Source organism: Labrys sp. HAY1-8F, from assembly GCF_056754975.1.
In genome coordinates this window covers 4,105,870-4,161,826 of the sequence record NZ_JBPGWZ010000002.1, presented here as the reverse complement: position 1 = coordinate 4,161,826, position 55,957 = coordinate 4,105,870, and the positions used below count along the sequence as shown (strand labels likewise).

Annotated in this window: 54 protein-coding genes and 1 pseudogene (2 of these 55 running past the window's edge); 23 read left to right on the top strand and 32 right to left on the bottom strand. The window is 62.2% G+C overall.

What is annotated here, in order from left to right:
* The 15 genes from ACR9ZN_RS28250 to ACR9ZN_RS28180 form a co-directional block, all read right to left on the bottom strand.
* On the bottom strand, positions 1-1,579 hold the 5' portion of the coding sequence (locus tag ACR9ZN_RS28250; protein ID WP_481274401.1) for a glycosyltransferase. The gene continues 1,397 nt to the left of window position 1, outside the view; 1,579 of the gene's 2,976 nt are visible here — the first part of the coding sequence; it begins with the start codon at positions 1,577-1,579; its stop codon lies off the left edge, out of view.
* Positions 1,580-1,698: 119 nt separating this feature from the next.
* Positions 1,699-5,580, bottom strand: coding sequence for a glycosyltransferase (locus ACR9ZN_RS28245; RefSeq protein ID WP_481273748.1), 3,882 nt, complete (start codon positions 5,578-5,580; stop codon positions 1,699-1,701).
* Between the two features lie 564 nt (positions 5,581-6,144).
* Positions 6,145-6,621: a hypothetical protein gene (locus tag ACR9ZN_RS28240; protein ID WP_454812612.1), complete on the bottom strand. Its 477-nt coding sequence runs from the start codon at positions 6,619-6,621 to the stop codon at positions 6,145-6,147.
* A 425-nt stretch (positions 6,622-7,046) separates the two neighbouring features.
* Entirely contained in the window at positions 7,047-7,637 is a 591-nt protein-coding gene (locus tag ACR9ZN_RS28235) for a helix-turn-helix domain-containing protein (protein WP_454812611.1), read from the bottom strand.
* Between the two features lie 47 nt (positions 7,638-7,684).
* The gene (locus tag ACR9ZN_RS28230; protein ID WP_481273747.1) at positions 7,685-9,265 is read right to left on the bottom strand and encodes a Hint domain-containing protein; all 1,581 of its coding nucleotides are present in this window, start codon (positions 9,263-9,265) and stop codon (positions 7,685-7,687) included.
* A gap of 431 nt (positions 9,266-9,696) precedes the next feature.
* Positions 9,697-10,731 carry a hypothetical protein gene (locus tag ACR9ZN_RS28225; RefSeq protein ID WP_481273746.1) on the bottom strand — a complete coding sequence of 345 codons (1,035 nt, stop codon included), beginning with the start codon at positions 10,729-10,731 and terminating at the stop codon, positions 9,697-9,699.
* 168 nt (positions 10,732-10,899) lie between these two features.
* On the bottom strand, positions 10,900-11,781 hold the full coding sequence (rfbA, locus tag ACR9ZN_RS28220) for a glucose-1-phosphate thymidylyltransferase RfbA (protein ID WP_454812607.1): 882 nt from the start codon (positions 11,779-11,781) through the stop codon (positions 10,900-10,902).
* A 62-nt stretch (positions 11,782-11,843) separates the two neighbouring features.
* On the bottom strand, positions 11,844-12,782 hold the full coding sequence (gene rfbD / locus ACR9ZN_RS28215; protein WP_481273745.1) for a dTDP-4-dehydrorhamnose reductase: 939 nt from the start codon (positions 12,780-12,782) through the stop codon (positions 11,844-11,846).
* 149 nt (positions 12,783-12,931) lie between these two features.
* The gene (gene rfbB, locus ACR9ZN_RS28210; RefSeq protein ID WP_434959582.1) at positions 12,932-13,984 is read right to left on the bottom strand and encodes a dTDP-glucose 4,6-dehydratase; all 1,053 of its coding nucleotides are present in this window, start codon (positions 13,982-13,984) and stop codon (positions 12,932-12,934) included.
* Positions 13,984-14,565 carry a dTDP-4-dehydrorhamnose 3,5-epimerase gene (gene rfbC / locus ACR9ZN_RS28205; RefSeq protein WP_481273744.1) on the bottom strand — a complete coding sequence of 194 codons (582 nt, stop codon included), beginning with the start codon at positions 14,563-14,565 and terminating at the stop codon, positions 13,984-13,986. Before rfbC ends, rfbB begins: the two co-directional genes overlap by 1 nt.
* Before the next feature lie 789 nt (positions 14,566-15,354).
* Positions 15,355-16,293, bottom strand: coding sequence for a site-specific tyrosine recombinase XerD (locus ACR9ZN_RS28200; protein WP_434954991.1), 939 nt, complete (start codon positions 16,291-16,293; stop codon positions 15,355-15,357).
* Between the two features lie 59 nt (positions 16,294-16,352).
* A complete protein-coding gene (locus tag ACR9ZN_RS28195; protein ID WP_481273743.1) occupies positions 16,353-17,048 on the bottom strand; it encodes an acid phosphatase in 696 nt (231 codons plus the stop codon).
* Between the two features lie 76 nt (positions 17,049-17,124).
* Positions 17,125-19,182: an FUSC family protein gene (locus ACR9ZN_RS28190; protein WP_481273742.1), complete on the bottom strand. Its 2,058-nt coding sequence runs from the start codon at positions 19,180-19,182 to the stop codon at positions 17,125-17,127.
* Between the two features lie 136 nt (positions 19,183-19,318).
* Complete coding sequence (locus ACR9ZN_RS28185; protein WP_481273741.1) at positions 19,319-19,990, bottom strand: methyltransferase family protein; 672 nt, start codon at positions 19,988-19,990, stop codon at positions 19,319-19,321.
* A gap of 164 nt (positions 19,991-20,154) precedes the next feature.
* Positions 20,155-20,319, bottom strand: coding sequence for a hypothetical protein (locus ACR9ZN_RS28180; RefSeq protein WP_434954986.1), 165 nt, complete (start codon positions 20,317-20,319; stop codon positions 20,155-20,157).
* Between the two features lie 132 nt (positions 20,320-20,451).
* Between ACR9ZN_RS28180 and ACR9ZN_RS28175 the strand changes: the two genes are divergently transcribed.
* The 9 genes from ACR9ZN_RS28175 (at position 20,452) to ACR9ZN_RS28135 (ending at position 28,047) form a co-directional block, all read left to right on the top strand.
* Positions 20,452-21,069, top strand: coding sequence for a shikimate kinase (locus ACR9ZN_RS28175; protein ID WP_434954985.1), 618 nt, complete (start codon positions 20,452-20,454; stop codon positions 21,067-21,069).
* The gene (gene aroB / locus ACR9ZN_RS28170; RefSeq protein ID WP_454812599.1) at positions 21,066-22,184 is read left to right on the top strand and encodes a 3-dehydroquinate synthase; all 1,119 of its coding nucleotides are present in this window, start codon (positions 21,066-21,068) and stop codon (positions 22,182-22,184) included. The genes ACR9ZN_RS28175 and aroB overlap by 4 nt, the downstream gene beginning before the upstream one ends.
* Positions 22,185-22,295: 111 nt before the next feature.
* Positions 22,296-23,579 carry an HlyC/CorC family transporter gene (locus ACR9ZN_RS28165; RefSeq protein WP_481273740.1) on the top strand — a complete coding sequence of 428 codons (1,284 nt, stop codon included), beginning with the start codon at positions 22,296-22,298 and terminating at the stop codon, positions 23,577-23,579.
* A gap of 262 nt (positions 23,580-23,841) precedes the next feature.
* Positions 23,842-24,849 (top strand): LacI family DNA-binding transcriptional regulator, encoded by a 1,008-nt coding sequence (locus tag ACR9ZN_RS28160; protein WP_481274400.1) that lies wholly within the window; start codon positions 23,842-23,844, stop codon positions 24,847-24,849.
* 94 nt (positions 24,850-24,943) lie between these two features.
* A complete protein-coding gene (locus ACR9ZN_RS28155; RefSeq protein WP_434954982.1) occupies positions 24,944-25,735 on the top strand; it encodes a 3-methyl-2-oxobutanoate hydroxymethyltransferase in 792 nt (263 codons plus the stop codon).
* A gap of 12 nt (positions 25,736-25,747) precedes the next feature.
* Positions 25,748-26,761, top strand: coding sequence for a sterol desaturase family protein (locus tag ACR9ZN_RS28150; protein WP_481273739.1), 1,014 nt, complete (start codon positions 25,748-25,750; stop codon positions 26,759-26,761).
* Positions 26,762-26,787: 26 nt separating this feature from the next.
* Positions 26,788-27,102 carry a MocE family 2Fe-2S type ferredoxin gene (locus ACR9ZN_RS28145; protein WP_481273738.1) on the top strand — a complete coding sequence of 105 codons (315 nt, stop codon included), beginning with the start codon at positions 26,788-26,790 and terminating at the stop codon, positions 27,100-27,102.
* A gap of 165 nt (positions 27,103-27,267) precedes the next feature.
* Positions 27,268-27,888 (top strand): agmatine deiminase family protein, encoded by a 621-nt coding sequence (locus tag ACR9ZN_RS28140; RefSeq protein WP_481273737.1) that lies wholly within the window; start codon positions 27,268-27,270, stop codon positions 27,886-27,888.
* A gap of 33 nt (positions 27,889-27,921) precedes the next feature.
* Entirely contained in the window at positions 27,922-28,047 is a 126-nt protein-coding gene (locus tag ACR9ZN_RS28135; RefSeq protein WP_481273736.1) for a hypothetical protein, read from the top strand.
* 181 nt (positions 28,048-28,228) lie between these two features.
* On the opposite strand, the gene ACR9ZN_RS28130 is transcribed toward ACR9ZN_RS28135, so the two are convergent.
* On the bottom strand, positions 28,229-28,456 hold the full coding sequence (locus ACR9ZN_RS28130) for a hypothetical protein (protein ID WP_481273735.1): 228 nt from the start codon (positions 28,454-28,456) through the stop codon (positions 28,229-28,231).
* Between the two features lie 141 nt (positions 28,457-28,597).
* Positions 28,598-30,220 carry a chaperonin GroEL gene (gene groL / locus ACR9ZN_RS28125; RefSeq protein ID WP_441771376.1) on the bottom strand — a complete coding sequence of 541 codons (1,623 nt, stop codon included), beginning with the start codon at positions 30,218-30,220 and terminating at the stop codon, positions 28,598-28,600.
* A gap of 754 nt (positions 30,221-30,974) precedes the next feature.
* Here groL and ACR9ZN_RS28120 point away from each other — a divergent pair.
* Genes ACR9ZN_RS28120 through ACR9ZN_RS28110 form a run of 3 tightly spaced genes read left to right on the top strand, consistent with a single transcriptional unit; the run spans position 30,975 to position 31,914 of the window.
* Complete coding sequence (locus ACR9ZN_RS28120) at positions 30,975-31,214, top strand: hypothetical protein (protein ID WP_434954976.1); 240 nt, start codon at positions 30,975-30,977, stop codon at positions 31,212-31,214.
* Complete coding sequence (locus tag ACR9ZN_RS28115) at positions 31,211-31,651, top strand: hypothetical protein (RefSeq protein WP_481273734.1); 441 nt, start codon at positions 31,211-31,213, stop codon at positions 31,649-31,651. Before ACR9ZN_RS28120 ends, ACR9ZN_RS28115 begins: the two co-directional genes overlap by 4 nt.
* Positions 31,651-31,914, top strand: a complete 264-nt coding sequence (locus tag ACR9ZN_RS28110) for a hypothetical protein (RefSeq protein ID WP_434954974.1) — start codon at positions 31,651-31,653, stop codon at positions 31,912-31,914. The genes ACR9ZN_RS28115 and ACR9ZN_RS28110 overlap by 1 nt, the downstream gene beginning before the upstream one ends.
* A gap of 109 nt (positions 31,915-32,023) precedes the next feature.
* Here ACR9ZN_RS28110 and ACR9ZN_RS28105 read toward each other — a convergent pair whose 3' ends face one another.
* The 3 genes from ACR9ZN_RS28105 to ACR9ZN_RS28095 are packed head-to-tail and all read right to left on the bottom strand — an operon-like array spanning position 32,024 to position 33,479.
* Entirely contained in the window at positions 32,024-32,830 is an 807-nt protein-coding gene (locus ACR9ZN_RS28105; RefSeq protein ID WP_441771380.1) for a transglutaminase-like domain-containing protein, read from the bottom strand.
* Entirely contained in the window at positions 32,830-33,114 is a 285-nt protein-coding gene (locus ACR9ZN_RS28100) for a DUF1488 family protein (protein ID WP_454812587.1), read from the bottom strand. Before ACR9ZN_RS28100 ends, ACR9ZN_RS28105 begins: the two co-directional genes overlap by 1 nt.
* On the bottom strand, positions 33,111-33,479 hold the full coding sequence (locus tag ACR9ZN_RS28095; protein WP_481273733.1) for a hypothetical protein: 369 nt from the start codon (positions 33,477-33,479) through the stop codon (positions 33,111-33,113). Before ACR9ZN_RS28095 ends, ACR9ZN_RS28100 begins: the two co-directional genes overlap by 4 nt.
* 849 nt (positions 33,480-34,328) lie before the next feature.
* Here ACR9ZN_RS28095 and ACR9ZN_RS28090 point away from each other — a divergent pair.
* The 5 genes from ACR9ZN_RS28090 (at position 34,329) to ACR9ZN_RS28070 (ending at position 41,053) form a co-directional block, all read left to right on the top strand.
* Complete coding sequence (locus ACR9ZN_RS28090; RefSeq protein ID WP_434954970.1) at positions 34,329-35,408, top strand: coiled-coil domain-containing protein; 1,080 nt, start codon at positions 34,329-34,331, stop codon at positions 35,406-35,408.
* Between the two features lie 187 nt (positions 35,409-35,595).
* Complete coding sequence (locus ACR9ZN_RS28085; protein ID WP_441771383.1) at positions 35,596-36,738, top strand: hypothetical protein; 1,143 nt, start codon at positions 35,596-35,598, stop codon at positions 36,736-36,738.
* Positions 36,739-36,802: 64 nt separating this feature from the next.
* Positions 36,803-38,752: an ATP-binding protein gene (locus tag ACR9ZN_RS28080; RefSeq protein ID WP_481273732.1), complete on the top strand. Its 1,950-nt coding sequence runs from the start codon at positions 36,803-36,805 to the stop codon at positions 38,750-38,752.
* Positions 38,753-38,912: 160 nt separating this feature from the next.
* Positions 38,913-40,247 carry a DUF6638 family protein gene (locus ACR9ZN_RS28075; RefSeq protein ID WP_454812581.1) on the top strand — a complete coding sequence of 445 codons (1,335 nt, stop codon included), beginning with the start codon at positions 38,913-38,915 and terminating at the stop codon, positions 40,245-40,247.
* Between the two features lie 119 nt (positions 40,248-40,366).
* Positions 40,367-41,053, top strand: coding sequence for a DUF1523 family protein (locus ACR9ZN_RS28070; RefSeq protein WP_434954966.1), 687 nt, complete (start codon positions 40,367-40,369; stop codon positions 41,051-41,053).
* Between the two features lie 30 nt (positions 41,054-41,083).
* On the opposite strand, the gene ACR9ZN_RS28065 is transcribed toward ACR9ZN_RS28070, so the two are convergent.
* The 6 genes from ACR9ZN_RS28065 to ACR9ZN_RS28040 all read right to left on the bottom strand — a co-directional run bounded on the left by ACR9ZN_RS28065 (position 41,084) and on the right by ACR9ZN_RS28040 (position 45,757).
* Positions 41,084-41,671 carry a GNAT family N-acetyltransferase gene (locus ACR9ZN_RS28065; RefSeq protein ID WP_434954965.1) on the bottom strand — a complete coding sequence of 196 codons (588 nt, stop codon included), beginning with the start codon at positions 41,669-41,671 and terminating at the stop codon, positions 41,084-41,086.
* Positions 41,672-41,881: 210 nt separating this feature from the next.
* Entirely contained in the window at positions 41,882-42,286 is a 405-nt protein-coding gene (locus ACR9ZN_RS28060) for an ester cyclase (RefSeq protein ID WP_481273731.1), read from the bottom strand.
* A 115-nt stretch (positions 42,287-42,401) separates the two neighbouring features.
* Positions 42,402-43,178 carry an anti-sigma factor family protein gene (locus ACR9ZN_RS28055; protein ID WP_441771386.1) on the bottom strand — a complete coding sequence of 259 codons (777 nt, stop codon included), beginning with the start codon at positions 43,176-43,178 and terminating at the stop codon, positions 42,402-42,404.
* Complete coding sequence (locus tag ACR9ZN_RS28050; protein WP_434954962.1) at positions 43,175-43,702, bottom strand: RNA polymerase sigma factor; 528 nt, start codon at positions 43,700-43,702, stop codon at positions 43,175-43,177. The genes ACR9ZN_RS28055 and ACR9ZN_RS28050 overlap by 4 nt, the downstream gene beginning before the upstream one ends.
* Positions 43,703-43,802: 100 nt before the next feature.
* A complete protein-coding gene (locus ACR9ZN_RS28045; protein WP_481273730.1) occupies positions 43,803-45,257 on the bottom strand; it encodes a YncE family protein in 1,455 nt (484 codons plus the stop codon).
* A gap of 11 nt (positions 45,258-45,268) precedes the next feature.
* Positions 45,269-45,757 (bottom strand): DUF305 domain-containing protein, encoded by a 489-nt coding sequence (locus ACR9ZN_RS28040; protein WP_481273729.1) that lies wholly within the window; start codon positions 45,755-45,757, stop codon positions 45,269-45,271.
* A gap of 187 nt (positions 45,758-45,944) precedes the next feature.
* Here ACR9ZN_RS28040 and ACR9ZN_RS28035 point away from each other — a divergent pair, with 187 nt between their 5' ends.
* The 4 genes from ACR9ZN_RS28035 (at position 45,945) to ACR9ZN_RS28020 (ending at position 50,665) form a co-directional block, all read left to right on the top strand.
* Entirely contained in the window at positions 45,945-46,568 is a 624-nt protein-coding gene (locus ACR9ZN_RS28035) for a DUF2239 family protein (RefSeq protein WP_454812573.1), read from the top strand.
* A 672-nt stretch (positions 46,569-47,240) separates the two neighbouring features.
* Positions 47,241-48,371, top strand: a complete 1,131-nt coding sequence (locus tag ACR9ZN_RS28030) for a type III PLP-dependent enzyme (RefSeq protein ID WP_434954958.1) — start codon at positions 47,241-47,243, stop codon at positions 48,369-48,371.
* A 159-nt stretch (positions 48,372-48,530) separates the two neighbouring features.
* Positions 48,531-49,097 (top strand): GNAT family N-acetyltransferase, encoded by a 567-nt coding sequence (locus tag ACR9ZN_RS28025; protein ID WP_454812571.1) that lies wholly within the window; start codon positions 48,531-48,533, stop codon positions 49,095-49,097.
* Between the two features lie 131 nt (positions 49,098-49,228).
* A complete protein-coding gene (locus ACR9ZN_RS28020) occupies positions 49,229-50,665 on the top strand; it encodes a homospermidine synthase (protein ID WP_481273728.1) in 1,437 nt (478 codons plus the stop codon).
* Between the two features lie 320 nt (positions 50,666-50,985).
* Here the strand turns inward: ACR9ZN_RS28020 and ACR9ZN_RS28015 are convergent, their stop codons facing one another.
* From ACR9ZN_RS28015 to ACR9ZN_RS27990, 6 genes and pseudogenes are all read right to left on the bottom strand, one after another.
* On the bottom strand, positions 50,986-51,609 hold the full coding sequence (locus tag ACR9ZN_RS28015) for a DUF1287 domain-containing protein (protein WP_481273727.1): 624 nt from the start codon (positions 51,607-51,609) through the stop codon (positions 50,986-50,988).
* Between the two features lie 2 nt (positions 51,610-51,611).
* Positions 51,612-51,872: pseudogene (locus tag ACR9ZN_RS28010) on the bottom strand (nitrile hydratase accessory protein); the annotation flags it as partial.
* Positions 51,841-52,500 (bottom strand): nitrile hydratase subunit beta, encoded by a 660-nt coding sequence (gene nthB / locus ACR9ZN_RS28005; protein ID WP_441771394.1) that lies wholly within the window; start codon positions 52,498-52,500, stop codon positions 51,841-51,843. The gene nthB and the pseudogene ACR9ZN_RS28010, both read right to left, overlap by 32 nt.
* 76 nt (positions 52,501-52,576) lie before the next feature.
* Positions 52,577-53,137, bottom strand: coding sequence for a cytochrome b (locus tag ACR9ZN_RS28000; protein WP_434954953.1), 561 nt, complete (start codon positions 53,135-53,137; stop codon positions 52,577-52,579).
* A gap of 14 nt (positions 53,138-53,151) precedes the next feature.
* Positions 53,152-53,742: a YceI family protein gene (locus tag ACR9ZN_RS27995; protein ID WP_434954952.1), complete on the bottom strand. Its 591-nt coding sequence runs from the start codon at positions 53,740-53,742 to the stop codon at positions 53,152-53,154.
* Positions 53,743-53,867: 125 nt separating this feature from the next.
* Entirely contained in the window at positions 53,868-54,779 is a 912-nt protein-coding gene (locus ACR9ZN_RS27990) for a LysR substrate-binding domain-containing protein (protein WP_454812561.1), read from the bottom strand.
* Between the two features lie 133 nt (positions 54,780-54,912).
* On the opposite strand from ACR9ZN_RS27990, the gene ACR9ZN_RS27985 reads away from it, so the two are divergent.
* Both ACR9ZN_RS27985 and ACR9ZN_RS27980 read left to right on the top strand, forming a co-directional pair.
* On the top strand, positions 54,913-55,752 hold the full coding sequence (locus ACR9ZN_RS27985) for an ABC transporter substrate-binding protein (protein WP_454812559.1): 840 nt from the start codon (positions 54,913-54,915) through the stop codon (positions 55,750-55,752).
* A 9-nt stretch (positions 55,753-55,761) separates the two neighbouring features.
* A protein-coding gene (locus tag ACR9ZN_RS27980) for an amino acid ABC transporter permease (protein ID WP_441771398.1) crosses the window boundary here: on the top strand, positions 55,762-55,957 show its 5' portion. Its footprint extends 482 nt past the window's final position; only the first 196 of its 678 coding nucleotides appear in the window; it begins with the start codon at positions 55,762-55,764; its stop codon lies beyond the right edge, outside the window.

Here is a 55,957-nt window from a genome sequence, read left to right as displayed (position 1 = left end):
TCTCTGCAATTAGATCGGCGCGCGTCATCAGGAAGACCCCGGAGACGAAATCCACGTCGCGCACGAAATTCGCTTCCGGGCTGAGCGGAGCCCAGTCCCGCATATAGCCGTTCGTCTTGCCGTCCCGCCAGATGATGCAGCCGGCTTCCTGCAACTTTTCATTGGTGCGGATCACCTTCGCACCGACCACGCCGACATGCGGATCAGCCTCCAGCCGCGCCATGGCTGCGGCGATCGCCCCGGTCGACAGCTTCACATCATTGTTCAGGAACAGGATGAAGGGGGCATTCGCGTGCAGCAGCGCGCTGTTGCACGCGTGAATGAAGCCGACATTGGTCTCGAAACGCATATGCACCATGCCCGTGACATAGCGCTGGATCTGTTTGACCTCGTCGGTCGAGCCTGAATCCACCAGAATGAGCTGCAGGGCGCCGGCATAATTGTCGCGCAGCGAAGCCAGCGTCATCAATGTCATGGCCAGATGGTTGTGCACTACCACGATGACACAGACATCGGCGCGGCCGTCGACGGTGAAGTCGATTGGCCGGCGCGCATGCTGGGGGGCCATGTTCTCGGCATGGCTGAGGAACAGAGCACGGGCCTGCTTCTCAGGCACGTCGATGGGGGCTCCGGTCGGCGCGAAGGGCAGCCCTTTCAGGAGGCCGACGGTAAGGAGATGGGCGAAGGGATCGACGACCTTGGCAAGCTCGGCATTCACAACCACGCTGGAGCGGCGGGCCCAGTAATATTGCAGATTGATATAGTTGGTGGGATTGCGCAGCTCATGCTGGCCATAGCGCAGGAAATGCAGATAGGCGTTACGGAACCACTTGCCCCTGCCGATGACCTTCTCGATATCCCCGTAGCGTTCGATGTAAAACCGTTCGCGGAAATGTTCGAGCGGATCGAAGGCGGAAGGATCTGGGTTCGACAAATAGTGATGCAGCGCGCATTTGAACCGCTGCTCTGCAACGGCCTGTTCGACGTCGGGATAATGCAGATAATACCAGGCGGCGTCGAAATAGGGGGACGTGGTGACATCCCCCCTGCCCTCGTCGATCCATGCCAGATAATGCTGAAACGCGGCCACGCCATGCGGCACGGGATGGCCGACATTGTCGGCCATGTGACGGCGATAGATTTGTGGCGAGAACAGCAGATGGGCCTGTCGGCCTTCCTGAGCTCCCCTCTTCAGATAATGGTCATAGAGATTGGTGAAGCCCCCCTTGATCAGGGCGGCATCGGTCAAATCCGCGTGAAGCTGGCGGTAAAAGCCTGGTTCGAACAGCCAATGGGCCGAGCGCTCGCTGCGCCCGCTCTGGCAATAATGCTCGAAACCACAAGTGATCCGCCCCTCGGCGATCTCCTGGGCCACCTGATCGTACTCGGAAACGTAGAAAGCCTCGTCGAAGTAACGATTGGGCGAATGCCCGAGCTTCATACCCTGGGTGAGATAGAACTCCAGCGGATCCGCTTCTTCGGCCGCAATGGGATAGGTTCGCCGATACCAATCCGGGTCGAACCGGCCCCATAGCGGCCCGCCTCCGTCAGCCGAACCCGTGAGCGTCTCCAGAACCACCCCTTCCAACGCCTTCCACTCCCCCAATACCCGACCGCGCTAGAGCACAACGCATCTCGGAAAAACGCCATTCTTCTACAACTGTTTGTTTTTACTTGTATTTTCTGCTTCTCGCGACATCATCGGGTGCCACCTCCCTTGGTGTTGCCAAAGTCGGCAAAGAAGGTCTTGCGCTTGCCCTTCAGCCAATCGCGATCCTCCTGGCTGGCATCCTCGTCTTCCACGAAGTCTCCGGTCATGAAATAGGGCCAGGGCTGCTGTTCGGGCGGGCGCTTGAGAATATCGCGATAGATCGCGATCAGATCGCGCGCTTGGTCCGCGGCACTCCGGGGCTTCACGGCCAGAGCCGGCGGCGAATCGAGATAGCGCTCGGGAGAAGCGTTGATCTCCTCGAGCGTACTCAACAACGGTTCTATCGTGGCGACGTCGAGCACCCAGCCATTGATGCCATGCTCGATGCCTTCTCCGATCGCACCGCGATCGGAGGCGATCACCCACAGGCCGGCGGCCGTGGCCTCGCGCGAGACCAGGCCGAAGCTTTCGGGCCAGACCGAGGGCACGAGCAGGACATCCTGCTGGGCGTAGAGCGTGTGCATGTCTTCCTGCTTGGTCTTGCCGACGAAGCGCACCAGCGTCTCGCCCCAGCGGGTTTCCAGCACCGGGCCCCCGAAACGCTGATGATCGACGATCGTCAGTTCGAGATTGGCAAAACGGCCCTGTTTGAAGGCAGCCTGCACGAGATGAAACCCCTTATGATGGGTTTCGCCACTGACCTGGACCAGGCGTATCTTGCCATTGGGGGAGCGGGTCTTCCTGACGCGCTCCATCGCCGGCACACCATTGGGTACCGAGCGCGTCGCCGGATAACCGGAGCGATGCATGATCTCGGTGAAGGCATCCGAGACCCCCAGAATGGCGGCGGAGCGCTCGAGCAGGATACGCAGGCGGCGGCGGCGTTCGAGCGAGCGCCCGATCGACTTGCCGAAAGGGGGCCTCGAGGGCAGCGCCTCTTCCGGCTCGACGGGCGCGCCGGTGACATCGGTCAGGAAATTGTAATCCGACACCCACCAACCGTCGTGGATGGTGTTGATATAGGGCACGCCCGCCCGGATGCAGGCCGTCATCAGGGAGGCACTCCCTCGCTGGGGGGAATGGATGTGCACCAGGTCGGGTCGCCAGAACTCCAGCACACGGGCAAAAAGCTCGCCATAGCGCTCGTTGAAGGGGCGCCATTCCTGGATGTCCTCGATCGGGGAATTGGCTCGGAAGACCGGGATGCCCTTATAGTTCTCGACCCGGAGCTGATAGGCCTTGCGATTGTCATTGTCCGACGTCATCACCGCAAAATCGCATTCGGTGGCGAAGTTCGAGCCGATGAAGCTGTCGATATTGTCGCGAATGACACGCGTCGAACCGCCAATGGTCTGCGGCGGGAAGAAGATGTTGAAGAACAAGATCCGTTTCTTGCGCCTGGAGACCTGGAGCCTGGTATCGCTGCGCGTGAAGGCTGGTGCCAGCAACTCCTTGAAGCGCTCGGCGTTGCGTTCGAGGCTGTGGAAATTCACGGCCTTGGCCCGCGCGGCCTCGGCCATGGCCTGGCGGCGTTCGGGGGAGCGGATCAGCGTCTCGAGCGCGGTCTCCCAATCCTCCGATGTATGGGCGAGAAAGGCGTCGACACCGTCTTCGAGCACTTCCTCGTAGCGATGGGTGGCACTGACTACCGAAGGCACGTTGAAGGCGGCAGCCTCCAGCCATTTGATCTCGCTCTTGCCGTTCGTGGTCGGCGCGGGCACGAGCACGGCCATGTTGATGTCGGCCTCGGCCAGCAGCGACCAATAGGACTGCACATCCTTGGTCCATTCGAGCTGGGTGATGCGGTCCCGCATCGCATCGAAACGCTGGTCGAGCGAAAGATAGCCCACCACCATCAGGCGCACATTGGCGTGACGCTCCATGAGGTGCAGCAACGGTCCCCCAACGAGATCGAGGAAGTCGCTGTTATGCGCCTTGGTGCCCGAGCCGTAGAACAGCACGATGTCGTCATTGCGACGCACCCGGGGGATACGCTGCTGGAAATGTTCGGCATCATGGCTGTCGATGCCATTGGGCAGCACGAAGCAACGCCCGGTGCGCACCAGCTTTTCCATGTAGCCGGCGAGCAGGGTCGTCGAGGCGATGCCGTAATCGCACATGGCAAGGGCCGCCCGGAACAAGGGCACCCCCATCTGCAGCGAATGGTAGAAGCTCTTGCTGGCCGAGGCGCCATAGGTCTCGATCGGCTCGGGATAATGGGTGCCGTCGAAAATCAGGTCATCGATGTCGTAATAGCTGGGAATGCCGAGTGCCCGGCAGATCGAGATGGCGCGGATGTTCGACGGCAGGGCCGGAAGGCGATAGAAGATTGCGGCGCTGGCCCCTGGCATGGCCGTGATGAACTCGTCGACTTCCGCCTGGGTGTAGACCTCCAGCTTGAGGCCGGCCACCTTGGCGATCTCGATCTTCTGGGTGACGCGATATTGCGTGCATTGCCGTAAATCGACATTGGCCAGCATGACGATACGCTGATCGGACGTCGCCGGCAGCGGCGGGCCGGGCGGATCGAAGGTGTTCCACCAGCTTGCGATATCGGCGACCACCTTGGCCATGACATCGTCAGCCTCCTGACGACGCTCCTTGGCATAGAGCTCCTCGGCCGCCATCCAGGCTTCTCGGAATGCGGCGTCGATGGTCAGGCGCAATGCCTCGCGCCACCGAATGTCACCGCCGGAAGCCGTCCTGGTCTGGAGAAGCACCTCCACAGCTTGCTCCGGCTCGCGAATCTTCAGGGCGGCCTCGATGGCCTTGACGGCGGTCTTGACCTGGATCGAGCCAGCATCGATGGCCTGGCGATAGAGGGTCAGCGCCTCCTGCCAATTCTCCCGCGCGGCCAGGCAATCGGCCCAACGCTCCCGCTCCGCCAGGCCGAGCGGGTTCTTGCGGTCGACAAAGGCATAAAGGCTCGCCGCGCGGTCGGGGTTTCGTGTCTTCAAGGCACCCGCCAATGCCAACAGGAAGTCCGGCCCGCCGCTCGGCCCGAGGGGAATTTCGTGGGCCGGGATCGCATCGTTGACGGTAAGATGATAGAGCAGGTCCCAGCGATGCCTGGGCGTCACGCCAGGCCGGCTGCCATAGGCCCGCCAGTCGAACCCGGCAGGATATTCGAGCAGCGCCAGGCCATGCAGCTTGAGATGTTCGGCAGCATTGCCGGGCACCTTCGCTTTCAGTCCGGTAAACAGCCAATATTGATAGAGTTCGGCTGGCGTCTTGCCGGTCTGGGCCGGATTGGCATCGGCAAAATAGGCCGGATCGAAGGCATGCGCGAAGGAGATCGGCGCCAGGCGCTCGAACCCTTCACGGATCATCGCCTGCAGGGCCTCCTGCTTGTTGGCGACCTCCCCGACCCAGCGCGAGTTCAGGAGGTTGAACTCCTCCAGATTGAGAAAACGCAGCCAATATCCATCCTGCAGCCCCTCGCGTTGCGCGAGTTGATCCAGGGTGGCAACCGCGCCGGCCGGTTTGCCGATGGACTGATAATGCTCGAGCAGGGCGTCGTTCGGCATCTGAACGCCCTTGAAATAGAGGGCGCGGTAGAGGTCGGCATCGAAGTGGTAGGGAACCCGCCCCTCCTTGCGACCATGCTGCAGAAAATGCTTGGCAGCCGCATAATACGAACCGAGGGAGGCGAGATCCGGATAGCGGTCGAGATATTCCTTCCAGTCGAACAATTCCGGCAGCTTGCCATGCTCGGCTTCGATCTCGGCAACGTACAGGCCGATGCTACTCTCGTTGTAGAGCCGGCCTTCCGCCGCTCCATGACTGGCATAGTGTTTTTCGGCCCTGGCCTGCGAGAAGGATTGCAGATCGGTATGGGAGCCGACGTAGACCTGCCAGTCGAAATCGGCGGGTAGATTGAGGTCCGGGTTGGCTTGATGCCCTGACGGCACGAAATGGGGCGCCTTCATGATCGGCGCCAATTTTGTCCAGAAACGAGAGCTCTTGCCCATACTACACCGGTATTCGTAACACGCTTTCAGTTCCGATCGCGGAGGCAGGTCAGTTCTCGTCCTGCAACCGGGTCTCGGGTGTTAGAGACGCCCCACCAAGCAGCGGAGCTTAGCCAAACGGCAAAACAATCATCCCTGGGCTGCTGGCTCCTGATTGGCATCTTCGTTGATACATCGAACAGATTACTATCTGTTGACGATCGGCGCCGCCATGACAATGATATTTCGATCCAGCACGACATGTGGTTTGTGGATATAGTTTCACAGGAAATCATCAGCGCGAAAAAAACTGTAGGTGATATGAATCCTGCCTGTTTTCCTCGTTCAGTTGTTGATCTTCACCGGATTGAAAACAAACATCAAGCGGTCTCAAGGATTGGATCGCTAGGTAAAAACTGTGGAAGAAAAACGCCGTCTATCTCCAATACAGGAATGAATGTATCACTCCTGCACTTCCACCGCATCCCGGCAAAACCTATTCCAACCAGGAATGCCCCGCTACGCCGCCGCTCTCTTGTGGGCTCATCCGTTAGTGACGCTGCCGTTCTCGCTCGATTCGACCCGGTAGACTGGCAATTTTGCGTGAAGGTGGATCTCGAGCAGGATCGGGGGAGAGCCGTCGTAGTCCAGCAGGTCGGCTGGTATCAGGGCGTCCCCGTTCGACCAGCGCCACATGACCTCACCTTGACGCTCGCAGGCATAAAACCCTTGCTCCAGCCTGGGATGATCGAGCGCGATCTCGCGGAGGCCATGTGCGCCACGCAGGCATAGGCGCCCTATGGCCACGCCGAGCAGACGCTCGTCATCTCCCGGGGGGTCGGCGCAGCCGGATCGCGAGACGAGCCGTGCCTGTTTGAAACCCGGCGGCACGACAAAGGTGTGGATAGCACCCTCGATCGACACGGGCCTGTATTCTCGCTCGTCGAACCGCAGGCGTAGAGCCGGATCGCCCACCATCCTGTGATCCGCCATATCGGCTTGCGGCAGGGAGTCCAGCATGGGCTTACTTTCTATGGCCGGGACGCAACAGGCAGGGTGCGGCGGGTGGCGGCGGCGATATCAACGCGTCCGGGCCGGACTCACGCCAAATCTCGAATGTCGCCGTGCGAGACAGGCAAGAAGGCGGGAGCGAATGCAACAGCTTCGCGAGACTGACCGACACCAAGCGATCCCTTCCGATGAAAAGTGCCATTCCGTCCCTGGCGAGGCGCCGTCGACGCCGTGGCGCGAATACCTCTTTTGACTATACAATTCCGCTTTCGGCTGATCCAGACCCTTTCCTGGACGGCAGCCGACGATGCCAGTCTGATAGCGGAGGCTTTGTCCAGAAAGGCCGGCAGGCGCTTTCAGCCAAGATAGAATTTGAAAAACCAAGATCTAGGGACGAATTCCGATGCAAGCAGATGCCTGCTGGCGTGGATGGCTCATCTGTCATCAGGTTCGTGCTGATTCGTCTGGCGTTCCAGCCATTTCTGCGCACTCAGCTTCCGGCTTGGGCTGAGCATGCGGTAGAGCGCAATGAGATCGGCCTCGTCCGGCGACAGGGTGGTCTCGATGCGCTCCTCGGCGAGCCCGTTCAGCAAGGTGTCCTCGCCGACCCCCAGGGCCTGGCACAGGCCAGCCAGATGTTTGTTGACACTGCCTTCCCGCCCGGTTTCCCAGAAGGCGACCGCCGCGCGCGAAACCTCGACGGCATCGGCGAGTTGCTGCTGCGTCATGCCGACGGCCTGTCGCAGTGCCCGGATCCGCTTCCCGAGCTCGGCGCTGGGCGAAACCTTCTGCCCGGCCTTGGCATCCTGATCTGTCAAGTCAGCGTTGTTGTCAGCGATCCAGCGCCGGAATTCACTGCGGGAGGTCTCTTGCGGCGTATCATCGGCAGACTGGGGCGTCATGCGGTAGAGCACCTTGCCCTTGAAGACGTCGACGACGACCCGTCCGGGATTCTCGCGATCAGGAGACATCCAAACCTGGCCGGGCTGCAGGATCGTGGCATAGCGCATGCCCCTGAAAAGCATGCCAGCCAGCCCTGTTCAAGGGCTGGCTGTTCTTGTCGTCGAAATTGTTAGCCGTTCAGCACGACATCCGCAGAGGCGTCACCGTCGACCACATAGGGACCTGCCGCCAGGATCTGCAGGCCCAGCATGGCGATGGCGTTGGGAGCGCGCTCGCCGAGCGGAAGTACGGCATCGCCGTCGGTCCAGCGGCGGTCACCCTCGCGCACCGACCAACCGCGCAGATAGCGGGTAGTCAGATGAGCGTCGATCACGCGGCTGACATTGCCGTCCTGCAGCGTGACGCCACCGACGAGCACGCCGAGGAAGCGACGATCATCGACATAGGGCCCGATCGTGTCGGCCGGACGGCTGGCACGCGAGACGACCCGCACCGAACGCACATTCGAGGGGATCATGAACAGCGCCATGCCATCGGCTTCGCGAGCCTGGCGGATGATGCGGCCGCTCTCGGTGACCAGATGCAGATCGGCTTCACGGGTCAGTTCGACCGGCTGTGCCTGCACCGGATCGTTGCGCATGGCCGCCCGGGCCTCGATGGCACGGAAGATCGGCTCGACGAAAGCGCGGTCGACGCAGAGCGGCGCCGCGGCATCAACAGCCCAATCCTTGGCCTTGCCGGCGAACGGCACCACGCCGTGCTGGGCAACGAAGTTCTTACGGTTGCCCGTATCGAGATAGCTCTCGGAGAGCATGCCGTTGGCATGGATGATGCCATGCTGAGCCAGTTCGACATGGTAATAGGCGTAGGTCTGGAAGGAGCGGTCATAGAAGATGCTCCGGCCATTGACCAGCATGCGGATCGGCACCAGCTTACCTTCGAAGAAGAAGCTGTGCTCGGCCGTGACCAGCAGATCCTGATAGGGCACGCCCTCTGCAATGGCATCCTTGAGGATCCGGACGGGGTAGCCGCCCATGTCCATGGGATACACCGGGTTGCTCAGAACATGGCCCGAGCCGATCCAGGTGACCGGACGCAGTTCATCCTTGCCGTTGATGGAAACGAAGACTTCGTCGCCGACACGGATATCTTCGATCGCGATTTCGCCGGCAGCCGTGCGGATGAGCGTGCCAGCGAGGAAGCAGACGATGGCCTGGTCGGTGACTGTCAGAGTACTGCCGTTCTGACCAACCGTGAGAGGGCCGTTCTGGCCGACGGTATAGGTACCTGCATTGAGAGTTTGACCTGCAATGGTGACGGTTGCGATGGTTCCATTGCTGCCATTCAAAACGGTGATGATCTGATTGCCACCTGAATTGGTAACCGTGTAGGTGGCTGCAGTACCGGAGGTATTAGTAAACTCCAGATGGTTTAGACCATTGTTCGTCGCAAAGCCGTTGATCGTGGTGCTGGACAGATCGATCAGCGTACCACCGCCGTTGACGGTAAAGGTGCCGCCGCCGGGACCGTAATTGATCGTGGAACCGGTCAACACATTGGCAAGGTTGGTGCCGTTGGTAAACCTACCGCCATCCGTGAGGTTTACCGTCGTACCGCTCAAAGCATTAGCCACAATGCCATTGGCCATCGTAGCGCTGCCGCCATCGACATTGACCACAAGGCCGCTGAGAGCGTTGACGCCGGAATTGATCGTCGCTGTACCACCGACATAGACCGTGTTGGGGGTCAACGTAGCCAGGCTGACGAGAATGCTAACATTGCCCGTTACGCCCGGCGGAATAACGTAAGTGCTTCCAAGCAAAGCATTGGCAATGCTCGCTGTGCCGCCATTGGTGGTAACAATATTTCCTTCGGGGACATTGGTAAGCGTTGTCGTCCCGCTCGCGCCACCCGAAATTGCTACCTGATCTAGAAAGCCAGTTATTACGTTTCCGCCAGTACGGGTAATGTCATAGCTGACACCGCCGGCGTTAGGTCCAAAAACAGCCATTCATTCCTCCTGTATCCCTCGGAATTCCGGCCTGTCCCCCCACGGCCACCCCGTACTTCCGATGAGGTATCGTTTACGCCTTTTGGAATAGCACATAAAGTTTGCTTTCGGCAAACATAAATTAGCGCCGCCAACAGGACGATGGGCAAAACGCATTTCATCAACCCTGCTCAGCCGCCTTGTTCGACAGCCGCTTTGACCTGCCCGTAAATATCGAGGTCGGCCTCGAGCAGCACCTCGGTCTCCGGCAACCTGCGCAACCGTTCCGACAGGGCCTGCACGGGTGGCAACAGGGGAGCGATCTGCACGGCGCCCTGCGGCATGCGCATGATCTGTTCGAGATCCTCGGCGAAGGCATGGGGACGTTCGCGGATACCGACGACTCCGGCAGTGGCGAGATTGGCGAGCGCCGTCGCCACGGCGCCGCGCGGCAACAGCCCCTCGAAGCTCTCGGCCGCGAGCTGGCGGGCAAGCGGATTGGATAGGATGGTAATCACCTCCCCCGGCATCTCGGCGAAGGCTCGGACCAATCCTTCCGCGTCCGTCTCCAGAGTGGCAACGAAATCGATGGCGGGCTTGAAGACGGAGAGATCACGCTGTCCCAGCAGGGCATCGCCATATTTCGGCACCAGCTTGAGCGCCATCAGCCGCTCGGCCAATTCGTAATAGGGATCGTGCAGCAGGGTCACCCAGGTAAAGCGTTCATAGATCAGCGCGTCATATTGCTTGAGGGTGAGCCGCCCGCTCACATAGAGCGAATGCGCGTGCTGCAGATGGAAGATCTGGGTTGCCGTCTCGGCCCCCAGCCGCTCGATGCCGCGGTGGAAATAGTTGAAATGCTGCTTGAGCGCGGCATCGAGCCCCCAGAGCGGAAACAGGTGGGTCTCCAGCCTGAACAACCGGTTGGGCAGGCCCTCGTCATCGAGATTGCGGCGATAGATCAGGATACCGCTTTCCTCGTCCACCACCTCGACATAGCGCAGGGCGCCGAGGCCGGGGACATTGGCGTCGTTGAGCAGGAAACCGCACAGGCCGTTGAGGTGGCGGCCCGCCGTCACCAGGGCCGGACGCGGCTCGCTGCAGCGGATTCGCGCCACCACCTGCCCGGCAACGAGAACATGCAGGATCGGCGTCTTTTCGTAATCGTCCGGAACGACATAGCCGGTGATCTCACCGCCCTCGTCCGATTCGATATTGAACAGCATGACCTTGCCCGATTCCTGGAGCAAAGTGCGCTTAGACGGAAACGCTTGTTTGCTCTCACTCTTTGGTTCCAAGCCAATCCTACGGATTGGCTGGAGTCTCTTTGCGATTCTTGGCGATTACGCCAAATCGCGAAACGCTTTAAGCTGGGTTTTTCGGCCGCATTGGCTTCACCACAGCAGCGACTCCTCCTCGAGCACACGCAGCAGATATTTGCCGTAGCTGCTATTCTCGACTTTCTTGGCAAGGTGGCGCATCTGATCGGCGTCGATCCAGCCACTCGAAAAGGCGATCTCCTCCGGGCAGGCCAGCCGCACGCCTTGCCTGTGCTCGAGAACGCGCACGAATTCGGCGGCCTGCAGCAGGCTGTCGGGCGTGCCGGTATCGAGCCAGGCATAGCCTCGCCGCATGCGCTCCACATGCAGGCTGCCCCGCTCCATATAGATGCGATTGATGTCGGTGATCTCGTATTCGCCGCGTGCCGAAGGCTTGATGGTTCGGGCGATGTCGACCACCTCGGCATCGTAGAAATAGAGCCCTGTCACCGCCCAGTTGGATCTGGGCTGCTTGGGCTTCTCCTCGATCGATGTCGCCACCGCATTCTCGTCGAAGCCGACCACGCCATAGCGTTCGGGATCGGTGACGTGATAGGCGAACACCGTGGCTCCCTGCCTGCGGGAGACGGCCGAGCGCATCAGGCCGGGCAGGCCGGCACCATAGAACAGGTTGTCGCCCAGGATCAGCGCCGAGGGCTGCCCGTCGACGAAGTCGGCCCCGATGACGAAGGCTTGGGCCAGGCCGTCCGGACGCGGCTGTTCGGCATAGCTCAGCTTCAGGCCCCACTGCGTGCCATCGCCGAGCATTTTGCGGAACAGCGGCAGATCATGCGGCGTGGAGATCAGCAGGATTTCGCGAATACCCGCCTGCATGAAGGTGCTGAGCGGGTAATAGATCATCGGCTTGTCGTAGATCGGCAGCAATTGCTTGGATGTGATGCTGGTCATCGGATAGAGCCGGGTGCCGCTGCCGCCGGCCAGAATGATACCACGCATGCTCAACAAATTCCTTGATCAAGGCCTCACGGACGGCCGATTGCGATAAACACGCCCTGGCATCAGGGCGAAGCAGAAGTGGATGAGCCGGTGCCGGCACGCCCGGCCAGCAGGCGGGATACGCAGTCGCCAACCGAGGCGCGCCAGTCGGGCAAGACAATGCCGTAGCGCTCCTGCAGCTTGCCCGCATCCAGCCTGGAATCGGCGGGGCGGCGGGCCGGCGTGGGGTAATCCTTGGTGTCGATCCGCCGGACGCGGGCCGAGGGGCCGCCGGAGGATGCCGATGCCGCAAACACCGCCTCGGCGAGGTCGGCCCAACTTGCCTGTCCGCTGCCAGCGACATGGAACACGCCGAACAAGGGGGTGTCAGCCGCCTTCTCGTCCACGACCTTCTCGTCCAAGACCCGCCGGGCGATCCTCAGCAAGGCCTCGGCGAGATCGAGGGCATAAGTCGGGCTGCCGAGCTGGTCGGCCACGACGCCGACCTCGTCGCGCTCGCCGGCGAGCCGTAACATGGTCTTCACGAAATTCTGCCCATAGGGCGAATAGACCCATGAGGTGCGGCAGATCACATGGCGCGGATTGGCGGCGGCAACACGCAGCTCACCCTCATGCTTGGACGCGCCATAGGCGCCGAGCGGACAAACCCGATCCTCCTCGCGATAGGGATGCTGCCAGCCGCCATCGAAGACATAATCGGTCGAGACATGCACAATCGGCACGCCGAGCCGCTGCGCGGCCTGCGCCACAAGCCCCGCACCGGCGGCATTGACCGCATGCGCCTTCTCCGGCTCGCTTTCGGCCCGGTCGACTGCCGTATAGGCGGCGGCGTTGATGATCACGTCCGCGCCCGTGCCAAGCAGCGTGGCCGAAACCGTCGCCGCCTCGCTCAAATCGAGTTCGGGACGGCCGAGACAGACGATATCCACGCCCGAAGACGCGCCGACGGCCCGCAGGGAGTGAGCGAGCTGCCCTTCCCTGCCCGTCACCACAATACGCATCACAAAACCTCCTAAGCCGCTTCCTCTTGACCGGGCCATGGCACAATCGAGAGGAAGCCGCAGGATATTGAACATTTGCAGGGTTTCTCGACGAGGCCCATCCGCAGGCCTCATCGAGAAACCCTGCTTGGATCCGACAGCCAGCAGGCTCAGGCGCTGACGAGCCCCAGCCGTTCGCCGGCATAAACCCCCGAGCGGATCGGGCGCCACCACCAATCATTATCGAGATACCATTGCACCGTATGCCGAATGCCGGATTCGAAGGTCTCGACGGCTCGCCAGCCCAGATCCGTCTCGAGCTTGTCGGCATCGATGGCGTAGCGCTGGTCATGGCCCGGACGGTCGGGCACGAAGGCGATCAAATCCCGTCGCGGACGCGAGCCGCCGACAAGGCCATCCAGGACATCGCAGATGGTTTCGACGACACTCAGATTGCTACGCTCGCTGCGCCCGCCGACATTATAGGTCTCCCCGGGCCGGCCCGTCCGCACGATCGTCCACAGGGCACGGGCGTGATCCTCCACGAAAAGCCAGTCACGCACATTGCTGCCATCGCCATAGACCGGCAAAGTGCGGCCCTCCAACGCGTTGAGAATGACGAGCGGGATGAGCTTTTCGGGAAAGTGGTACGGCCCGTAATTGTTCGAGCAATTGGAGATCAGGACCGGCAAGCCATAGGTGCGCATCCAGGCCCGTGCGAGGTGATCGGACGCCGCCTTGCTGGCCGAATAGGGCGAGCTCGGATCATAGCGCGTGGTCTCGGTAAATAGGCCGTCGCTGCCGAGCGAGCCATAGACCTCATCGGTGGAGACATGCAGGAAGCGGAACGCGTCGCGGTCCCGACCCGAAAGCGTACGCCAATAGGCACGGGCCGCTTCCAGCAGGGTATAAGTTCCCACGATATTGGTCTGGATGAAGTCGTCGGCTCCGGCGATCGAGCGGTCGACATGACTTTCGGCGGCCAGATGCATCACAGCGTTCGGGCGGAAAGACGCCATGACCGCATCCAGCTTCAGCCTATCGGTGATATCGCCGCGCATGAAGCGATAGTTTCGTGAGCCGGCTATCGAACGCAGCGAATGGGGATTGCCCGCATAAGTGAGCTTGTCGAAGTTGAGAACCTCGACATCCCCTTCGCCCGCCAGCAGGCGCACCACAGCCGAACCAATGAAGCCTGCACCGCCTGTCACCAGAACACGCATCATGCGACGCCTTCCCGTTCATGATCGTAGAAAAAGCAATCCGGCAAATCCTTCAGGGCCGGCAGTTCGAGGTCCTTTGCCGAAAGGACCGGCCCCTGCGCCGGCACAGGCCAATCGATGGCAATGGCCGGATCGCTCCACAAAATGCCGCCGTCGTCGGCGGGGCTGTAGTAATTGGTCACCTTGTAGGCAACCAGCGTATCCGGCTCCAGCGTGCAATAGCCATGCGCGAAACCGACGGGCACCCAGAGCTGGTCACCGTCAGTGCCATCGAGACGAGCCGAAACATGCTTGCCATAGCTAGGCGAGCCCTTGCGAATATCGACGGCAACATCGAGTATCGCGCCCCGAATGACCCGGATCAACTTGCCCTGCGCCATCGGGGAGCGCTGGAAATGCAAGCCCCTCAGCGTACCGACTGCCCCGGATAGAGCCTCATTGTCCTGAACGAACTCGACATCAGCCACCTGCTGACGAAACGCACGTGCATTGAAGACTTCCGAGAAATACCCACGCGCATCGCTGAAGCGCCTCGGGCGGACCCGCACCACTTCGGAAATGGACAAACGCTCGATGATCATCAAACTGGCACTCGTCAGAATTTATAATGATTTATTTGAAATTCATTACAGGTGTCAAGTTTATATTTCTCGTTAATGTGAAAAATAAAGTAGAATATAATTACATTATCGAACGGTGCCATATTAAATGCAACTCTAAATAAGCCACACTATTACGTACAATATAAATAAATATATATGACTTCATAATGTTACGACTTAACTTAAGTATATTTCTTTGTAAAAATCAATAATTAAAATATAAAATTGTAATCTTCAGAGTTATATTTTGAATTCGCTATATTTTAGGTCAGATTCATAAAAATCGATATATGATTTTTACAAAAAATCTTTACGCAATGCAAAAATGTTACTATTATGTACAATATATAGAAAAAAACATCGCGTTAAGCAAATAAATCTTTAGGGAAATTTGCGATAACCCGAATATATGCACACTCCGCCCTGCAATTGCTCAAGTCACCGCCGGTGGATGCCTCTTCAATCCCGCGGTCTTCCGACAAACTTCGCCAATTAATCAAGTATATTGAAGAAATGGGTTTTTCTGTTTCCGTTTTCAATTCAAGGCCTTAGGCCGCGCGTCGACCGAAACAGGCCTGATCACCCGTGAGGAATAGAACGAACGAACCGCGGAAATCGCGTTCGGAAATCGGCCAACTCCTCTGCCCGTCCGAAGACGATTGCCTTCGCAAGAGCACAGCGGAGGAGCCCATAACGCCATCACCGGTTCACGTAGCGCCCGAACCGCAAGGCCTTGCCGTCGAAGCGGCCCGGCCCGCCGCGGCAATCTCAATCCGCCAGCGGATGCAGGTCGCGCACCATCGACTTCACACGCTCGTCGAGGACATGGGTGTAGATCTGCGTGGTGGCGATGTCGGCATGGCCGAGCATCATCTGCACGGAACGAAGATCGGCGCCGTTCTGCAGGAGATGGCTGGCAAAGGCATGGCGCAATACATGCGGGCTGATGCGGTCGGCGCGAATGCCAGCGCTCGCCGCCAGCAGCTTCAATTCCCGCGCGAAATGCTGGCGCGTGAGATGGCCGCTCTCGCCGAAAGACGGGAACAGCCAAGGAGAGGCGCCATCCCTGCCCGCCTCCGCGAGCAGGGCAAGATAGGCCCGCATGGCCCGCCGGGCAGCCTCGGTGAGCGGTACCAGCCTCTCCTTGGAGCCCTTGCCCACCACGCTCAGCATGTCGAGCCCGGGCCGGGCCGCGGTACGCTTGAGGCTGACCAGTTCCGAGACGCGCAGCCCGGAAGCATAGAGCGTCTCGAGCAAGGCGCTCATCCGCGCTGCCCGCAGACGCTCCGACAAAGGACGGGCGGCATCCTCGATCCCCTCGGCCGCCGCCGCCAGCAGGCGATCGACCTCCGCCTCATCCAGCACCTTGGGCAGGCTACGCCCCCGCTTGGGGCCGTCGAGCACACCGGTCGGATCGTCGGTACGAAAACCTTCGGCATAGAGGAATTTGTGCAATTGCCGGATCGCCGACAAATGACGGGCCAGGGTTGTCGCCTTGAAGCCGAGGTCCGTCAGGGCGGCAAGATGCGCCCGCGCCTCGTCGGCACCGGCGGTGGCGATCGCCCCGCCCCGGCCCCGCAGGAAATCGCTGTAGTCGGTGAGATCGCGCCGATAGGCCTGCAGCGTATTGTCGGCGCCGCCACGCTCGGCGGACACCATGTCGAGGAAGGCATTGATCAGGCGGCTATCGCTGGCGGGCTTGGGCATGGCGTCAGCCTAAGCCCGCCGAGGTTAACAGCCGGAAAACCGCGCCGGCTATCGGCAGCTCAATAGCCCAGTGCCGCGCGCAGTTCCGCCTTGGCCGGCGCGAACTCGGCCTTGAAATCGTCCTGGCGCATGATGGTGACGGCGATCACCGAGCCGGAAATGCGCCCCATCTCGATGTCAGAGGGGTAGTGGATGCCGGCGACCAGGCGGCTATGCCCGTAGTCCCAGGCCCGCGCCATGATCTCGACACGCTTCTCGGGAACCATGTCGGCGAGGACGATGCCCATCAGCGTGCCGAGCGTGGTATGGCCCGAGGGATAGGCGCCCGAACTCGACATCTTCACCACCGGCTTGACGATGTCGCTCACCATATGCGGGCGCGGCCGGTTGAGGGTCTTCTTGGCCGGATCGACGACGGCGGCTTCGGTTTCGACCACGCGATCGAAGAAAGCGGCGAATTTCGGCAGCTCGATCTTGTCGAATTTGGGCCCGAACAGCTCGCCGGCAAAGCGCCAGACGCTCTCCTCGTCATCGGCCTTGGCATGGGCGACCATCTCCGGCGTGCGCTCGACCTGGAGAGTGAGGATCTCGGCGAGCTCGGCCTTGGTCTTCGCCGAATCCTTGGCCGGCGGCGGCGGCAGGATGGTGACGAGATCGATGGTCTTGGCATCGGTGAAGGGCCTGGCATCTTCGGCATTCGCGGGAGCGAAAGCGGCCAGCGCCAACATGGCGGCGGCAGCGAGAATCGTGCGCATGAAGCACTCCTGTGCATGGGGGCCGCGCCCGCATGGCAGCCGCCGATGACAGCAGGATGACGCTGCTTTGCGCCATTCAGAAATAGAGCGGGTGGTCTTCGAGAGCCAGGGCGATCACCCGAAGCGAGGCCGCGGCCTGCAGGTGGGCATTCGGGCTGGTTTCCTTGACGATGACGGCGGCAAGTTCCCTCAGTGCCCCGATCATGTCGCGCAGCAGCTTGGCATGCGGGATGCGGATGGCCAGGAGGCGGGCGAGCCGCACCAGCATCTCCGAGACGGCGGCGGCATGGTCGGGCTCGATCTGGCCCTCGCGCAGAAAGCGGCGCAGACGCAGGATTTCCAGCCCCATGGTCACGGCGGCCAAGCTCCCGTCCAGCACATATTGGCCCTTGCTGCCCACCCGCTCCAGCGGCGCCATCAGCTGGTTGATGCGGTCATAGGCCAGACTCTCGAAAGCCGAGGGCTTGGGCAGGCGCTCATGCAGGCAAAGCCGGGTGAGATCGGCCCGGAAGGCCTCCACCACCCGCTCGACCACGCTTTGCGGCCGGCGGGGCAGCACCACCGCGAACACGGCAAGGCTGAGCAGCCCGCCGCCGAGCACCGCGACCGCCGCATTCAGGAAAAGCCAGGGCTCGGCCACCATCGGCTGGCGCGGATTGAGAAAGAGCAGGAAATTGATGGCGAAGGCAGTGGCGATCGGGGTGAAGCGCGGATTGGCCATGCCCAGCGCCGCCGGCAACAGCACCAGACCGATCAGCGCCAGCAGCCAGGGGAGCCCCGGCAGATGCGGCAGCATGAGCTGGCCGACCAGGAAGGCGGCCGGCACCGAATAGGCAGTACCTTTGAGGAAGTCCCAGGCCGAGCGCAGCGGATTGGGCATGGTGGCGAACAGGCTCGACATCACCGCCACCATCACAGCTGCGCCGGCAAGATCGGCCCAGCGCGTGGCGATCCAATAGGCTGTGACGATAGTGGTGGCAATCGCCGCCCTGACGGCATTGACGACCGCCACCTCGGTGTCGCGATCGATGGTGAGGGCCGGCAGCTTCCACTGACCGGGTGGATCGGGCGCGCGCAGCCGCAGGGCGGCCAGCCCCTCCAGCACCAGGCGGATGGCCGTAAGGAACTCGATCAGCAGGGTGATGCGTGCCGCTGCCGCCGCACGGTCCTCATGCGGCTGCAGCGGCGCGCCGCGCATCGCCTCGGCCTCCCGGCAGAATTCCTCGATCTGCCGCCGCCAGGGGCGGACGTCCTGGGTGAGCCAGTCGCCCTGGGCGATGCCGTCCAGCATGGTCCTGATGCGGTTGAGCAGCGGGCGCCAGCTCGAATCCGGGGCGCTGGCGTGGGCAAGCAGCGTGTGCACGGCCGAAATGGCCGAGAGCATGTGGCCGATCGTGTGCCGCGCCATGCGGCCATGCGTCACCAGGCTCGGTGCCTCCAGGCGTGCATAGGCGCGCATGCCGGCCAGCGCCTCGATATCGACGATCAGGCGCTGGTAGCGGGCGTCGAGTTCGGCCTTGGCCGTGCCGCCGATGGCGCCCGCACCATAGAGCGCGATCTCCCTCAGGCTTGCTCCCGCCCGTTCGACCAGCAGGTCGCGGGCAAGCTGAGGCAGCAGCAGGCGGCTCGCCAGCCCCGCGCAAACGATGCCGAGCATGATCTCGATGCAGCGGGCCGCGGCCAGTTCACCAACGAGATGGGGATTGTCGAAAGCCGGCAGTCCGATGATGGCGGCGGTGTAGCCGGCCAACACCGCCCCGTAGGATTCGGGATTGCGCAGCATGGAGGCCACGAAGGTACACAGGCCGATCCACACCGCCAGCATGGCCAGGAAAAGCAGATGCTCGCTGCCGGTGAGCTTGACCATCGCCACCGAGGCGAGCGCGCCGATCAGCGTGCCGGCCAGCCGGAACAGGCCCTTGGCGAGCACCATGCCCGCGACGGGCTGGCTGACGATATAGACCGTCATCATCGCCCATTGCGGTTGCTCCAGCCCGAGCGCATAGGCGATCGCCAGGGCGAGGAGCCCGATGGCGGTGGTACGGAATGCAAAGATCCAGTCGGCCCGCGGTGGCAGGACCAGATGCGGCAGGCGGGACGACAGGCGCGCGGGAAGCAAGGTCGGGCGAGACATCAAACCGGCCATACAGGGTTTGTCGCTGATTTGGTACCGGATCATGACGCGAGATCATGAAGGGCATCCTACCGCCGAGGCGGCTATGCTCAGAGCGGCAGCATAGGAAACGATCGTTTCCGAATCCCTCCTCGCCTCACCAGATCCCGGGCAGCATGCGATAGCGCACGCGCTCGGCGTAGTCGGCATAGGCTGGCAGACCGCCCATCAGCGTATGCTCCTCGATACGGGAGCGGATCGCGAACGCCAGGAAGAAAACCGGCATCATGGCAAGGCCCCACCAGGAGCCGATCAGCAGCGGCGTGCCGATGAAATAGAGCATGACGCCGGCATACATGGGATGGCGGATGACGGCGTAGGGGCCCGTCGAGATCACGTGATGGTGACGCTCGGCCTGTACCTTGACCACCGGTGCGGCGAAGGAATTTTCGCGAAACACCCACATGATGAAGAGCGTCGAGGCCAGATAGAGCACCAGCCCGATGCCCTGGAGCAGGACGGGCATGGTGGAGGCCTGCAGGCGCCGGTCGAGCCCGATGACCACGAACCAGGTCACGGCGACCACGAGGAAAACCCGCATGAACCATTTGTCCGCGCTGGGCTGCTCGGGCGCTTTCAGCCGCATGCGTTCGGCCAGCAGACCGGGATCGGTCCTGGCGAGCCACAGGCCGGAGGCGAGGCCGACAATGAGGGAAACGACCAGGTAGAACCAGGCCGAAGCCCAGTGCAGCGTGCCGGCCGAGAGGAACAGCACCAGGGCCATGATGCCGACGAACACCAGATTGTGCAGGACCAGTTTGACGATCATGGGCACCGTCTCCATTGGGTGGCGCCATCATCCCGCACGTCTTGGGCAAAAATGCAGTTGTCCGAACACGAAGCCTGAACGGGAAAGCCTGGCCGCCGACCACCAGCGCCGCCTTTGTGCGGGACTGCCTTCCGCCTGCCTATGCCTACGGCTTGCTGCCCATGCTAGGGCTTGGCCGGCTCCTTTGGAGGCTCCAGGTTCTTGAGCGGCACATCCTGGCTCATCGGCCGTGTCGCCGGCTTCACATAGGTGCCCAGCACATAGACGAGGCCGAAACCGGTCAACCCCAGCAACAAGAGAATGAGAAGGAAGCGGAAGAGGCTGGGCATGAGGATCCTGAACGCAACGGTGCCAGGATAATGCGCGATTCAGGGCAGCGCCATGGCGTTGTGCCGTCCGCGCGCCCGTGAGGCTCTTGCATCGAGGCCCCTCTCCGGTTCATTAGAACGATGAACTTGTTGATGCAGGACGATATGAGCGGCTTTGCGACACCTCCTGTCCCGGCCGAACGCGAGAGGAAAGTGGCGGAGGCCCTCGCGGGGCGGTCGGTCGTGCTGGTGGGTATGATGGGAGCAGGCAAGAGCGCCGTCGGCCGGCGCCTGGCGGGGCGGCTCGGCCTTGAATTCCGCGACGCCGACACCGAGATCGAAGAAGCCGCCCAGAAGACCATTTCGGAGATCTTCGCTGCGGATGGCGAGACCTTCTTCCGTGACAAGGAGCGGCGGGTCATCGCCCGGCTGCTGGCCTGCGAAACGCCGATCGTGCTGGCGACCGGCGGCGGCGCCTATATGAATGAGGAAACCCGCGCCCTCATTGCCAATTGCGGTGTTTCGATCTGGCTGAAGGCGGAACTCGATGTTTTGATGCGGCGCGTCCGTCGCAAGCCGACCCGCCCGCTCCTGCAGACGCCCGATCCGGAAGGCACGCTGAGGAAGCTGATCGAAGCGCGCTACCCCGTCTATGCCGGGGCCGATATCACCGTGCTCTCGCGCGACGTTGCCCAGGAGGCGGTGCTGGAAGATGTCGTCACCGCCCTCGAACACCATTTGTCGACCGAAAGATCGGATAGATCCGCATGAGCCAGCCCATCGTCGTTCCCGTCGCGCTGGGCGCGCGCTCCTATGAGATCGCCATCGGCCCGGGCCTGCTCGCCGAGGCCGGCCGACGTATCGCCGCCCTCGCACCCAAGGCGCGCCTCGCCATCGTCACCGATGCCAATGTCGCGGCCCTGCACCTGAAGACATTGGCTGACAGCCTCGATGCCGCCGGGATCGCGCACCAGACCATCACGGTCACACCCGGCGAGGCGTCCAAGAGCTTCGCCACCTTCGCCGAGGTCTGCGAGGGCCTGATCGCCACCCGGGTCGAGCGCGGCGATCTCGTCGTCGCCTTCGGCGGCGGCGTGGTCGGGGATCTGGCCGGCTTTGCGGCGGCGGCAGTCCGGCGCGGCATGCGCTTCGTGCAGATCCCCACCAGCCTGCTGGCGCAGGTCGATTCCTCGGTGGGCGGCAAGACCGGCATCAATTCCCGCCACGGCAAGAACCTGGTCGGCGCCTTCCACCAGCCCAGCCTGGTGCTGGCAGACACGCAAGTGCTCGACACCCTGTCCAAGCGCGAGTTCCGCGCCGGCTATGCCGAAGTCGCCAAATATGGCCTGATCAACGACGCCCCCTTCTTCCATTGGCTCGAGGAGCATTGGCAGGAGGTGATGGCCGGCGGGCCGGCGCGCGAGAAGGCCATCGCCACCTCCTGCCGCGCCAAGGCCGGCATCGTCGCCCGCGACGAGACCGAGACTGGCGAGCGGGCCCTGCTCAATCTCGGCCACACTTTCGGCCACGCCCTGGAAGCGGTCACAGGATATGATTCCGCCCGCCTCGTGCATGGTGAGGGCGTCTCGATCGGCATGGTGCTGGCGCATGAATTCTCGGCGCGGCTTGGCCTCTGCTCGCAGGAAACACCATCGCGCGTCGCGGCTCATCTCTCCGTCGCCGGCCTGCCCACCCGCATAGACCAGGTGCGGGGCGGGGTCGGCACGGCGGATGATCTGATGAACGCCATCCTGCAGGACAAGAAGGTCAAGCGCGGCAAGCTCACCTTCATTCTCACCCGCGGCATCGGCGAGAGCTTCATCGCCAATGATGTCGATCCCAGTGCCGTGACGGGCTTCCTGGCAGAGAAGCTCGCCGATGTTTAGAGGCTCCATACGAAGCCACTGCCGCCGGGTCATCCCGGACGCGGCGCAGCACGGGATGACGAAGAGCAGGCCTCTCGCAGTGCTCCCTCCTCGATCCCATAGGCGCTGACCATGCATCCCGAGGCCTGGTACTCGCTCTTCATCGTCTTCCTGCTCCTGCTGGCGGGCTTCTTCTTCGCGGGCTCGGAAACCGCCCTCACCGCCGCCTCACGGGCGCGGCTGCACTCGCTGGAGAAGAACGGCAGCCAGCGCGCCAAGATCGTCAACAAGCTGCTCGACATCCGCGAGGCGATGATCGGCTCGCTCCTGGTCGGCACCAGTATCGTCAACACAGCCGCGGCGGCTCTGACGACGGGCATCCTGCTCGACATCTTCGGCGATGTCGGCATCTTCTATGCCACCATCGTCATCTCGGTGCTGACCATCGTCTTCGTCGAGATCCTGCCCAAGACGCTGGCGATCAACTACCCCGAGCGGTTCTCCCTGGCCGTGGCCTGGCCTGTCAGGCTGGTAGTCGTGGTGTTCTCTCCCGTCACCGGCCTGCTCGGCTGGCTGGTGCGTGCCATCCTGCGCCTCTTCGGGCTCGAAGTCGGCAGGCATCCTTCCCTGCTCTCGGCCACCGACGAATTGCGCGGCACCGTCGATCTCCTGCATAAGGAAGGCTCGGTGGAGAAGACCGATCGCGACATGTTCGGCGGCCTGCTCGACCTGCAGGAACTCACCGTCGACGACGTCATGGTCCACCGCACCAAGATGTTCTCGGTCGACCTCGACGAGGGGCCTGCCCAGATCGTGCAGAGCGTGCTGGCCGCCCCCTATACCCGTATCCCGGTATGGAAGGACAGCCCCGAGAACATCATCGGCGTGCTGCATGCCAAGGACTTGTTGCGGGCCCTCGATGCCGCCGGCAACGATCCCCTCAAGCTCGACATCGAGGAGATCGCCTTGCCGGCCTGGTTCGTGCCCGACACCACCTCGCTGGTCGATCAGCTACGCTCCTTCCGCCGCCGCAAGCAGCATTTCGCCTTCGTGGTCGACGAATATGGCTTGGTGCTCGGCATCGTCACGCTGGAGGACATCATCGAGGAGATCGTCGGCGACATCTCCGACGAGCACGACCTGGTGGTGACGGGCGTGCGCCCGCAGGCCGACGGTGCCGTCAATGTCGACGGCTCGGTGCCGATCCGCGACCTCAACCGCGCCATGGACTGGAACCTGCCGGACGAGGAGGCCACCACCATCGCCGGCCTGGTCATCCACGAAGCCCGTACCATCCCCGAGGCCGGCCAGACCTTCACCTTCCACGGCTATCGCTTCCAGGTGTTGAGGAAGCAGAAGAACCGCATTGCCTCGCTGCGGATCACCCCGATCGTGGCGGAGACGCCAGAGGGGTGAGAGCAGGGCGTGGCGCGCCCCAGCCATCCGGGCTCGCTGGGTGCGATGCCCGCCGCATAGCCGAGGACTTGCGGCCGTGCCGATCACCTGGCTGGAACAATCACGATCCGAGAAGTGCGCATTCTCCCTCGAAATCAGGCGGTCCCGAATGGGACAGGCCGCGCTTCACTGCCCCTCATCCTCCGCCCCAGCTTCCCGTTTGGTGACATTCAGGATTTGCGGTATGGCGTATTGGCGATCCTGCCAGCGAGGTTGATGGTCCATTCCCAAGCCGACTTTCCACGCGATCGCACGCCTCGCGGGCGTTGGTACGGCGACGGTCGAGCGTGTGCTGAACGGCCGCGGTGGTGTGCGGCCACGCTTGACCGAAAAGGTCATCGCAGCCGCGCGGGCGCTCGACTATCCGCGCCGGCTGCCGGAGCTGCACCGCGGTATTTTGCGGATCGACGTGATCCTCGTGCGGCCTGAAACCACCTTCTTTTCGCGCCTGTCACAGGCCTTCGGCCGCATTGCCGCCGGCCTGGATGCATCGCTCGCCGTGCATCGCACCTTCATGGACGAGCATGATGCTGCCGCGATCGCCAAGCGCATCGCGGAGCCCGAAGCGAGGCGGGCAGGCCTCATCCTCGCCGTACCTGACCATCCACTGATCCGAGCCGCCCTGGCGAAGGTCAGAGCCGAAGGCATCCCGGTCATCCAGATCGTGACGCGTTCGGAGGGGACCGACGCTATTTATGTCGGCATCGACAACTACGCCGCTGGTCGTACGGCCGCGCATTTCCTGTCCCGGATGCAGCCGAGCCGGGGCTCGGTCATCGCCCTCTGCCACAGCCAAGCCTATCAGGTGCACCGCGAACGTATCCGGGGGTTCTCCGATTATCTTCAGGAGCGGCCTCGCGACGGCCTGTTCTTCGTTGCCGTCCTGTTCGGCCTGGATGACGCCGACCACAGTGCGAATAGGCTCGTCGAGGCCTTGCGGGCCTGGCCCGATATGGTCGGTCTCTACAACGCAGGCGGCGCCAACGCCTCGCTGTCGTCGGCTTTGCGCGGCCATCCGCGCGGCGGTGAGATTTTCTTCATCGGCCACGAACTTACCGAGCGCAGCGCCGTTGCGCTGCGAGAAGGGGTCATGTCGATGGTGATCGATCAGGCACCCGAGGCCCAGGCGCGGCGCGCGCTCGACCTGATGCTGGCGCGCCTGGGCCTGGTCGGCGCGCCCCTTGCAAACGACCCCATCCGCTTCGTGACGATCACTTCCGAAAATCTGTGACGCTTGAGGTTCTTGATCTGATTTGATCAGGAAAGCAGCGGCGTGGCCTGCCGCCCCCGCCTATGGTTCTCCCGCCAGTTTCGGGAAGACCACCATGGGAAAACGCATTACGGTCTATGACCTGCAGAGCCGGAAGGGTCAGAGAAAATGGCTGCAGCTGCATGTCGACAATGCGGAGGAAGCCGCTGCAGCGGTGGAATGCGGCATCGTCGTCCTCTCCTGCGAGCCCGATCATCATCTTGAAGGCATCCGCCAGGCCGCACCTGCGGCTTTTCTTTCGGTCGGCATGCCGCACGGCACCGTCGCCTCCCCCGAAGAAGCCATCCGTCTTGGTTTCCAGATGCTGAGACGTGGGGCGGATGCGATCTATTGTTCCCATTCGCCGCTTTTCATCGAGGCTATGGCCCGGGAGGGCATTCCGGTCACCGGCCATGTTGGTCTCGTGCCCAACCGTGGGACCTGGACGGGCTTTCGCGCCGTCGGCAAAACACCGGAGGAAGCGGTGCGCGTCTTCCGGGCGGTCAAGGATCTCGAAAACGCTGGTGCAGCCGCGATCGAGGTCGAAGTGGTGCCGGTGCGGCTGGCCGAATACATCACCCGCAATACGCCGATGATCACCATGGGGATGGGCTGCGGCTCTGCCTGCGATACCCAATACCTCTTCTCCAGCGACGTGCTCGGTACGCACGCCGGCCATTATCCCCGCCATGCCAAGCGCTATGCGGATTTCAGGGCGCTGATGTCGGAGCTGCAGCACAAACGCGTCGAAGCCTTCAGCGCCTTCGCCACGGACGTCGCCGACGGCACCTATCCCGAGCGCAAGCACCAGGTGGACATGGACGATGCCACTTACGAGCGCTTCCACGCGCTTGCACGATCAATCTGACGGAGCACCTCCATGGATGATTTGACCTTCGGCAAGCGCAACAAGCGCGGTGACTGGGCTCCCGCCAACCGCATAGAGATCGCACCGGTCTTCGTGCTGCCACCGCAGCCATTCGCCTTCCTCAAATGGCTTCCCCATTATTTCCTGCCGTGGAACCTGCTGTTCGCCGCTTCGGCCGTGGCCTACTGGTATTTTGCCGTGCCTGAGACGGAGGCTTTGAAGACGCTGCACTGGGGTTGGGTACTGCGGCTCTTCGCCATCAACTCCCTGGCGGTCTTCTTGTTCTACGGCGCATTCGAGCTGCGTCTCTATATCCTGCGCCGGCAGGGCAATCGCTTCAAATACAACGGCAAATTCCCGGGCGACGCCAGCAATCCGGCTTTCCTGTTCAACAGCCAGAACCTCGACGGCATCATCCGTACCTTCGCCTCGGGCGTTCCGATCTGGACGGCGATCGAGGTCGGCCTTCTCCATGTCTCCGCCAATGGCTGGGGACCCTGGGTAAGCCTTGCCGAGCATCCCTGGTACCTGTTCTGCCTGGCACTGATCGTGCCGCTCTTTCACGAGGCGCATTTCTTTGCGATCCACCGGCTGATCCATTGGGGCCCGCTCTACCGCTTAATCCATTCCGTGCATCACAACTCGGTCAATCCCTCGCCCTGGTCCTCGCTTTCGATGCACCCGGTGGAGCAGTTGCTCTATTTCTCCTCGGCCCTGGTCCATCTGATCATCCCCTCGAATCCGATCTTGGCGATCTACCAGCTGCATTATGCCGGCTTCGGCGCCGTGGTCGGCCATCTCGGCTTCGACAAGATCGAGCTGGGCGAGGAGGCTGCGATCGATAGCCATGCCTATACCCATTACCTGCATCACAAATTCTTCGAGGTGAACTATGGCGACGGCCTCGTGCCTTTCGACAAATGGTTCGGCACCTGGCACGACGGCACCGCCGACGGCGATGCCCGCATGCTGGCTCGCTACGAGAAACGCAGGGCGCGGGCCAACGCCGAAAACAGCGCCCAATAGCCAGATCAAGCGAGGGGATCACTGAAATGAACTGGATTTCCGCCTGTCATCTCGACGATATCGAACAGGAAGGCGCGCGCCGCTTCGATCATGCCGGCCGGACCTATGCGCTCTACCGTTCGCCTGCCGACGAAGTCTTCTGTACGGACGGCCTGTGCACCCACGAGGCCATTCATCTCGCCGACGGCCTGGTCATGGATTACGAGATCGAATGCCCCAAGCATTCCGGTATTTTCGACTATCGCACCGGCGAGGCGAAGAGACTGCCAGCCTGTAAGAATCTGAATGTCTACGCGGCGCGGATTGCCGATGGGGCCGTCATGGTCAAACTGCCCGGCTGACAGCGGTTCCCCGCTCGCCCTCCCCCTTCATTGCAGTCCCTATGAAATGCTCCAATCCTTGGGCAAGGGTGCGGAACTCGCTGCGCCTTGGGGTAACATGCCGACACGTAGAGCCATTCTGGCACGAGGCGTCCCGACGGCCGGTAGCATGCTCGGAGCGAGCCTATGCCGGAGGAAGGTGAGCCTCACGCCGCCACCTGGATGGCCTTCGGCCCGAGCACTAAGATCTGGGGCAAAAGGCTGCGCTCCGTCGCCCGGGAAAACCTGGCGGAGATCGCCAAGGCCATTGCCGCGCATGAAACGGTGAACATGCTCGTGCGGGAGGAGGAGCATGACCTCGCAGCGCGCCTGTGCGGCCCGGCGGTCAATCTGCTCGTCCAACCGATCGACGATCTGTGGATGCGTGACACCGGTCCCGTCTTCGTCAAGAACGCCTCCGGCGAACGAGGCGGTGTCGGCTTCAACTTCAATGGCTGGGGCGACAAGCAAAGCCATGCCAGAGACGCCAAGTTGCCGCCTTCGTGGCGGGCAAGGTCGATGCGCGTTCATCGAGACCGACTTCGAGATGGAAGGTGGCGGCATCGAGGTGGATGGCGAAGGAACAGCCATCATTACGCAGAGCTGCGTGCTCAATCCGAGCCGCAATCCCGGCGTGAGCAAGGCGGCCTGCGAGAAGGAACTCTTCCGTCTCCTGGGGCTGGAAAAAATCATCTGACTGCCCGGCATCGCCGGCATGCAGCAGCGGGTGGCGGCATCCATTGCACGACGCAGCAGCAGCCGAAATAGGGCTTCGACCATGCCATAGGCAAAGGCGTTCCGATGAGCGAAGAAAAGACGTTGGAGACTGAAATTGCCCCATTCCGTCAGCCGATGGTGACCTCGAGCGGCATCGTGTTGGGCTTCCTGCTGGCCTTGCTCGGTCTGGCGATCGCGCTGGTCATCTGAGCGGTGCAAGCATACGGCGAAAGGCCGGAAATGACGAGACGCAGGCTGCGCATCCCACATTGCCGCCCTGCTGAAGGCTCGTTCACCAGCCGGACCGTTCGAAATTGGAAAGCCCTAAATCCCGCCGAGAGGCCAACTGCCACTGGCTGAAAATCCGGGTGGAGGTCGCGGCTCCTCGAGTTCAGAGCTTGTGAGTCGTCGCTCCGAGACGACGCCGAACCGAGGCTTCCAATTCCTCGGCAAAGACGATGGTGGAGCGCAGGACCGCAATCTCATTCAAGGCCTGTGATCCCTGATCGTCGATCGCGATCGGAAATTCCATCTTGCCCACAGCAGTAGGCACGCGAACGCTGAACAGAAGGCGACCGCTCCCCTGTACTTCGACTTTCATCAATTCGACATTTGTCATTTTACTCTCCTGTAATGAAAAAAACCGCCCCTCCATTTTCGAAGCCCGAATTTAGAGAATTAATCCGAATATTTGAGTTTATTATTTGAGTTATATTTCAACTTCGAATGACGACGAGTAATCGCGCGGCGGGATGCCCCATCAATACCCCATTCCTCCATTTGGCATGGCGCCGGCAGCGTCCGATTCGGTCGACACGATAATCGCTTCGGTGGTGATCATCAGGGCCGCAACGGAGCCTGCATCCTGCAATGCTGCCCGGACCACCTTGGCCGGGTCGATGATGCCGGCCTCGAGCATGTCGACATAGCGCTCGGTCTGGGCATCGAAGCCGAGATTGGGATTGTTTGCTTCCAGAAGCTTGCCAACCACCGTCGACCCCTCGACGCCGGAATTCTCGACGATCTGCCGGATTGGCGCTTCGAGCGCACGCATGACGATGGCAATGCCTGCCCGGACATCGGGATTGTCCGAGACGATCTTGTGGAGGACAGCCTTTGCCCGCAGCAAAGCGACACCGCCCCCGGGGACAATGCCCTCCTGGATCGCCGCGCGGGTGGCGTTGAGCGCGTCCTCGATACGATCCTTCTTTTCCTTGACCTCGACCTCGGTTGCGCCACCGACGCGAATAACAGCCACGCCGCCCGAGAGCTTGGCGAGGCGCTCCTGCAGCTTCTCCTTGTCGTATTCGGAGCTGGTCTCTCCGATCTGGTTCTTGATCTGCCGGATGCGGGCCGTGATCTCCTTCTTGTCGCCGGCACCATCGATAACGGTGGTGCTCTCCTTGTCGATGTGCAGGCGCTTGGCACGGCCGAGCATGTCGATCGTGACATTCTCGAGCTTCACACCAAGATCGTCGGAGATGAGTTGTCCGCCCGTCAGCGTGGCAATATCGGCAAGGATGGCCTTGCGCCGATCCCCGAAACCCGGCGCTTTCACCGCGGCAACCTTGAGGCCGCCACGCAGCTTGTTGACGACGAGCGTTGCAAGAGCTTCACCCTCGACATCCTCGCAGATGATCAGGAGAGGCTTGCCGGTCTGCACCACCGCTTCCAGGAGCGGCAGGAGGACCTGGACGCTCGTCAGCTTCTTCTCGTGGATCAGGAGATAGGCATCCTCCAGATCCACCGACATCTTCTCGGCATTCGTGATGAAATAAGGGGAGAGATAGCCCCTGTCGAACTGCATGCCCTCGACGACATCGAGTGCGGTTTCGGCGCTCTTGGCCTCCTCCACCGTGACGACGCCTTCATTGCCGACCTTCTTCATCGCCTTGGCGATCATCTTGCCGATCGAGGCGTCGCCATTGGCCGCGATGGTGCCGACTTGAGCGATTTCATCCGAGGATCGCACCTTCTGGGCCCTCGCCTCGATATCTTTCACCACGGCAAGCACGGCGAGATCGATGCCACGCTTGAGATCCATCGGATTCATGCCGGCGGCGACGAATTTCGTACCTTCCCGGAAAATGGAGGCGGCCAGCACCGTCGCAGTCGTCGTTCCGTCGCCGGCAAGGTCATTGGTCTTTGAGGCGACCTCACGCACGAGCTGGGCGCCCATGTTCTCGAATTTGTCGACGAGATCGATTTCCTTGGCGACGGTCACGCCATCCTTGGTGATGCGAGGCGCACCGTAGGCACGGTCGATGATCACATTGCGCCCTTTGGGCCCAAGCGTGACCTTGACGGCATTGTTGAGGATCTCCACGCCACGCAACATGCGATCACGGGCATCGCTGGAGAATCTGACATCTTTGGCGGGCATGGTTGAACTCCGGTCTCTGTTGTGTGTGAAAGGCAAAGGCAAGCACGGCGTTTACGGCCGCCTCAGCGACGGCTTTCGTTTTGTCGGGACGGCGACGACGCTGCTCTCCCATGATCGGGATCGCCTCACCTTGCCCCGCGTCTGCTCTGCCGTTTCGAAGTAGCGACCTCGTCCCACCGCCGAGGCGACCGACAACGGTTCGGTCTGCCTGAGGTCGAATGTCTTTGAAGTGCACTTTTCAGGCTCGGCGCACATCGGCACGCCACCCCTTTCTTTATACACTCTTTGGCACTCCATGGACATGAGTGCTAGAAAATAAAAATCAACCCTTATTCCAGAGATTGAAGAAAATTTAATTCCACTTGACCGAAAAATTCCAACACAACTTTTGTATACTTTAAAAAATAATTCTCGATATTAAAACGAATAGGGAGTAAAGTATTCTTCCTTAATGGAAAAAACGCATGGCGGATTTAGAAATGGGATCTTTAATAAAAGGTTTTATTTGAATCTCTGTATTTTCCGAGCGCGAAGCCGTGCCCAGACCTGCCATGAAATAGTATCCATACGGCGTTGATTGGCGCACCTCGCGACTGCAGAGCGAACGTCGCGACATGGCAGACAATACGCACGATGGCATGTCCACGCCCTTCCCGAGACGTCTTGCGAACAGCGATATCGCTTCTGGCGTGGCGCCGAAGCCCAGGCGAAGGACGCGTTTTGGACATTTGCTTCGCCGCGTGAGGAGGCCCCGATGCGACAAATTCTTTTCAAGTCACCATTCGACGATGGCTTCGACAAAGCGATCGCCAATTGGGAGAATGAAGGAGGCGCCATGCGGGTAGCTCCCGACAGACTTTCCTTGCAGGTTCAGCGAGATTTGCTCGAACGGGAAATATTCCAGGCCATCCTGACAAGAGGCCTGGACGACGAAGGGGCCTTTCGCCCATTTCATTCCTTCCCGTGGGCAATCCGAGCAACTGTCGTCGAATGAACGCCCCCGCCCGGAATCTGGTTGTCGCAGCGAAGGTGACGATCAGCCGGGTGCCATCAGAGGCGGAAACGGCGATGTTGGAGCAATGTGACCCGCCTGCAGGGGAGATTCCTCTAACTCTTTGTTTTAGCGTACTTTCTTATTCGAAAGATCTGTCGCTTTTTGGAAGTCGCTCTAGGGACGACGTGAGGACCCAAGCCATGAACAGCCCCGGAGGCGTCCTTCTGGAAAAGGCGGTTCTCGCCTTGCTTCAGCCCAAAATCGGCTATTTCTCCGACCATGCCGTGGTCACGCGTACGATGCCGATCTCGCTCTGGCGCGAGCATATGCAATCAGCCATCCAAGCCTACCTTGCCGCTGCGGCGGTAGAGCGAAAGTCCTCCCGTTCTCGCAAGAGCCGAGAGCGGAAATTATCCGTCGGCAAAGGAGAGGTGTGATGAATGTCCGCACGACGCGTTCGACGGTGACTTTTACCAAGCCATTCCGCCTCGATGGCTTCAACGAAAATCAACCGCCAGGAGATTATAGGGTCGACATCGACGAAGAGCTGATCGAGGGCGTGTCGTTTCTGGCCTATCGCCGCATAGCGGCTCTTTTCCACCTGCCGGCGCTCTCACAGCCACAAACCTCGATCCAGGTTGCCAGCATCACGCCTGCCACGTTCGACGCCATGCTCGAACAGGATTCCACGGCGATTTAGCAATTGCCGGAATTGGCTCGGCAACACGACCGCAAGTCTCGTCGGGCTGGACTTACGCGGTCAGCCGATGTGCTGCAAATCGGAGCCAAATGGCGGCAGGGGAAGCATTTTACGTTGGTACCTCGTATGTCCAGACCCGAAACGACTTCAAGACATGCGGGCCGAACGAGTTGATGAGAGGGACATCGGCTGCGTCCCGGCCCCGAGCAACCACGATCCGGCCAATCCGGGGAACATTGTTTCGCGGATCGAACGTATGCCATGCCCCGCCTAGGAACACCTCTATCCAGGCGCTGAAGTCCATGGGGTCGACAATGGGGACGCCGATGTCCCCCAGATGACCGTTGACGTAGCGCGCGGGAATATTGAGGCAGCGGCAGAGCGTTAGCGCCAGATGCGCGAAGTCGCGACAAACGCCGATGCGCTCATGGAAAACCTCGAAAGCCGTTCGTGTCGAACGGGCCTGCATGTAATCAAAGCGGATGTGCCCGTTGACGAAGTCGCAGATTGCCTGCACGCGGCCCCAGCCGGGAGCGATCTTGCCGAACATATCCCAGGCGATCTGGCTGAGGCGATCCGTTTCGCAGTAGCGGCTCCCCATGAGGTAGGCAAGGCAGTCATCTGGCAGTTCAGGCACCGGGAACTCCCGAGCGGACGGGAATATCCTGTCCGGCTTGCCGTCGTCCTCGATCGTGGCATCGCCCCAGATGGTCAGGTCGCCCGTCGGCGCCACAAGCCGACGGCAGCGATTGCCAAAGAGATCGTGATAAGTCGACAGTTCGGCGGGTGGCGTGGTGAGGATCGTTTCTGCGGCCCGAATGTCGGCCGCGCGATCGTCGTGAACAGACATCAGGCAGACCAAGGCGGTCGGTTGTGGGCAGTTCAACGTGATTTCGTAGCCATAGCGGATCAGCATCAGACCACCGATCGGAAATCAGAGACGGTCAGCGTGTAGGAACTGAGGTGATCGTGAGAATAGGCCTCGCGGGCGACATCATGGATGGATGCCCGCAAGGCATCGAAAGCCGAAAGACACTCCGCTTCCGATGCCGTCGATCCGCGTGACATCGTGGCCGCTTTGGCGAGCGCACCAGCCTCGACGAAGAACCGTATTTCGAACATGCCATCATACCCGAAGAAACGGACGGCGTTCCGTACTTCATCGAAGCTACGGCTTAGGTTGGGAAAGGCGAGTGTCATGATTGGTACCCCGTTCTGGCAGGTCCCGAGCGAAGTACGATTTCCATAAAACGCCCTTTGGAAACATCCTTTGCTCGAACTTCTTGTTTTGACGAACTTTCATCGCTGTCGATGTTCAGGCGGCGCCCTTTCATCCAGAAGCGCGATGCTGCCGAGACTCTGTGCGAATAGAGGCGGTTTCCTCCGCTATCACTGATGGTGACGGCGTCGGGTTGCTGCGGCATGTTGAGGGTACGCCAAAGCTGACAGGCGATCTCGATCGCATCGTCGACGCCGGCGGCATCCACAGTCTCACGGCCGATCACAGCATGCGCATCGTCAGCCTGACGGACGCGGTAGAATTCAATCACGACCTTCATCTGCATCTCGTCGCTCCGCACGATTTCATCGTTGTCGGATCTTCCCCCTATCGAGTGCGGCGCCCGAATCGGAGGGAATGATCGGTACCGGCGGCCGCGGTGACCTTTGCATGCCAGATCCAGGCAGGTGGGCGAGGGAGCTCACGCGGCGAAGCACAAGCCAGGAGCCCCTGGATTGTTTCCTCGTCAGGGTAGGCACGGGAGCTTCCAAACGACAGACAAACGCCGATATGCCATGCAGTGGCTATATTTTGAGCTTCTGCCTCTCGAAAAGGCAATCAGCCAAGTCAACAACCTCTATAGATATGCGCTTCGATTGGGCTCCAAAAAAGGCGCAATTGATTTTATTTTTTGGTGAAGGAAAAATACTTCCCAATGTTAAAATATTTCAAAGAATGGCACGCGATTTTGTATCCGGATTAAATTATTATGGATGTTGCCATTCATCTTGAACAGATACTATTCGGTCGAGCATCGGCAGTACATGCCAGGCATTCGCCTTTTTTCCCGCGCCTCGAACACGCACCCGTCAAGCCGCCATCGCCCCCGACCACCGCCCTCTCGCATGCGGTCGTGGGAAGGGTGTGGCGGTACCGCGGATCCTCTCCCCCGTTCCCATGTGCCCTACGTCACACGCCAGTCGACGCCCCTTTGCCACGCCCTTTAAACTTGCCTCGATTTCCCCTATCTGGTTGCTCAATATTCAAAGCGTCTTACGATTTGGCGGAACCGCCAGAAATCGCAAAGACGCTCCAGCCAATCCGTTGGATTGGCTTGGAAACAATCAGCCTGGAACAAATAAGCGTTCGGTATGAACGCGTTTGCTCCAGGGGTGCCAACCCAGGGGAGAGCCGCATGGCCGAGTTTGACGCCGCGATCAAAGCCGCCGAATCCGAGATCAAGGCCGCCCAAGCCAAGATTTCCGAGGTCAGCTCGAAAATCGAGCGCGCCCATTCCAAGATGGAGCAGGGCGAGGACATCTCCATCGACATCCAGAACGCCACGCTCGACGACGTTCATGCCCATTCCAATGCCATGAACGCCAACATCGCCGAGCTGATCATGGGCCTCGACGACGTCACCGCCGGCTTCTCCAAGGAATTCGACGCCATGCGGGAGAAGTCCGGCTGGGAGAGCTTCGTGGGCATGTTCTCCTCGGCGAAATCGGACTCCATGCGCGAGGAGCGCCTGCGCGCCGCCTCCATCGACGACAAGCTGCAAGACCTGATCTCCAAGTCCGACATCATCGTCAACCTGCTGCAGAGCCAGCTCGGCGTGCTCAACGACCACAAGAGCCGGGTCGAGAAGAACCTGACCGGCACCCTCACCGACCGCGAGAACACCGTGGCCGAGCTCGAGAAGATCCGGGCCGAGGTGCTGGCGATGGACCCCAGGATCATCGACCTCGAGAACAAGATCTCGATGGAACAGGACGCCGCCGCCCGCACGCGCCTGGAGAGCGAGCTCGCCCAGACCAACGGGATCTACAACGAGCTGGTGCAGCAGGAGCAGGTCAAGGTCGCCCAGTCGCAGACGCTGGAACGCTATATCGAGCAGGGCAAGACCTGGGTCGACAGCCTGCAGAACCAGGCGGCCACCCAGATGGTGCTGATCAACAAGCTGCAGACCGACACCAAGCAGCGCGTGGTGCTCTATGACGCGCTCACCAAGTCGCTCAAGACGGCCCAGCAGCAGGACGTCGCCCATCGCATCAACGAGATCGGCGTCAAGACCGACCAGGAGGCCCAGGCCGCCATGGCGGCCATCGGCTCGGCCACCAACCAGCGCATGGCCGAGATGATGGAAAAGCACGAGGACCATATGGTCTTTGCCCGCAAGGTCCTGGAAGAAAAGGCCAAATCCGACGAGCGCTTCGCCCGCCGCTTCGCCAAGATCGTCGAGAAGCACGACAAGAACCTCTATGGCGGGGCGTGAGGCTCGCTTACCCATCTCGGAACGGTGCGTGTGACGATGTTTCCCGTGGCTCGACTTTTGTCATTGCCGGGCCTGACCCGGCCATCCAGCCGACCTTTCCATCAAAGATGGATCAACACTGGATGCCCGGGTCAGGCCCGGGCATGACAAGATCGGTGTTTCCACCATCAGGAACTAGAGGCCGCCCTTGAACCCTCCCGGTAACGACCACGTCACCTTGCCGGATCCCCAGGCGATGCGGCGCTATTTCGGCAAATTCTCCCGCATCATCCGCCACTTGCGCGAGGTCACCGGCCAGACCGGCCTGGCCAACGACACCAAATATGGCGGCAATGAATTCGGCAGGATCCAGCTCGACCTGATCGAGAACTATCTCCAGCGCCTGGCCAAGACCTTCACCGCTCTCAGCCTCAAGCATCTGATGTCGGGCCGGGTCTCCTCGTTTCCGCTCACCTTGGCGATCGACCGCTCGGAGAGCGGCTTTCCGGTGTTCCAGGAGATCATGACGATGGCGAACGACCTCGTGCAGGTCGACCGCCACCTCGCCAACCAGCCCGACCAGGTCCGGCTGAAGGAGGAGATGATCGCGCACATCCTCTCCGAGCGGGCCAGGCCCACCAGCCTGCAATATGCCCTGAGCCAGCGCATCTACTACGAGACGCTGAAGTCGCGCGGCCTGTTCTTCGCCCAGAACCATCCCCAATTCGTGCTGCTGTCCGACGCCAAGGCGCAGCGCCGGCGCTACCTCCTGCACTGGGCCGTCTATGACAGCGCCCTCAGCCTGCCGGTGATCTATCTCCTGGTGGTCGAGGATACCGGGCACGTCATCCTGAACGAGGATCAGATGCGCTGGCCGCAGGTGCAGTCCCACCTGATGGCTCAGTCGCTCTCCAGCCTCAAGCTCCTCACCATCGCCCGCGGCTTCGACGTCGATTTCGACAATCTGCACCCCAAGCTGTTGAGGCGCATCCATGTCGGGCCGATGTATTCGCATGCCTTCACAGAGCAGACCGGCCCCTTGCGCGAGATCCTTGCCGAGGTCTCGCGTACCGAGGACAGCGACTGGGCGTTGGCCTGGACCATCGAGACCCTGGTCTCGGCCCGCAGCGAAAGAGTGCCCGCCGGCCTCCTGTCCACGGTGGAGCGCGAGATCTTCGACCTCGACCAGTACCAGCCCGCCGCCGCCGAAGCCGGCGTGACCAGGCTTGAACGCTCGCTCATCCTGCCGGTCCTGCCCTATCAGGTTCTCGTCGACCGCGACCCGCCCGGCTTCCGGGACGTGCGTAAATATGTGGTGGGCGAGGACGGTTCGCTGCTGACGGGGTTGTGATGGGTAGCGCCGCGCGAAAAACCTTCTCCCCTTGCGGGGAGCATAGAATGACCGTGAGGACCCTATGACCGCTTCCCTCAATCTGATGGAAATCCGCGAAGCGGCGATCCGCGCGCAGTATCCCCAGGCCCTGGCCCTGATGGAGGGGTTCGAGCATGCGCCGCGCATCGCCAAGGCGAAGCCCGCGCCAGCCGGCGCCGCGCCGGCCGAACGCTCGCCCGGCATTCCCACCGCCACCGGCCGGCTGTTCCGCGCCACCACGCCCGGCCTGACCGCGCGTTCCAGCGCGGCGCAGGACGGCGTCCATCTGATCGCCCGCATCAGCCAGGCCGATCCTGGCGAAGCCCTGATGAGCCCGGCCCAGGCCAGCGTGCTGCAGGCTTTGCGCCGGGCGCTGGCCACCGCCATGGCCGTCGGCGAGCTCTATGAGGAGCGCACCGCTCTCGGCCAGCTCAAGCGCGACAATCGCGAGGGCCGCCTCGATCCGGCAAGGCGCACCGAATTCGCCGAGCTCCTCACCGCGGCCTCCCTGATCGCCCTGCACGTCACGGCGAACATGCTCTCCTTCCTCATCGACGCACAGGCGAGCGAGGGCCAGGCCGAGGTCGGCGAGCTCGAGGAAATCCTCACCGACAACCCATCCATCGCGCTGCAAGGCGCCCTGTGGGAACTCGACGGCATCCTGAGCCGAATGGATGGCGGCCTCAAGCTGGTGCCGACCCTGACGGCCTGGTGCGAACGGCTGATGGAGGCGGTCGCCATGCGCGCAGGCACCGCCTCGCGCCTGGAGGCCTTCACCAGCGCCGCCTATCGCGTCGAGGCGGACGATTTCCAGATCAACGGCTTTGCACCCTCCACCCACAAGCGCTCCACCGCGCTGACCATGGCCTTCAAGAAACCGACCGAGGTGGTGGGCAACCACATCGCCAAATACCAGTCGATGAAGCTGGCCAAGATGCTGATGGCCTATGATTTCGACAAGCGCCTCAATCCCTTCGCCGAACTCGGCGGCTTCATCTTCACCTTCATGGGCGATGGCAAGCCCGGCACCGGCAAGACCACGCTGATCCAGATGATGGCCGGCCTGCTCAACGAATATTGCGCCAATGCCGGCTATCCCTTCCGCTATGCCAACCTCTCCACCGACAGCATCGATTCCTACCAGGGCAAGTCGGCCCAGAACGCCAAGGCCTTCATCCGCGAAATCATCGACCCCGCCGTGATCGGCTTCGGCACCATCGACGACATCGACCAGCTCGCCGGCAAGCGCGGCGACCGGCAATCCTCCTCCGGCCAGCTCGAGATCACGGCCGTGTTGATGGAGAGTTTTGCTGGCGCCAATACCGTGGTGCGCGGCAATTGCACCTTCGGTATGTTCTCCAACTTCCCGGAAAATGTCGACGACGCCCTGCGCCAGCGCGCCGGCGCCCGCTTCCTGGTGGATGGGCCGCAGAGCAAAGAGGACTATATCGACCTCCTGTCCTTGCTGCTCGGCAAGCGCCACCAGATCCCGCTCGGCGAGCACGACCTCTTTGCTGCACAGGAGATCCGGCAAGCGGTGGCCGCCTCCTATGACGCGCATTCGCGCCCGCAGGAGGAAGCCCTGAAAAAGGTGTTCGACAGCGTGCAGGGCAAGATCGGGGCGCTCGACACCGTTGCCAGGCTCGGCGCCTATCTCAAGGCGATCCAGGAGGCAGACGAGCGCTTCACCGGCCGCGCCATCAAGAACATCACCGATGCCATCAAGGTCAGGGCGATGGATTTCGAGCTGCCGGACGAATGGATGGAAAAGCCCGAGCTCTTCCTCACCAAGGACTATGCTACCAAGCTCGCGATGATCTCCGAGCTCGCCAAGCCCATCACGGTCGAAATGGTGATCCAGGAGATCAATCGCTACGCCGATAGCGAATTCCGCTATGCCGACAAGTCGGACGAGGCGGCCATCGACAATGCGGTGCGCGACATGGGCCGCATGGAGGAAGCCAAGAAACGCTATCTGGAGCAGCGCACATGATAGTGATCATCGGCGTTGGACGTTCTGTCATCCCCGGCAAGGCCGAAGGCCTTGGGAAGGGGGGCCAGGGGCCAAAGGGTTGTTCACGTAGCCCCTGGATTCCCTTCCCGCCGCCCGCGGCGGCGCCGGGAATGACAGATAGTCTTTCGAGGTCATCGTCATGATGGAGCGCCTGATCGAAGCGGGGCTGATGTTCGGAAACCTCATCGAGGTCTCCTCCCCCACCATGGTGGCGCGCTACAATGCGGCACTGGAAAAGCTCATCGGCAAACGTACCGCCCTCACCGAATTTCACATCGACCTCTCCGGCTTCTCGCCGGAAGTCGGCGACGAGCTCGACGACATCCGCTACCTCAATCCCGAGGGCTGCAACCGGATGTTCATCCTGCTCAGCCTCGACCAGCTCAAGGCGCCGCTGCTGAACGCCCAGTTCTCGACCATGCGCTCGGTGCTGCGCAACTTCATCCAGGACAATGCCAGGGAACTGATGGCGCTCAGCGTGCGCGAGGCCGTGATGGGCGAACTCGTGCATTCGATGTGGCGCATCAAGAGCCCGGCCGACCTGTTGGAACTGCGCACCGTCACCGTCGAGGCCAACACGCCGACCGACCGACTCGGCGAAGCCGAACAATTGTCGCGCCTGATCGAGGACTTCCGCGTAAAGGACGATCTGTGGCAGGACGACGCCTATATCGACGGCATGATCAAGCTTGCCGGCCGGGTTGGCGACATCACCAGCAATCCCGTGCGCTTCCGCAAGACCGACTACAGCCAGGGTAATTTCTACACCAATTATTTCGACGGGCTCTATCTGTTCCGGGACATGTCCTACCCCGCCATGCTCTATCGTGGCGTGGCGCCGGGCTTTCCCAAGATCGGCACCGTGGAGACCAAGGATCTCGAAAGCGCCGTGGATGTCTGGCACTTCCTGCAGCTCAACGGCCTGATCACCTCGGTCTTCGAGGCTGCTGACCTCAACGCCAAGGCGCTGCTGCGCCAGCGGCTCGATTTCATGCTGGCCAGCGTCCTCGCCGGCAAGGATGACGCACCGGCGGAGCTGGCCCGGCTCAATCGGCAGGACCTGCGCCGCTTCGCCATGCGCCATGCCGACGACCTGCCGCCGGAATTCGAGGCGGTGGAAGCAGCCCTGCGTGCCGCCGAACAGGGCCTGAATCCGCGCTTGCCCGGCCCGTCGGAACCTGGCTGCTTCTATCTCTATCGCGCGGCCCAGTTGCCGGACCGCGACCTCGTCAACCAGTTGCTCAGCGAGTTCACGCCGCTCGACATCCGTCAGCTCTTCCTGTGCAACAAGCCGGCCTTCTACAAGGCCTATCAGGGTTGGTCCGGGCGCAAGCAGGATTACGTGGTGGAGTTCCTGTCCAGGGATGAAGCACTCAGGAACGACGATGCCTGGGAGGATCTGTTCGGCGACGGCACGCCGGAGGAAGAACCCCAGCCCCAGGCCGGACCATGGGGCGCGATCCCGAAGGGGTGAGGAATGGAGCGCGGACATCTTGTCCGCCCCTTAAAAACACCCTACCTCTCAAATCGCTAAGAGCGGACACCGCGACATGAAGGCATGTCGCCGGGATGTCCGCGCTCCAAGGTTGGTTCATGCTGCGTCTGTTCAAATGGATCCTGATCGTCCTGGTGCTCACGGTCGGCTATTGCTGGCTCGACCAGGTGCTGCCGCGCTATGACGTGGTGCGCATCGTCGGCACCGACACCAAGCGCCTCGACAGCTCCGGCTTCTTCGACAGTGAAGCGCCCAATGTGCAGGCGACCAATACGCGCGACGTACGCTTCATCAACACCGTCTACCCCAGCGGCACCCTCAGGGTATATCGCAACGAGGATACCGACTGGGGCTTTCCCTGGTACTACAAGTTCGACTCCGGCAACCTGATGGCGGCGGCCCAGTCCTTCCAGTCCAGTACCGAAAGCCCGAAATGGGTGGTGATCAAGAGCTATGGCTGGCGCGTCACCTATTTGACCATGTTCCCGAACGTCCTTTCGATCCGCGCCGCCAGCGGGCCGGACGAGTATGTCATTCCCTGGATGCGGATCTTCGTGTTCGGCGGTCTGGCGATCGCCCTGATCTGGCTCTATTTCCGCCTGCGCCGCTTCAAGCGCGAGCGGCTCGACCCGATGCTGACCCGTATCGAGAACCATGTCAGCGCCGCGGCTGATGCCGTCGACGATCATGCCGTCGCCGTCTCGAGCCGGGCCACGGGTTTCATGGCACGGATCCGGCGCTGGCTGGATAGCTGGAAGCCAAAGAACCAGCGGCGCTACAAGTAGGATTGGAGATCCGTCTCCGGCCTGAATGCCTCAGGCTGCCGCTCGCGCGATACCATCACCCACGATCGTCAGGGTCAGCGGTCCCGGAAGCATTTCGCCGATCGCCTCGAAGGCGGGGTGCTCCAGCGTCACAGCCGGATCGAGCTCGATCACGCCCGTGGTCTCGCCCTGCGCGAAGCTGAGCTTGGCGTTGAAGCGGCGGGCTAGAGCCTTCATACTGGCATTGTCGGCATGGGTGGTGACCTCGAGGCGGGTATAGCCGAGGCCGAGAGCGTGCAACAGCAGGCGCGCGAACAAGCGTCCGCCAATGCCCTGATGCTGGCGATGACGCTCGACGCTGAAGGCGATCTGCGCCGTCGGCTCGGACAATTCGGGCAGTTCATGGAGTTCGGCCGCGCCGAGAACCTGGTCGTCCTCGACATAGCCGATGACGGTGGCGCCGCCGCGGAAACTGCGCTCGGCATAGTCGGCGATGAAGGTGGCACTGATGCCGCCATTAAAGCGGTCATGCCGGCTCTCACGGTCCAGCCGCAGCAGGTGATCGCGAAACTTCGGCAGATCGGACGGTCTCAACTGCCGGATAATGCCCCTGGGGGCTATGGTGGTGACCTGGTTCATCTCGCAGTCCTCGTGGCTTACCCTCGAGTCGTCACCTCCCTGTGCGCCAAATATTGTGCACCGCAGCAATAATTGCAAGAGACCTCTGCTGCACCGCACTCAAAGCTGCCATGCAGGGAATGAAAGCCGGTGCCTTCCTCCTTTTTCAGGCCATGCGGAAACCGGCAATCGGAGGCCGGCCAACGGAAAGCCCCGGAACTGGCGGGTAGGCTAGGCTCCGATTTGCTGCATGAGGCCGAACACGTCCATCAGGATACGCGAGCGCTTGATTCTGCCGCGCTCCAAGCCATCGATCACCATGCCCCAAACCGACACAGTGTGTCCCGAGGCGGGAACACCGAAGAATTCCCCCTCATGCGTGCCTGTCCATGTAAAGCGGGTCAGCACGCTGGACTGCTCGGCGATCTGTTCCTCGATGGTCCAGTGCATGTCGGGAAACGCAGCGAACATGCCGCGAAGCACATCCTTCAGCCCGGCAAGACCAGGCCCTTGCCCTGGGAAGGGAACCAGCTCGATCATGTCCTCCGCCATGTAATCGCCGGCAGCATCGAGATTCCGGCCATTGATGACGTGCTCCACGAAGTCACGAACCAACTGCTTGTTTTCTTCGGCCATCCTCAACCTCCCCAAAGATCCATCACCAGACCTGTCCACCCACCGACGCCCGCCCCGGCAATCATTGTCCGGTCGTAGCAGCGATGATCGACCCCGGATGGGCCAGGCGCAACGCCTATATGTTTCCCAGAACCTGCTTGCGGATATCGTCGGCCAGCGGATGCAGCGTCTCGGCCGGCATTGATCCGACGAGGCTGTAGCCCATGCCACGGGTTGCCCAGGTCCAGCCATCGACCTTGCCTTCCGAATGGGCCGCCATCGCCCTGTCCTGGTCCACGGCCATCGGCCTGGTCAACATCACGAGGCGGCCGCCGCGATCGTCGTCATACATCAGCATGAGCGCCGGGCTGTGAGGCGTTGACACGACCCGCCCGCCCATCAGCCGGTACCCCGCCTTCGACAGGTCCGGCAAGACAGGCCTGCGCCCCATCCGTTCAGCCGCCCAATCGGCGAGCTCGGTTGCCTTGTCGGCACGGATTTCGACCGGCCGGACGGTATCCGAGGCATAGGCACTGAAATTCGCCGACGCCTCGCGGGCCAAGGCGCCCACTCCCTCCTGGGGTATGGATGTCATCTCGCGCAAAAGCCATCCCCCCGAACCGCCGATGGCGAGAAGCAGGATGGCGGCGGCCGTAGCCCACCATCGCGAAACGTGGGGCCGCCGCTGCATATCGATCATGTGAGCCAGGTTGAGCCTGGTGGGAATGGGTTCGTCCGCGATCGCAGCAAAGGCGGTACGCAGATCCGAACGCTGGCCGGCATAGGACCCAAAGCGGGCGGCGATGTCGGGATGCGCGTGGAGATAGGAAGCGATCTCCGCCCGGCGGGCCTCGTCGAGGGCGCCGTCGATATAGGCGTGGAGATCATCTTCGGAAATCGGTTTGTCAGTCATTTCACACTCCGCAGATGGCCGCCGCGCCTGGTGGCAGATCGGTCAGAGTTTTCAAGAATTTGCCGCAGGCGTTCGCGGGCGCGTGAGAGCCTCGACATGACGGTTCCGATCGGGATCGCCAATATGTCGGAAACCTGGGCGTAGGAAAGATCTTCGACGCAGACCAGCAGGAGCAGGCTGCGCTGGTCATCCGGAAGCTGCGCAAGCGCCGAGACGAGGTCGGCATGGACCAGGGCGTCCTCCTGGGCCGGCCGATGGACAAGAACGCCTTCCTCGACATCCTCGAACGGCAGGTGATCGCCACGCCGCGCCTTCTGTCGAAGCCGGTTGACGGCGAGATTGTGCAGGATGGCAAACGCCCATGTGCGCGGATCCTTGCCACGCCGCTGCTGCCAATGCGCGATCACCCGTTCCAGGCAATCCTGGACCAGGTCATCGGCGGCGACGGCATCCCTCAGCAAGGCGCGGGCATACCGTCGCAAGGCGGGGATCATCGGCTCGACAAGCCTTTGCAGGTCCCTCATGGCTTTTGGTCACTCATGGCTTTAGATCACTCATGGCCTTGACGCTGCTCCCGCTCGATGGCGCGCTCGCCGGGATGGCCGAAGCGAGCGCGCCGGTCGCTCATTGAACCTGCACCTGGACCACTTCGTCGGGCTTTCCCGGCGTGGAGGCCGCAACCACCAGGAACCGCCTCTCGTCCTTGTGCCTGGTTTCGACGATCTGGCGTATCGGTCCGACGGCATTGACGATGGCGGAGCCGGCCGGGTTCGTGGTGAAGGCCGAAAGCGGCTGCAACGGGCCTCCTCCATCCGGCTGGCTCGAAAGCGCAAGGACATAGGACTTCTTCGGTTCGAGTCCACTGACCGCGGCCTGGAGGATTTGAGTCAGGCCCTGGTCAAACAAGGATACGCTGGTCGGGGCAATCTTGTCCCCTCTTCCCCCGGGCGCAAGCTTCAGATGGGCGGCCTCGCCGGAAGTGCCGAGCGGCACCAGGTTCTGCAGGCCGTCGCCCTCAGGCACGGCATTGGGGACATAGGCGACGGCCTGCGGCGCCTGCCCGATCGGAATGGTGGCGATCACCTTGTTGGTCAAGGTGTCGATGACGGCAAACTGGTCGGCATTCTCGAGGCCGACATAGACCCGGCTGCCATCGCCGGAGGGCCAGATGCCATGCGGCAGATTGCCGACCGGAATGGTCGCGACCTGCCGGAAATCATCGGTGCGGAACACCTTCACTTCGTTCAACCCGCCAATGGTGACATAGGCGAAGCTGCCATTCTTGTTGACCACGAGGTTGACGTGATTGGTGATCGGCCCCGTATCGAGCGTCTTGACGAGATCGAAGGGAGGCTCGGCCTTGAAGACCTGCGTCTTGCCGATGTCCTTGAGGGTGAACCACACCTGCTTTCCATCGGCCGAGGCCGCAATGTTCGGGCAGAAGGGGCTCGCCTGCTTGACGCTCCCGACGATCTTGTGATCGGCCGTGGACACGACGACCGTCTGCGGGTTGAATGACGAGCAGACATAGCCGTATTTGCCGTCCGGCGAGAAGATCTGCATGCCCGGCCCACCGGAAACCTTGATCCTTAGCTTTTCCTCGAAGGTGCCGGCATCGATAACGGAGACATAATCCTCACCCCGCACCGTCACCCAGACTTCGCTGCCATCCGGTGTGAAGAAGGCTTCATGCGGGGAACGCCCGACATAGGTGGTGTGCTTGACCGCGTTGGACGCTGTATCGATGAAGGTCACGGAATTGGAGCCGATGGAAACGACGGCCAGCGTTTTATGGTCGGGAGAAAAGCCCATGCCGTGGACCAGCACCTGACCCTTGTAGAGCGGGCTGAGATTGCCCGGCTGGGGATCACCGAGCCGGATGACGCCGAGCAGCTTGTTGTCCACGGGATCGCTGACCGAGACGGTGTTCGAGAACTGCTCGGCCGCATAGAGGCGATCCCTGTGGCTGATCGGAATGTCGGCACCCGACGCCGATCCTGGCACCTGCCCGGCTAAACCGGCAACCGGTGCCAGCATGGTGCCAGCGAGAAGGCCAAAGGCAAAAAGGGTGCGGCGCATGAATGAGTCCTTCATTTGCCCGCTCCCGTCATCGACATGGCAGGAGGCGGGGGATTGTCGTTGGCGGGCGGATTGAGGGGAACGCCGGCAAAGGGCCGGGCCTGCGTCGGAGCGGCGGCCGGAGGCGGCACCGGATCCCCCACTGCCAGGCGCATGGCGGCGATTTCCTGTTGCTGTTCGACGATGATTTCCTGGGCAATGCGCCTGAGTTGTTCATTGCTGCCGTAACGCAGATAGGTTTGGGCCATATCGATCGCGCCCTGGTGATGCGGGATCATCATCTCGATGAAGTCGCGATCGACATTGCCGGTCGGCTTGACCGCCATCGCGCTCATCATCTTCGACATCGCGGCATCGTTTTCCCGGAGGAACGGTGCCTCGGCGGAGGCCGGCGTGGCCTCGTATCCATGGTACTCGGTATCGTGGGCGGCAGCCGGCACGAAGCCGGCAGCCAGGATCCAGGCCAGCACGACGAGGGCGGCCTTGCGCTGAACGATCATGTTTGGTGTCCCGTGGTGTTTCGAACGAGCTCAACTGGGTGGACAACCGGGGGCAGCGTTTATTCCATCGCGCGGGAAATTTTCTGCTTTGCTGTCTCGGGCTCCCTATCGGACCCATATTCACCCGGATAATATTGACATCCATTCGACCCAAGCCTATCCTGCGCGCCCAACAGGACCCGGGATCATGACCCATCTTGCCCTTATCGCCTTTGCCGGACGCCAGCGTCTGGCCGAAGGTGACGCAACCACCGTTGCCCTGGCCATCCGCCAGGCCCAGGATTCGGGTGAGGCGTTGCCCGTACAGGTGTTCGAAGATGCCACCGGTCGGCCTGTTGACCTGGATTTGCGCGGCACGCCGGATGACATCCGCGCCCGCTATGCCTTGATCGAGCCACCGCCACGTGGGCCTGGGCGTCCGAAGCTCGGCGTCGTCGCCCGCGAAATCACCTTGCTGCCGCGTCATTGGGACTGGCTGGCCTCACAGCCGGGCGGCGCGTCGGTGGTGCTGCGCCGGCTGGTGGACGAAGCGCGCCATGCCTCCGAGGCGACGGATCGGCTGCGTGAAGCGCGCGAGGCTGCCTATCGTTTCATGAGCGCCATGGCCGGCAACGAACCACATTACGAGGAAGCGATTCGCGCCCTGTTCGCCGGCGACAACGAAAAATTCACCGCCATGATCGCCGGCTGGCCCGATGACATCAGCAGGCACGCGCACAAGCTGGCGGAGGCGGCCTTCACGATTGCACCGCAAGGCAATGGCAAGGGGCAGGAGCGATACAAGCCCGCAATCGGGGGCCTGCACGCCTGAAACAGGCCAAGATCGGGCTCCGGCCAGCCTCCGTGACAAACCTGCCGGGCGCCCCTGACGTAACTCCTTTGCCGGCCACGCGAATTTTCACTTTTTGCAACGCAGAAAAATTTCGGCCCGGGCGAAAATTTTTTCTTGCATATGACGCCCATTCTTCCTATTTCCCGCCTTGCCCAATTTCGCACGTGCCTGTGGCCGCGTGTCGGTCGGTGGACATCCAGACAAGAGGCTGGACGGTCGCCAGGGATGGACTAGGGATCGCGGCAGTGGTCTCTTGAGGTGATCAAGCACTGAGGTGCCAAAGTCATCGAATCCCGAACAACGATCGGCAGCCGGAGGCGACCGGTGAACCCCGTACTCCGCGGGGGACGCAGCTTGAAGCAACGACGAAGCGGGCTTTTTTGGTCTCGGCTGGTTTCCATATCCAGCGACTGAAGAGGCTTGTTTCTCTTTGCCAGGCGTGCGGACCGGGTATCCCGATCCAATCCAAGGCAGTTCCGAACCATGCGGCGGCTTGTTCCGTTGCGTGGCGATTTGCATCCCGTCGCGGCGAGGCATCCGGCCTTTCCGGCGGTGGGCGGCGCATCAGCATCGATCGTCCGCGGCTCCACCCCGCGGCGGCCGCGGCGACGCACCGATCCTTGAGACTTTTGGATTTTGGGGAGACCCGCCATGACCGACCGCATCCTCGACTACCTCCGACGCACCCCCGCCGACGGCCCCCGGCTCGTCGTCGACATCGATGTGGTGGAGCGGAATTATCGGGCGTTCGCGCATGCGCTGCCGGACACCCGCGTCTTCTACGCCGTCAAGGCCAACCCGGCTCCCGAGATCCTCAACCTGCTGGCCGGCCTCGGCTCCAGCTTCGACTGCGCCTCCGTGGTGGAGATCGAGCAGGCTCTGGCCACCGGCGCCGGTGCCGATCGCGTCTCCTTCGGCAACACCATCAAGAAGGAGCGTGACATCGCTCGCGCCTTCCAGCTCGGCGTGCGCCTGTTTGCCGTCGATTGCGTGGCCGAGGTCGAGAAGATCGCCCGCGTCGCCCCTGGTTCGCGCGTGTTCTGCCGCATCCTGTGCGATGGCGCCGGCGCCGAATGGCCGCTGTCGAAGAAGTTCGGCTGCGCCCCGTCCATGGCCCCCGACGTGCTCGAGCATGCCCAGATCCTGGGCCTCACTGCCTATGGCGTGTCGTTCCATGTCGGCTCGCAGCAGGGCAATGTTCAGGCCTGGGACAGCGCCCTCGCCACGGCTGCCGGCATCTTCCGCGAGATGGCCGAGCGCGGCATCACGCTGTCGATGGTCAACATGGGCGGCGGCTTCCCGGCCAAGTATCTGCGCGCCATGCCCGGCGTTCCCGCCTATGGCGATGCGATCTTCAACTCGCTGCGTACCCATTTCGGCAACCAGCTGCCCGAGACCATCATCGAGCCGGGCCGCGGCATGGTCGGCGATGCCGGCATGATCGAGGCCGAGGTGGTGCTGGTGTCCAAGAAGGCCGAAACGGACGAGATCCGTTGGGTCTATCTCGACATCGGCAAGTTCCATGGCCTCGCCGAGACCATGGACGAGGCCATCCGCTATCCGATCCGCACCGAGCGGGACGGCGATGCCAAGGCGCCCTGCGTCCTGGCCGGACCGACCTGCGACAGCGTCGACGTGCTCTACGAGAAGACCCCTTATGATCTTCCGGTGAGCTTGTCGATCGGTGACAAGGTGCTGATCGAGGCCTGCGGGGCCTACACCACCACCTATTCCACCATCGGCTTCAACGGCTTCCCGCCGCTGGCTTCCGTGGTGATCTGAGATTCAGCGAGGAGCGGTAGAAACCGCTCCTCCGACCTCCAGCCATTCCGTCGTCTCCCAAGCCGGGCGTCCGATCCGGCCTGTGGGGATAGTTGTGTCCCGTACGGCCGTTTCATCGGTGCGAGGGCTGTCGCTCTCCTTTTGCCAGGAGCCACGGCCATGATCCGTATTGTTCCCGAAACCTCTGCCCATCTCGAAGCTCGCGAGGCGCTGCTCCACGCCTGCTTCGGTCCCTCCCGTTTCGCCAAGACCAGCGAGCGCCTGCGCGAAGGCCGCCTGCCGGCCCAAGGCCTGGCCTTCACCGCCGTCGATGACAACCGGCTGATCGGCACGCTGCGCCTGTGGAACATCTCCGCCGGCCCGGGCCGGCCGGCCCTGTTGCTCGGCCCGCTCGCTGTCGATGGCCAGTATCGCAGCGAAGGTCTCGGCGCGCGCCTGATGTGGCACGGCATCGGCTATGCCCAGGAATATGGCCACAAGGCCATCCTGCTGGTGGGCGATGCTCCCTATTACAGCCGTTTCGGCTTTTCGACCGATCTCACCGAGCGCCTCTGGCTGCCCGGCCCGGTGGAGCGCAACCGCTTCCTCGGCCTGGAGCTGGTGCCCGATGGACTGGTGGGAGCGGCCGGCCTGGTGAACGCCACCGGCGAACTCGAAACCGCACCCGACTTCGCGGCGCTCGTTGCCAGGGCAGCCAACGAAGCAACTTTCCGCTTCGCAGCGTAATCTTCGGGGAAGGGTCCCTTTGCCCGTGGCGCTCCCCGAGGCGTCATCGCGTCTTCACATATTCGCGACAAAACTTGCACCCGCGGGCCCCAGCCCCTAAACGCTGGGGCTCGCACATTTTGGAGGATTGAATGGCTCAATGGCCTGTCTACGGTAAGATTTCCGGCCCCGTCGTGATCATTGGTTTCGGTTCGATCGGTCGCGGCGTGCTGCCGCTGATCGAGCGTCATTTCGAATATGACAAGGAGCGCATGGTCATCATCGACCCACATCCGCTCGATGCCGACCGCAAGATCATCGAGGAGCACGGCATTCGTTTCGTGCAGGAGGCCGTTACCAAGGACAACTACAAGAGCCTGCTGCAGCCTTTGCTTACCGCCGGCGGCGGCCAGGGCTTCTGCGTCAATCTCTCGGTCGACACCGGTTCCGTCGACCTGATGGAATTCGCCCGCAGCCTCGGCGCCCTTTATATCGACACGGTGGTCGAGCCCTGGCTCGGCTTCTATTTCGACAAGAACGCCGGTCCTGAAGCGCGCACCAATTATGCCCTGCGCGAGAGCATGCTGGCCGCCAAGCGCCGCACGCCCGGTGGCCCGACGGCCGTTTCCTGCTGCGGTGCCAATCCCGGTATGGTCTCCTGGTTCGTCAAGCAGGCGCTGCTCGACGTCGCCGAGGCAACCGGCCATGGCTCCGCCGATCCCAAGACCCGTGAGGAATGGGCCGCGCTCGCTCATAAGGTCGGCGTCAAGGGCATCCATATCGCCGAGCGCGATACCCAGCGCGCCAAGAATCCCAAGCCGCGCGGCGTGTTCGTCAACACCTGGTCGGTGGAAGGCTTCATTTCCGAAGGCCTGCAGCCGGCGGAGCTGGGCTGGGGCACGCACGAGACCTGGATGCCCGAGACCGGGCGCACTCACAAGGAAGGCTGCGGCGCGGCGATCTACCTGCTGCAGCCCGGCGCCAATACCCGCGTGCTGAGCTGGTGCCCGACGCCCGGCCCGCAATATGGCTTCCTCGTCACCCATAACGAGGCGATCTCGATCGCCGACTACCTGACGGTGCGCGAGAATGGCGAGGCGGTCTACCGCCCGACCTGCCACTACGCCTATCACCCGGCCAACGATGCCGTGCTCTCGCTGCACGAGATGTTCGGCGCGGCCGGCAAGGCGCAGGACAAGTTCGTCATCCTCGACGAGAAGGAAATCGAGGACGGTGCGGACGAGCTCGGCGTGCTGCTCTACGGCCATGGCAAGAATGCCTATTGGTATGGTTCCCAGCTCACGGTCGAGGAGACCCGCAAGCTCGCGCCCTACCAGAACGCCACCGGCATGCAGGTCACCTCGGCCGTGCTGGCCGGCATGGTCTGGGCCCTGGAGAATCCGGAAGCCGGCATCGTCGAAGCCGACGAAATGGACTTCCGCCGCTGCCTGGAAGTGCAGAAGCCCTATCTCGGCCCGGTCAAGGGCTACTACACCGACTGGACCCCGCTCGACGGCCGGCCGGGCTTCTTTCCGGAGGACATCGACACCTCTGATCCCTGGCAGTTCCGCAACATCCTGGTGCGGTGAACGATCTTGCCTTCTCATTGAGAGGGGGCAAAGCGAGACGCGACAAGCCTTCTCCACGCAGTGGGGAAGGTGACCCCGCAAAGCCGGGTCGGATGGGGTGTGGCCCGCAAGCTCCACCCATCCGATCCGGCCCCCAACAATATGTAGAGCCTGTGCTCAACTGGTTCAGGCCCCGCTAGCGGCCCACATCCCATCCGTCATTTCTTCGAAATGCCACCTTCCCCAGCTGCGCTGGAGAAGGTCAGCCGCGCCTTATCCTGCAACGATGGAATGCAGGCCGAGTTGATTGAAGCGCTGAGCACGTAGGGGAAAAAGCCCTCCTACGCCGGCGCGAAACGGAAATGGCCTGTTTGCGGGAAGGCGAACAAGGCGTCCTCTTCCCGCGCACCCTGCCCGATATTGTGGATCGCCAGCCTGCGCCCCGGCGTCTCGGCCGAGACCTCCGACGAGACGATCAGGATATGCGGCAGATTGCCGGGCAGCATCTGGGTGACCAAGTCGCCCGGCAAGTAATCGGCCGGATCGGCGGTCACCGGCAGCACCGTGCCCTTGCGCTTGAAGAAGGCGATCAGATTGGGCACGCGGCGGTGGTCGATATTGGGATCCGGCGCTCGCATGCCCCAATTCCTGGGATAAGCGGCAAAGCCGGCCTTCATGTCCTCGTGCACCAAACGCTGGAGGTCGAGGGCGAAGGCCTTGCGATAGGCGCGCACCACCACGTCGGTGCACACGCCCCGCTCGGGCGCCACGTCGCCGCCGGGATAGGCGATGCGCTTATAGGCGGGATCATAGAGGGTGGTGACGCCGATCTGTCCCCGCGCCGCATCCACCAGGTTCTCGCGCCAACCGGCTGCTGCGGCTTCCGCACTCTGCGCGCCGGCCATTCCGGCAGCCAGGGCAACAAGACCCGATAGCAGGACCCGTCGACGCGTGACTTCGTTCATGTCAAACCCTTGCTGCCCACCAGTTTCTCCAGCGCCGACAGCCAGTGCTCGTAATAATGCGAGCCGTCGTCGGCGGGCGCGGCCGCGATCTCGCTGCCCAGCGCCTGCGCCCATTCTGGCCAGGTGAACACGCCTTTTTCGTGGAGGGAGACGGCGAGCGCGAAGGCGCGGGCCTCCCAGGGTTCGCGGAACACGGGTTCGCCGCGGTCGCGCGGAATGGAAGGAATGGCGTCAAGCGGGGTCAAGGTAGCTCTCCCACAGATCGAGCATCACGGTCAGCGTCGGGTCGGCCTGCGGCCCCCAGAGTTCGGTACCGGCGAAGCGCACCGTATAGAGCCATTCGGGATTCTCGCCTTCGCCATGGGCGTTGCTGTCAGGCAGCACGAACATGCCATGGGCTTCGACGATGGTACCCAGATGCCCGCGCGCATAGCGTGGCAACCTCGTATGGGTGAGCTTGTGCTCGTTGCGTGCCCGCACCCCCTCGCCGGCGGCAAAACGCGCGGGCTGGCTCGCCGGGCGATCGCAGCGCGTGCCGGCGGCCAACGCGGCCGGCACCTCGGCCGCCTTGATCACGCGTTTGAGCGGCTTGCCCGGCTCGATCGCCTGCCCCTCGGCAAGCTCTGCCTCGCTGACCAGCGCTTTCGCCAGCATGAGCTTGATCAGGGCCTTGATCCAGATCTCGTAATAGGAGGAGGACAGATAGTCCGCCGGCGGCAGGCTCTCGCGCGCATAGCGCCCGGCGTCGAGCGGCCAGGAGCCGGTCGCGCCCATCGCCAGCGTCACCGCCATCGCCCGCTTCTCCCAGGCGGCGTGGAAGAAAGGTTCGTCCTTTTCCGGCGCGATCGGCCCGAAGCCCATCATGCCGCCGAGGTCCTGCGCACCGTTCATGCCAAACTCCGAGAAAGGCAAGGCCACCAGCCTGTCTTACGCGGAGTCGGTCCCGCTTGGCAAAAGCAATGAAGCCTCACCCTCGCCCCGGCAGCATGCTCTGCAGCACGCCGTCGCGATCCCACAGCCAGTGCTTGAGGGCAGCGGCCACGTGCAGGAGGACGAGGCCGATCAAGATCCAGGCGACCCGGTGATGCAGCGCCTTCATCTGCTCGGAAAGCTCGAAATCGGGCGCAACGAGATTGGGAACATGCCCTCCCCCCGGCAGCTGGATCGGCAGCGGCAGAGGCGAGGCCGAGATCATCACATAGCCGGTGATCAGCATGGCGAAGATCAGGCCGTAAAGCGCCGCATGCACCGCCTTGCTCAGCACGCGCTCATGGCGCGGCATGGTCTGCGGCAGCACCGGTGCCCTGGCCAGGAGGCGCCAGGCGGCACGCAGGGCCATCATCAGGAAGACGAGGGCACCCAGGCTCTTGTGCAGCTGATAGAGATCGAAGCGCTCGCCCTGGTCCTCCACCCATTCCACCATGACGAGGCCGAGCCCCAGCATGAACAGGATGAGCGCGGCGCAGGACCAATGCAGGAATTGCCCGGTCGCACTCCAGCGATGACGGAGGGATGGCCTCGCCTTCATCACCACGCCTCCCGTCACTGGGCTTGCGCCTCAGTGGTGACGATCAGGTCGACATCGTTGCTGATCGCCGGAAAGCCCGCGCTCATGTTGAAGGCGAGGCGCTTGATCACCCCGGTCGCGCGGAAGCCGATCTGCGAGCTTCCCCCGTTGGCGGGCTTGTCCAGCGCGACGTCGATGGTGAGCGGGCGGGTGACGCCGCGCATGGTGAGGTCGCCCGTGACCCGGGCATGGCTGCCATCGACCTTCTCGACCTTGGTGGACGTGAAGCTGATGGTTGGATACTGCGCCACGTCGAAGAAGGCATCGGTGCGCAGATAGTCGTTGAAGGAGGGCGAGCCGACATCCACCGATTTCGCTACCACCTTGAAGGTGACGCGGCTGGCGGCGGGATTGTCGAAATTGATCGAGATCCTGCCATCGAAATCATGGAAGCGCCCCTTGGTGCGCGGCCAGCCGATGCCGTCGACGACAAAGCCCACCGAGGTTCGGGCTGGATTGATGCGCCAGTTGCGCGCTTGCGCGGAATCGGCCTGGCTGGCGCCGAGCAGGCAGATGATCACGGGTATGGCTCCTAGAGAGAGCCTATTCAGTCTGGCGGTGGTCATGGCTCAATTCCGTCTCGATCCGTCACACAGGAGGTTCGGCTGGAAAACACACTGGGCCGGATTTTATTCGTGTTCCCGATGATAGGCCGATCACAACGGGGTGAGCAGGAGAAAGACGACGTGTCCTAGCCCAGGCCGATGCGCGGCGCCGGCGCGCGCGAAGCCTGATCGATCAGCCAGTCGACCAAGGCGCCGATCTCCGGCTTGGCGAGGTTTTCCTCGCTGCAGATGCAGTGATAGTTCTTGGCCGCCGGCACACGCTGCGTCAGCGGCTGCACGAGCCTACCTTCGTCGAGATCGCGCGCCGAGATCACGTCGTCCACCAAGGCGACGCCATGGCCATCCCGCGCTGCCTGCAGGATGAGGGCGAAGTCGCCGAAATAGATGTCGGCCGCACCCGGATATTTCACCCGGGCTTGTGCCAGCCATCGGCGCCATTCCGATCCGTCGTCCTCGTGCAACAGGCGATGATGCAGCACGTCGGCAGGCTGGCGGATGGCATGCGGCCCACGCAGCAATTGCGGGCTGCAGACCGGCATCAGATAGACGCCATGCAGCATGCGCCACCAGAAGCCCGGCCAGGGTGGGTTGCCATAGACGATGGCGACATCGGTCCTGCGCCAGTCGATAGCATGGAATTCAACGCCGCTGGAGACCTGCAGCCTGACATGCCGGTGATCAGCCATGAAGGCGAACAGCCGGGGCGCGAGCCAGGTCGTGCCCAGGACCGGCGGAATGCAGATGTTGACGACGACCTCCGCCTGGCTGTCGATGCGCTGCGCCGTAAGATTGCGCACGCCCTCGCCGATCTCGGCCATGGCGGCCCCGACAGATTGCCGCAATCCCAGGCCCGCCTCCGTCAGCATCAGCCGGCGGCCTGTCTTGGTGAAGAGTTCCACGCCGAGATGGAGCTGTAGGGAACGCAATTGCTGGCTCACCGCCCCTGGCGTGACATGCAGTTCGGCGGCGGCAGCCCCGACATGGCCGAGCCGGGCGACGACCTCGAAGACCTTGAAGGCATGAAGCGGCGGAAGCATGTGAGTCAGATCATTTAGTTTTTCTGCTCCTTTAACTAGCAGAACATTTAGCTTGTTTCCATGCTTTCCCTGCCTGAAAGTCTGGTCATCCAGAACAGAACGGCCGGGATCACGGCATCAGGGGAACGCTTCCATGCGCTCGACGAAGAACCATATCGCACGCGCCATTCTATGCGGCCTTGCCGTCTTCCCGTGGATCTCCATCGGGCCGGCACGGGCGGCGGATGTCCCCTCCTTCGTGCAGAACGGCACCTTCAAGGTCTGCACCGCCGGCGAATTCCCGCCAATGGAATTCTACGAAAAGCCCGGCGACAAGGCCCTGGTCGGCTTCGAGATCGATGTGGCTGAGGCACTGGCCAGGCAATGGGGAGCCAAGACCGACTATGTCGTCGGCGACTTCAAGGGCCTGTTGCCTTCGCTGGATTCCCAGCGCTGCGATGCCGTCATCAGCGGCATCACGCTGCGGCCCGAGCGGCTGCAGAAATATGACGGCATCGCCTATTTCAAGACCTCCACCGTGATGGTGACGGCCGCCGGCGACGGCGAGACCCGCACACCGGAGGATCTGAGCGGCAAGACCGTCGCCGTCGAGGCAGGCACCAGTTTCGAGCCGACTCTCGCCGCCCTCAACGCCACCTTTGCCAAGGCCGGACGGCCCGAGGCCGTGCTGCAGCCCTATCCCTCGGCCGCGGCCGTCATCCAGCAGATCCTCGTCGGCCGCGCGGCCGCGACCATCACCCTCGACACCACGGCAGCCTATCGCATGGCGCAAACGCCCGGGCGGCTGCAGATGCCCTATGCCTATGCCGACAAGGAATTTTACGCGATCTATCTGCGCAAGGATGTTGGCGACCGCAACGCCGTGCGGGCCGGCCTCGAGGCCTTGCAGGCGGATGGACGCATGCAGGACATCCTGAAGAAATGGAACCTGTCGCCCCAGGCCGTCGAGATCGACGGCGTTGCGGCTCGATGACCCGGCGCGATGTTCGATTTCCATCTGTTCCTCGAAGCCGTCTTCGGCTGGCCCCTGGCCGAAGGCGCCCTTTTGACCATCGCGCTGTCGCTGGTGGTGATGTCCGTGTCGATGCTGACGGCCATGGGCACGGCCTCCCTCGCGACCTCGCCGCGGCGCCTGGTGCGCTGGAGCATCGTCGGCTATGTCTGGCTGCTGCGCGGAA

Excerpts from the sequence above, each read along its gene's own strand:
- ACR9ZN_RS28245 (WP_481273748.1), bottom strand. The coding sequence starts at position 5,580 with ATGAAGGCGCCCCATTTCGTGCCGTCAGGGCATCAAGCCAACCCGGAC.
- ACR9ZN_RS28240 (WP_454812612.1), bottom strand. The coding sequence starts at position 6,621 with ATGCTGGACTCCCTGCCGCAAGCCGATATGGCGGATCACAGGATGGTG.
- ACR9ZN_RS28235 (WP_454812611.1), bottom strand. The coding sequence starts at position 7,637 with ATGCTTTTCAGGGGCATGCGCTATGCCACGATCCTGCAGCCCGGCCAG.
- ACR9ZN_RS28225 (WP_481273746.1), bottom strand. The coding sequence starts at position 10,731 with ATGCTGTTCAATATCGAATCGGACGAGGGCGGTGAGATCACCGGCTAT.
- rfbA (WP_454812607.1), bottom strand. The coding sequence starts at position 11,781 with ATGCGTGGTATCATTCTGGCCGGCGGCAGCGGCACCCGGCTCTATCCG.
- rfbD (WP_481273745.1), bottom strand. The coding sequence starts at position 12,782 with ATGCGTATTGTGGTGACGGGCAGGGAAGGGCAGCTCGCTCACTCCCTG.
- rfbB (WP_434959582.1), bottom strand. The coding sequence starts at position 13,984 with ATGCGTGTTCTGGTGACAGGCGGTGCAGGCTTCATTGGTTCGGCTGTG.
- rfbC (WP_481273744.1), bottom strand. The coding sequence starts at position 14,565 with ATGATCATCGAGCGTTTGTCCATTTCCGAAGTGGTGCGGGTCCGCCCG.
- ACR9ZN_RS28200 (WP_434954991.1), bottom strand. The coding sequence starts at position 16,293 with ATGCCCAAGCCCGCCAGCGATAGCCGCCTGATCAATGCCTTCCTCGAC.
- ACR9ZN_RS28195 (WP_481273743.1), bottom strand. The coding sequence starts at position 17,048 with ATGCGCACGATTCTCGCTGCCGCCGCCATGTTGGCGCTGGCCGCTTTC.
- ACR9ZN_RS28190 (WP_481273742.1), bottom strand. The coding sequence starts at position 19,182 with ATGTCTCGCCCGACCTTGCTTCCCGCGCGCCTGTCGTCCCGCCTGCCG.
- ACR9ZN_RS28185 (WP_481273741.1), bottom strand. The coding sequence starts at position 19,990 with ATGATCGTCAAACTGGTCCTGCACAATCTGGTGTTCGTCGGCATCATG.
- ACR9ZN_RS28180 (WP_434954986.1), bottom strand. The coding sequence starts at position 20,319 with ATGCCCAGCCTCTTCCGCTTCCTTCTCATTCTCTTGTTGCTGGGGTTG.
- ACR9ZN_RS28175 (WP_434954985.1), top strand. The coding sequence starts at position 20,452 with ATGCAGGACGATATGAGCGGCTTTGCGACACCTCCTGTCCCGGCCGAA.
- aroB (WP_454812599.1), top strand. The coding sequence starts at position 21,066 with ATGAGCCAGCCCATCGTCGTTCCCGTCGCGCTGGGCGCGCGCTCCTAT.
- ACR9ZN_RS28165 (WP_481273740.1), top strand. The coding sequence starts at position 22,296 with ATGCATCCCGAGGCCTGGTACTCGCTCTTCATCGTCTTCCTGCTCCTG.
- ACR9ZN_RS28155 (WP_434954982.1), top strand. The coding sequence starts at position 24,944 with ATGGGAAAACGCATTACGGTCTATGACCTGCAGAGCCGGAAGGGTCAG.
- ACR9ZN_RS28150 (WP_481273739.1), top strand. The coding sequence starts at position 25,748 with ATGGATGATTTGACCTTCGGCAAGCGCAACAAGCGCGGTGACTGGGCT.
- ACR9ZN_RS28145 (WP_481273738.1), top strand. The coding sequence starts at position 26,788 with ATGAACTGGATTTCCGCCTGTCATCTCGACGATATCGAACAGGAAGGC.
- ACR9ZN_RS28140 (WP_481273737.1), top strand. The coding sequence starts at position 27,268 with ATGCCGGAGGAAGGTGAGCCTCACGCCGCCACCTGGATGGCCTTCGGC.
- ACR9ZN_RS28135 (WP_481273736.1), top strand. The coding sequence starts at position 27,922 with ATGAGCGAAGAAAAGACGTTGGAGACTGAAATTGCCCCATTCCGTCAG.
- ACR9ZN_RS28130 (WP_481273735.1), bottom strand. The coding sequence starts at position 28,456 with ATGACAAATGTCGAATTGATGAAAGTCGAAGTACAGGGGAGCGGTCGC.
- groL (WP_441771376.1), bottom strand. The coding sequence starts at position 30,220 with ATGCCCGCCAAAGATGTCAGATTCTCCAGCGATGCCCGTGATCGCATG.
- ACR9ZN_RS28120 (WP_434954976.1), top strand. The coding sequence starts at position 30,975 with ATGCGACAAATTCTTTTCAAGTCACCATTCGACGATGGCTTCGACAAA.
- ACR9ZN_RS28115 (WP_481273734.1), top strand. The coding sequence starts at position 31,211 with ATGAACGCCCCCGCCCGGAATCTGGTTGTCGCAGCGAAGGTGACGATC.
- ACR9ZN_RS28110 (WP_434954974.1), top strand. The coding sequence starts at position 31,651 with ATGAATGTCCGCACGACGCGTTCGACGGTGACTTTTACCAAGCCATTC.
- ACR9ZN_RS28105 (WP_441771380.1), bottom strand. The coding sequence starts at position 32,830 with ATGCTGATCCGCTATGGCTACGAAATCACGTTGAACTGCCCACAACCG.
- ACR9ZN_RS28100 (WP_454812587.1), bottom strand. The coding sequence starts at position 33,114 with ATGACACTCGCCTTTCCCAACCTAAGCCGTAGCTTCGATGAAGTACGG.
- ACR9ZN_RS28095 (WP_481273733.1), bottom strand. The coding sequence starts at position 33,479 with ATGCAGATGAAGGTCGTGATTGAATTCTACCGCGTCCGTCAGGCTGAC.
- ACR9ZN_RS28090 (WP_434954970.1), top strand. The coding sequence starts at position 34,329 with ATGGCCGAGTTTGACGCCGCGATCAAAGCCGCCGAATCCGAGATCAAG.
- ACR9ZN_RS28080 (WP_481273732.1), top strand. The coding sequence starts at position 36,803 with ATGACCGCTTCCCTCAATCTGATGGAAATCCGCGAAGCGGCGATCCGC.
- ACR9ZN_RS28075 (WP_454812581.1), top strand. The coding sequence starts at position 38,913 with ATGATGGAGCGCCTGATCGAAGCGGGGCTGATGTTCGGAAACCTCATC.
- ACR9ZN_RS28070 (WP_434954966.1), top strand. The coding sequence starts at position 40,367 with ATGCTGCGTCTGTTCAAATGGATCCTGATCGTCCTGGTGCTCACGGTC.
- ACR9ZN_RS28065 (WP_434954965.1), bottom strand. The coding sequence starts at position 41,671 with ATGAACCAGGTCACCACCATAGCCCCCAGGGGCATTATCCGGCAGTTG.
- ACR9ZN_RS28060 (WP_481273731.1), bottom strand. The coding sequence starts at position 42,286 with ATGGCCGAAGAAAACAAGCAGTTGGTTCGTGACTTCGTGGAGCACGTC.
- ACR9ZN_RS28055 (WP_441771386.1), bottom strand. The coding sequence starts at position 43,178 with ATGACTGACAAACCGATTTCCGAAGATGATCTCCACGCCTATATCGAC.
- ACR9ZN_RS28050 (WP_434954962.1), bottom strand. The coding sequence starts at position 43,702 with ATGAGGGACCTGCAAAGGCTTGTCGAGCCGATGATCCCCGCCTTGCGA.
- ACR9ZN_RS28045 (WP_481273730.1), bottom strand. The coding sequence starts at position 45,257 with ATGCGCCGCACCCTTTTTGCCTTTGGCCTTCTCGCTGGCACCATGCTG.
- ACR9ZN_RS28040 (WP_481273729.1), bottom strand. The coding sequence starts at position 45,757 with ATGATCGTTCAGCGCAAGGCCGCCCTCGTCGTGCTGGCCTGGATCCTG.
- ACR9ZN_RS28035 (WP_454812573.1), top strand. The coding sequence starts at position 45,945 with ATGACCCATCTTGCCCTTATCGCCTTTGCCGGACGCCAGCGTCTGGCC.
- ACR9ZN_RS28030 (WP_434954958.1), top strand. The coding sequence starts at position 47,241 with ATGACCGACCGCATCCTCGACTACCTCCGACGCACCCCCGCCGACGGC.
- ACR9ZN_RS28025 (WP_454812571.1), top strand. The coding sequence starts at position 48,531 with ATGATCCGTATTGTTCCCGAAACCTCTGCCCATCTCGAAGCTCGCGAG.
- ACR9ZN_RS28020 (WP_481273728.1), top strand. The coding sequence starts at position 49,229 with ATGGCTCAATGGCCTGTCTACGGTAAGATTTCCGGCCCCGTCGTGATC.
- ACR9ZN_RS28015 (WP_481273727.1), bottom strand. The coding sequence starts at position 51,609 with ATGAACGAAGTCACGCGTCGACGGGTCCTGCTATCGGGTCTTGTTGCC.
- nthB (WP_441771394.1), bottom strand. The coding sequence starts at position 52,500 with ATGAACGGTGCGCAGGACCTCGGCGGCATGATGGGCTTCGGGCCGATC.
- ACR9ZN_RS28000 (WP_434954953.1), bottom strand. The coding sequence starts at position 53,137 with ATGAAGGCGAGGCCATCCCTCCGTCATCGCTGGAGTGCGACCGGGCAA.
- ACR9ZN_RS27995 (WP_434954952.1), bottom strand. The coding sequence starts at position 53,742 with ATGACCACCGCCAGACTGAATAGGCTCTCTCTAGGAGCCATACCCGTG.
- ACR9ZN_RS27990 (WP_454812561.1), bottom strand. The coding sequence starts at position 54,779 with ATGCTTCCGCCGCTTCATGCCTTCAAGGTCTTCGAGGTCGTCGCCCGG.
- ACR9ZN_RS27985 (WP_454812559.1), top strand. The coding sequence starts at position 54,913 with ATGCGCTCGACGAAGAACCATATCGCACGCGCCATTCTATGCGGCCTT.